This is a genomic window from Pseudomonas sp. PB106, assembly GCF_009764645.1.
Taxonomy (GTDB): domain Bacteria; phylum Pseudomonadota; class Gammaproteobacteria; order Pseudomonadales; family Pseudomonadaceae; genus Aquipseudomonas.
The window spans coordinates 1-55,466 of record NZ_RWIM01000011.1; the positions used below are offsets into that span (position 1 = coordinate 1).

The window sequence follows — 55,466 nt, forward strand, 5'->3', positions numbered from 1 at the left end:
TCTGCGTGGGAATGCATCAACGGACGCTCCGCGTTCGGCTCTGGAGGGGACGCGGAGCGTCCCGGGCTGCATTCCCACGCGGAGCGTGGGAACGATCATGTTCAGGCAGGGAGATCGAGGTTATCCAACGCCCGATTCACCGCCAATTCGCCGAGCATGATCAACTGCGCAATCCCCACCAACGCCCGACGCTGCGGCGCGGGCAACAGGTGGGCGACGTCCTGGGCGATGGTCTTGGCCGAGGCCAAGGTTTCGCTGGCATCGGTCAGCAGTTCTTCGTTTTTGGTGTCGGCGGTGACCGCGTACATGCCACGGGTTCTGCGGGGCGGCGGCGTGGAGCCGGGTGGACAAAGGTAGTGATCTAGGGCGCGGTCGGCGGCTTGGTGGAGTTTTCTGGAATCGATGGATTCGTAGGGGGATGTGGGGTCGATGTCTGGCGGGTTGGGTGTGACTTTGAGCATGGTGAATCTCCTTTTTAATGCTGAGATCACCACGTCCTGTCGCTAAACAGGATGGGTGGCGACCGTATGCAGGTTAGCGAACCGGAAAAAAGGCAACCCGGTAGACCCGAAGGTCTCCCGCATACAGCCGCCATAGCGTAGTGCAGACGATTGCCTGCAACGAAGCATGGGGCACTGGTGCACTTTTTTGGTCCGAGTCGCTAAACCCGATCACTGAACGTTTCAGCGACCAGCAAACGATAAAGACCGGACCACAGACGCACAAGCCGGCGGATTCTGGCGTAGCTGTAGGCAAAGGCGCAAGGTTGCGTAGCCTGAAAGAGTGTCTGAGGGTGTTGCTTAAACAGCTGTGTTTAAACCACCGACAACTCAAGGTTCACGCCGTCCCAATGTGGGAGCGAGCTTGTTCGCGAAAGCGGTGTGTCAGTCGAAATATTTATCGACTGATACGACGCCTTCGCGAGCAAGCTCGCTCCCACAGGGATCAGTGCTGTATTTGAGATTTGCGCAGGGATTCAGCTAGCCGGGATATCCAGCGGCGCCGCCATGAACTGGCTGATCCGCGCGCGCAGCCATTTCTCCGCCGGGTCGTTGTCATGCACCCCGCTCCATGCCATCGACAACTGCGCCGCATCAATCGGGAATGGCGGGTCTTCGGCGCGCAAGGCACAACCTTCGACCAGCGCACACGCAGCGTAATCCGGCACGGTGGCGATCATTTCGGTGCCGGCGAGCAAGGCGCGCAGGCCGCTGAATTGCGGTACGCCGAGGACCACGCGGCGGCTGCGTCCGACCTTGGCCAGGTCCATGTCGATGTTGCCGCTCAAGTCACCGGAGAACGACACCATCGCGTGGGGGCGCTCGCAGTATTCGTCCAGCGTCAGCGGCCCCGGACGGTCGTCGCCACGCAGGACTTTGCAGGGAATGTCGCGGAGTTTTTTGCGCTTGGCGTTGGCCGGCAAATCGGTGGTGTAACTGACGCCGACGGAGATTTCCCCCGACGCCAACAGTGCCGGCATCAACAGATAGTTGGCGCGACGCACGACCACGACAATCCCCGGCGCCTCCTGTTGAAGCTGGCGTAACAGCGGCGGAAACAGCCCGAATTCGGCGTCGTCCGACAAACCGATACGGAACACGTCGCAGCTGCTCTGCGGTTCGAACTCTTTGGCGCGGCTGACGGCGCCGGAAATCACGTCCATCGCCGGTTGCAGCTCCTTGAGGATGGCCAGTGCACGGGCCGTCGGTTCCATGCCGCGACCGTTGCGCAGCAGCAACGGATCGTCGAACAGATCACGCAAACGCCCGAGCGCCGCGCTGACCGCCGGCTGGCCCATAAACAGTTTTTCGGCGACGCGGGTCAGGTTCTTCTCGAACATCAGCGCTTCGAAAATCACCAGCAAATTCATGTCGACGCGGCGCAGATCGTTACGGTTCATGGGCACGGATTCCTTATAGCCAACCAGACGCAAGTGCTGCGCACTGTACGCGATCCACGGGCCTGTGAACGCGGGGCCGGAGCGAAATTAACAACGATTAACTCGTCAGTCACCGCGCCCCGCCCAACAATGAGTCCCTCTGCGCAGCGTTGATTTTGACCTGTGGGAACGCGCTGCCCCGCGCCTTCCCCACCGACACGGACCTTGGCCATGGCTCATTTGCAGCAAACCGTCGCCCTCGCCCCTGCCTGCGAACCGCGCAAAAGCGCCATTGGTGGACTCAGCCCGCAACGCGAACGACAGGTCAAACAATTGATTCTCGAGCGCTTGGGCGAAAGCCTTGAGGTAACCGAACTGGCCCGCGCCTGTTCGCTGTCACGCAGCCATTTCTCCCGCGCCTTCAAGTGCAGCACCGGGGTATCGCCGCAGGACTGGATCCGCACCCAGCGCCTCGCCCGCGCCAAGCTGCTGATCCAGCACACCGACCTGAGCCTGACGCAGATCAGCCTGGAATGCGGCTTCTGTGATCAGGCACATTTCTGCCACATGTTCACCCGCAGCGAAGGCATCAACCCGTTTGCCTGGCGCTGTCAGGCCATGCGTGAAGCGAAAACCCACCGCCCACAACCTGCCCTGTTTTGACGTTCGCTTCTGCGCCAGCCGTTGCGCTGATGCCAAAACCTGAGGATTATGCCGGGACACCCCGGATCAGAAGGCCTGCGCGCGCGCCCGGCCCTGATTCGTCTTGTCCGCCGCATCACCGCAGGAGCGAGCTGTTGAGTCTTTCCCCGAATCAGGCCATCGGTTTCGGCCCTTATCGGATTGATCCTGTTCAACGCTTGGTGCTCGAAGGCAAGCAACCCTTGCGTCTGGGCCGTCGGGCGATGGACATCCTGTTGACGTTGCTCGCGCATGCCGGGGAGGTGCTGAGCAAGCAGCAGTTGATGGCGGCGGTGTGGCCGGACAGTGTGGTAGAAGAGATCAACCTGCGCGTGCACATGGCGGCGTTGCGCAAAGCCCTCGGCGATGGCCAGGCCGGCCAGCGCTATATTGTGACCGTGGCGCAACGCGGCTACAGTTTCGTCGCGCCGATTCTTTCGCAAGCCATTGAACCACGCGCAGTCGACAATGCGGCGAGGCACAACCTGCCGCTGCGCCGCACGCGGATGATCGGGCGCCAGACACTGGTCGACAGTTTGATGGCACAACTGCCGCGCCAGCGCTGCATCACGCTGGTCGGGCCCGGTGGAATCGGCAAAACCACCGTGGCCCTGCGCGTCGCCGAGCAATTGATCGGTCAGTATCGCGACGGCATTCGGCTGGTGGATCTGGCACTGCTCAACGATCCTCGATTGATCTGCTCGCACGTGGCTGCCCTGCTCGATCTGACGTCGGTCGACAGTGATCCACTGGCGAGCCTGGTCAGCGGCCTGAGCCAACGCCAGATGTTGCTGGTGATCGACAACTGCGAGCACTTGATCGATGCCGTCGCCGCGCTCAGCGAGAGCGTGCTGCGCGGGGCGCCGAAGGTGCATATCCTCGCCACCAGCCGCGAGAGCCTGCGCGCAGAAGGCGAATATGTGCAGCGTCTGGATTCTCTCGATTACCCGTCGACGGCGACAGTGCTGGATCGCCAACAGGCACTGACGTTTTCTGCCGTGCAACTGTTCGCCGAACGGGCCACGGCGGCACAGGAAAATTTCGAATTAGGTGATGCTCAACTGCCGTTGGTGAGTGAAATCTGCCATCGGCTGGACGGTATTCCCCTCGCACTGGAATTGGCGGCGGCGCAGGTCGCCGAGTTGGGGCTGGAGGGTTTGCTGAGCCAATTGCAGGGGCGTCTGCCGCCCTTGGCACCGGGTAATCAGACCAGCCTGGAGCGGCATCTGACCCTGCGCGCCACGCTGGACTGGAGCTTCAATTTGCTCAACCGCTGCGAGCAGACCGGCCTGCGCCGCTTGAGTGTGTTTCGCGGCGGCTTCACTCTGGAATCTGCGGCGGCGGTGATCGTTGGCCCGCAGATCGAACCCGGGGCAGTGTTTGCTTCGATCACGCAGTTGGTCGCCAAGTCGCTGCTCAGCGTCGAGGTCGGTGATGAAGAGGTGTTCTACCGTCTGCTCGACACCACGCGCCGCTATGCCCTGGAAAAACTCGAACAAGCTGCCGAACTGACTGAAACCCGCGAGCGCCATGCCGAACGCTGTCTGGCGTTGATGCATCTGGCGCAAGCGGACTGGGAAAACACCCCGACCACGCTGTGGATCGAACGCTACGCCCGAGGTCTGGAAGATTTGCGCGCAGCACTCGACTGGTGTTTGAACGATGAGGGACCGGACGACCTGGGGATTCGCCTGACGGCAGCCTCGGCGCCGCTCTGGCAGGAGCTGTCGCTGCTCAAGGAGTACGGCGGCTACGTGCGCCAGGCCTTGCGTCTGCTGGAAGGTATTCAGCCACCCTGCCCGCGCCTGAATATCGCCTTGCAACTCGCCCTCGGCAGTGCCTGTTATCACACTTGGGGCGGTACCCCGGAAACCATCGATGCGTTCGTCAGGGCTCACGCACTGGCGCAGGCGCACGGCGATGTCGCCGGGCAATTGTGCGCGGTTTCCGGGCACATGGCGGTCAACCTCAGTTGCGGGCATTACCGCAAGGCGCTGGCACAGAGCGAACACTTCGACCGGCTCGGCACTCACGGCGATCCGTTGTTGTCCCTGAGCACTCACCGGTTGCGGGTGCTGGCGTTGCATTACGCGGGCGACCAGCCGCAGGCCCGCGAGCACGCCGAACAGGTGATCGAGCGCATGGCCCACAGCGGCCACCTCAATCGGTTTACCCACGGCTTTGGCGTGCAATACGACCAGAGCGTTGCCTCGCTGACGGTGCTGGCGCGGGTGCTGTGGCTGCAAGGTTTCCCCGAGCAGGCCTGGAAAACCGCGCGGCAGGCGCTGGACATCGCCGTGCAGATCAACCACGGCACGTCGATCTGTTACACCCTGGCCCTGGCGACGTGCCTGATCGCTCATTACAACGGTGACCAGCAGAACGCCCGCGCACTGTTGCAAATGCTGCTCGAACAATCGCAGAAGCATTCGGTGCTGCTGTTCCATACGTGGGCGCGGCATTACGCGCAGGTGATCGATGCCGAAAATGCTGGGCCGGTGCAGGCACAGGACAGTGGCTTGATCCGGGAAATCATGGTCACGCTGGATGAGCGGTTTGTCGACGAGACGCTGGTCGAACGAGCGCGCAGTGGCGAAGCGGGTTGGAGCACGGCGGAGATTTTGCGGGCGCAGGCGGATCGGCTGTTGGCTTTGGATCGGGACAGTCCGCCAGGCCCCCATCGCTGGCAAGCCAGCTCCCACAGGGTTTTGGCGTGCGCTGAGGATTTGGGCTCTACCGCAAATCATTGTGGGAGCTTGCTTGCCAGCTCCCACAGGATTGTGAGGTGTTCTGAAGACTTGGATTCAACTGCAAATCACTGTGGGAGCTGGCTTGCCAGCGATGGCGTCAGTTCAGCTAGCGGTAACCTTGAGACAGCAGAGAAGATCCTCCAGCAAGCCCTGTCCATCGCCCGCTCCCAAGGCGCGCTGGCCTGGGAGTTGCGCACCGCCACTTCACTGGCGCAACTGTGGCAACGGCAACATCGCTATCGCGAAGCGCTGGAACTGCTGACGCCGATCTATCAACGTTTCACCGAAGGCTACGCGACCCCTGACTTGCGCACAGTGCGCAGGCTGCTGGATGAATTAAACCGCCAGCTGAAGCTCTGAAGCGCGGCTTTTGTAAGGCGCATAGCGCTGCTCGACATCCGCCCGCTCCGTCTGTGAAAGCCATTGCTCGCGAGCGTAACTGCGCGTGGTATTGAGCATCCGGTAACGCGCCAACCCACTGCCCCGTTCGACACAGAGCAACGACTTGGCGACCAGTTGCGCAACCACGGCGACCAGCACTTGCGGCGGCAGATCGGTAGAGGTGACAACGGCCAATGCTTGATCCAGCGTGAAGGTTTTGGGGAACACCGAGAGCCGCTGCAGAGCCAGTTTTTCCGTGTCATTGAGGTCTTGATAACCCCAGTCCAGCGCAGCCTTGAGCGTCTGATGACGCGGCACCGCAGTGCGCCGACCATGGCTGAGCAACTGCAGACAGTTGCCCAATTGCGCTTGCAACCCCACCAGTGCCAACGCATCAATCTGCGTCACCGCCAATTCAATCGCCAAAGGCAAACCATCGAGCCGGCGGCAAATATCGCAGACCGCTTTGAGATCCTGTTCACGCAGCATGAACCCCTGCTGACGGGTGCGGGCACGGCTGACGAACAACTGCACCGCCGAGTAATTCATCGCCTCCTCGACACTGATCAACTCGGACGATTTGGGCACCGTGAGCGGCCGCAAGGGCTGCAGCGTTTCCAGGTTGACCTGCAACGCCTCGCGGCTGGTAGCCAATACCGACAGGCGCGGCGCAGCGTCGAGCAAGTGTTGCACCAGCGCCTGACAGCGTTCGCGCAGGTGCTCGCAGTTGTCCAGCACCAGCAAGGCATGGCGTTGTGTCAGTGTGGTGAAGTCGGTTTGAAGGGTGTTGAGCACGGCGTCGAGCAGTGGCTTGCTGTCGTCGAACGAGGCCAGATCGACCCGCCATACGCCATCGCAAAAATGCTCCAGCAACAGTTCGGCCACGCGCAGTGCCACGGTGGTTTTGCCCACGCCCGCCGGGCCCGTGATTGTCATCATCCGGCACAGTGGCAGTTGCCGCACCAGGCTGCCCACCAGCGCATCACGGCCAGTGACCGGTGTCAGTCGGGCGGGCAAGTTGTGTTGCGGCGCGTGCAGGTGCTCGAAAACCAAGGGCGCCGAGCTGTCGTAATGCACCGGTGCAATGAAGCTGTAACCGCATTGCGGCACGTTGACGATGTAGCGATGACCGTTTTCGCCGTCGCGCAATGCACGGCGCAACGCAGCAATGTGCACACGCAAATTGATCTCTTCGACCACCGACGTCGGCCAGACCAGAGCGATCAACTGCTCTTTGCTGACCACTCGCCCGGCGCGTTCGACCAGCACTTGCAGAATGTCCAGCGCGCGCCCGCCCATGCGCAATTGCCGATCCCCGTCGAGGATCAGCCGCTGGCGCAAATGAAACGCGTAAGGGCCGAAACGCAGCACCGACGCCGGATTCAAATCGTGATGGCTGTTCATGCCAAGTATCTTGGCAGCCTCAGGTGACGGAACAACCACCACGCAGGGCGCAGCACGGACATCCGGGTGCGCCAGACGGACAGAACCGCTCTAGCTGAACTGTTCGCGGTACTGTGCGGGGGTCAGGCCAAGCTTATCGGCGAACAGCGAACGCATGTGCCGCACGCTGCCAAAGCCACTTTTATAGGCCACGGTTTTCAGCGGCAGATCGCTGGTTTCGAGCAAGTTTCGCGCACAGTCGATGCGCGCACTTTGCAGGAAATCCATCGGAGTCATGTTGACGTCACGGGCGAACACGCGAGCGAAATGACGCGCACTCATATTCGCCAGAGCCGCCATGCGCTCGACGGTGAATGCTTCGTCGAGGTGTTCCAGAACATGATTCTGCACTCGCGTGATGGGCGTTTCCTGCGGAGCCACGGCAGCCATCAATGGGCTGAACTGCGCCTGACCACCCTGTCGCTTCATCACCACCAGCAGCACTTTGGCCACGTCCTGGGCGAGTTTTTTGCCGTGATCCCGGGCAATCACGGCCAGCGCCAGGTCAATCCCGGCGGTGACGCCACCGGACGTAATCAGATTTCGATCCTCGACGAAAATCTGATCGGTGGCGACACTGGCCTTGGGAAAACCTTTGATCAAGCGTTCGGTGTAGTTCCAGTGCGTAGTCACGCGATAGCCATCAAGCAATCCGGCATGCCCCAGCACAAACGCGCCAGTGCAGATCGAGCCATAGCAGGCGGCACGCTGCACCGCGCCTGGCAGCCAGGCGCACAACCCCGCAAACCTTTCGTTGTAGGCGCCCGGCCCGCCTGGCACCAGCAGCAAGTCAAAGTGTTCACTGGCGTGATCAATGTGTCGGTCGGCCTGCACCCGCACGGAGTTGGAAGCGCGCAATGGCCCGTGCTCGGTGCCAAGGGTGACCAATTGATAGTGCGACTCGGCTGGCAAGTAACGGTTGGCCACCGAAAACACTTCCATCGGCCCGGCCATGTCGAGCAGCAGAAAATCGGGGAACAGCACCATTGCCACGGTTTTCATGGGAACCATCACTGAGATCAAAAAAGATAAACGCTTCAGACAGGCTGAACATTATGGCCAAGTGAAACGATGCCAGGGCGAGAAAATGCGTGAACAGCGCCGCAAAACTGTCAACCTGATCAGGACAGTCTTTCAATTTCCATCTACTTATTGTGCAGCGAGGTAAACAGTAACCTTCTCCTCACTCGGACGAATTCACGTCCCGCCAGGAGATTTCATCATGCTGACCCTTCGCAAAGCCTCCGATCGTGGCCTCGCCAATCATGGCTGGTTGAAGTCGTTCCACACCTTTTCTTTCGCCAGCTACCGCGACCCGCGTGAGCAGGGTTTCTCCGACCTGCTGGTGATCAACGATGACCGCGTGGCCGCCGGCAAAGGTTTCGGCCAGCACCCGCACCGCGACATGGAGATTTTCTCCTACGTGCTCGAAGGTGCGCTGGAACACAAGGACACCCTGGGCACTGGTTCCGTCATCCGCCCTGGCGACGTGCAATTGATGAGCGCCGGCAGCGGCGTGGCGCACAGCGAGTTCAACCACTCGGCGAACAAGCCCGTGCACTTCCTGCAAATCTGGATCGTGCCGGAAGTCAGCGGCGCCAAACCGCGTTACCAGCAAGAGCATTTCAGTGCGCAGAAAAAACGTGGTCGTCTGCAACTGATCATCTCGCCGGAGGGCAGCCACGGATCGCTGAAAGTTCGTCAGGATGCGCGGGTTTATGCCGGGCTGTTCGACGGCAAGGAAAGCGCCACCCTGGAACTGCCAGCCAACCGCTACGCCTACGTGCATGTAGCACGGGGCAGTGTCGAACTGAACGGCGAGCAATTGCGCGAAGGTGACGGGGTGCGGGTTCGCGAAGAACAGGCACTGACCTTGAGCAATGCCGTGGATGCCGAAGTGCTGGTGTTTGACTTGCGGCCCCAGGAGTTGCCGCAGATGCCATGATGCTGCGTATTAGCGCCCACAAAAAACGGCCTTCAGTGAAGGCCGTTTTTTATTGCGGGGATTTGGGCGATGAAAACTCGAAGGGATTGGGTACGCTGAACTCCTTGCCCGCCTGAATCGCTGCCAGTGTCGTTTGCATCGCGACATACATGTTGGCCTGGTTGGCATAGTAGGCACCGACAACGATCGCCACGATGCCAACCAACTGCACGGCAGTGGCCGCCCAGACATTGGCCTTTACCGTAGCGCCTTGCCTGGCAGATTCCTCTGTCCTCCTGGCAATTTCTCGCATTTCCATCGAAAGCAAATCGTAGCGTTTATCTCGTTCGAGTTGGCACTTGTCCCGCTCAGCCTGAGCGACGAGAAACGCGTCGATTCTTGCCGACACTTCACGCACCCGGGTATCGATTCTTGCCGACAGTTCACTCACCCGAGTATCGATTTTTGTCGACACCTCGCTTACCCGAGCATCCATCCGTGCCTCGATGGTCTCGATCCTGGCATTGAACTCTTCGCGTCTGATGTCACTCATGGCTTGGCTATTCCGACTTTCGCTCGACGTGTCACACACTGGATTTTGAAGCACTTCCCTGACGTTCAATTCGACACCTTTTGGGTTACCGAGACCTTCCGTGGCCATTGGCGTCAACGATATATTTGTCCCCGCAGCCCCACAAGCCAGCGGATTCTGACCCGGATGTAGGCCGTTTCGTCAGACCTTGTAGCCCGGCCAAAACCGCCCTTGGACCTAGTCGTTCTCCAGTGCAAACGCCTCGACAATCTGCTCGATCACCGCACGCACCCGTGCGGTGTGGCGCAAGTCCGCATGGGTCACCAGCCACACTTCATAGGGCTCTGGCCGGGTACGCTCCGGCCAGAGCCTGACCAGACCGTCGCGCTCGCCCATGTAGACAGGGATTTCTCCAACGCCCAAGCCGGCTGCGATCGAGCGGCGTACCAAAAGACTGGAACTGAGACTGGCGACGATTCGCCCGCGACTCATCGGTTCAGAGACCAGCGTCAGGTCCTTTTTATTCTGCAGATACGGTTGATAGACCACCAGATCATGGCCTTCAAACGCCGTGCCCGGCTCCGGTGCGCCGTTGCTGTCGACATACGCCTGAGCTGCGAAAAGTCCTACGGGCCAACGGGCAATTCGCCGGGCGATCAAATCTGGATTGTCCGGCCGCGTATTGCGCACCGCGATATCCGCCTCGCGCTTGGCCAGGCTGAGAATTTGCGTAGAAGCGTCGAGCTGCACTTGCACTTGCGGATGCTGCTCATGCAGGCGAGCCATGGCCGGAATGAGGAAATCGATGGCCAGCGAATCGGTGGTACTGACCCGCACACAGCCTGTAAGACGATCATCGAGCCCCTGAATCTGCCGCTCCAGTTCCAGTGCCGAATGCTCCATTTTCTCGACATTCTTCAGCGCCGCCTCGCCCACCGCCGTCAACGCGTAGCCGTCGGAGGTACGCAGGAACAACGTCGCGCCAAGGGACTTTTCCAGCGAGCCGATGCGCCGCCCGACCGTCGCTTGATCCACATTCAGAACACGCGCGGCCCCGCGCAGTGTCGACGCGCGGCAAACCGCGAGAAACACCCGTGCATCATCCCAATTCACTCTGCCTCCTGATGATGCAGTTTCGCATCACAACAATGGAAATTCGCCGCATAAACGCAGCAACGATAGCCGATATGCTGGGCGCCATAAACCTTCTTCGGAAACGTCAATATCATGCGCACTCAAACTACCGGTGCTCTCTGGCTGCCGATCTTCGCCGGGCTCTGCGCCAGCCTGGTCAGCATTGGACTGGCACGCTTTGCCTACACGCCGCTGATTCCCGCGCTGATTCAGGCGCAGTGGTTTTCTGCCAACGATGTGGTGTATCTCGGCGCGGCCAATCTGATTGGCTACTTGATCGGCGCCCTGCTCGGCCGCCCGATGGCGCGTCATCTCGGCAATAAAAACGCCCTGCGCCTGATGATGCTGGTGGTCACGGCGGCATTCTTCGCCTGCGCATACCCGCTGTCAGTGAGCTGGTTTTTCGGCTGGCGCTTGCTGTCGGGCATCGCCGGGGGCGCCATCATGGTGTTGGTCGCGGCGACGGTGCTACCGCATGTTCCGCCGGCGCGTAAAGGGCTGGCCAGTGGCGCGATTTTCCTGGGCATCGGCCTCGGCATTGCAGGCTCCGGGACGATTGTGCCGCCGCTGTTGAGCCTCGGCCTGCAAGCCACCTGGCTGGGACTTGGCGCTATCGCGTTGTTGCTGACCGTAATGAGTTGGTTCGGCTGGCCCGCTGATCTGCCACCGCCGATTGTTAACCAAGAAGCCGTGGTTGCGCCGACACCTCGCGGTGTTTATGTGTTGTTCGCCCAATACGCCTTTATGGCCGCCGGGCTGGTGCCGGCCATGGTCTTTCTGGTGGATTACGTGGCGCGTGGCCTGGGTGCCGGTGCGCACATTGGCGCACTGGTATGGGTGATGTACGGCTTGGGCGCGATTATCGGCCCAGTGAGTTATGGCTTTCTCGCCGACAAGTTCGGCGCTCGGTTGAGCATTCGCCTGGTGCTGGTGATTCAGGCGATTGCCCTCGCGTTGCTGGCCGTTTCGCAGTCCTTCGTGGCACTGGCGGTGCTCGCGGTGATTCTCGGTTCATTTCCGCCAGGCATCGTGCCGTTGGCGTTGGCGCGGGTGCATGAGCTGGTGCCTGAGCACGCTCGTCAGCAAATTGCCTGGAGCCGCGCCACGGTGTCGTTTGCCACGTTTCAGGCGCTGGCTGGTTTTGCTTATTCAGCGCTGTTTAATGCCAACGGTGGCCACCACGCGATGCTGTTCATGATTGCCTGCGGTGCGATTGGCGTGGCGTTGCTGTTGGAACAGGCCATGAACGTTTGGGCACGCATAACCCAAGGTGGGAACGAGCCTGCTCGCGAAAGCGCTTTATCTGACAACCCTGCGCTAACCGTCCCGGCGCCTTCGCGAGCAAGCTCGCTCCCACACGATTATCGGGATTGACCTGAATTTATCGAGGGATGCACGACTCCCATCTACACACACTTTTATCAGGAGGAAGCACTATGTCCTTACCCCACGAAATGACCCGCATCGAAATCACCGAACCCGGTGGCCCCGAGGTTCTGCAAGCCAAGCGCGTGCCGCTACCCGACGTCGCCGAGGGCGAAGTGCTGATCCACGTGCACGCCGCCGGGATCAATCGCCCGGACGCCCTGCAACGCGCCGGTAAATACCCGATGAAACCGGGCATGAACCCGATCCCCGGCCTGGAAGTTGCCGGGGTGGTTGTGGCCCTTGGCGCCGGCGTCAGCCAGTTCGCCATCGGTGATCGGGTCTGCGCGTTGACCAATGGTGGCGGTTACGCCGAGTACGCCGCCGTGCCCGCCGGGCAAACGCTGCCTATTCCGCAGGGAATCGACTGGGTGCAAGCCGCCGCGATTCCCGAGACGTTTTTCACTGTGTGGGCCAACCTGTTTGGCCTCGGTGGCGCCAGCAAAGGCCAGCGCGCTTTGATCCACGGAGGCACCAGCGGCATCGGCACCACCGCCCTGATGCTCTGCCGCGAATTCGGTATCGAGGCCTTTGCTACCGCTGGCAGCCCTGACAAATGCGCAGCAATCAGCAAACTCGGTGGCCAGCCGATCAACTACCGCGAAGAAGAGTTCGCCAAAGTCATCGCCGATAAAACCAATGGTCAGGGCGTGAATGTGATTCTCGACATCATGGGCGGCTCATATCTAAACGATAACGTCAGTGCTCTGGCGATGGACGGGAGGCTGGTGATGCTCGGTTTCCTTGGCGGCGCGAAGGCCAACGACTTTGATCTGTTGGCGATGATGGCCAAACGCGCCGTTATTACTGGATCGTTGCTGCGCGCGCGTAGCGCTGCGGAAAAAGCCGCCATTGCCAGCGAGCTGCGCGAACACGTGTGGCCAGCGCTGGCTGCCGGACGCTGCCTGCCACTCATCGACAAGGTCTACCCGCTCGCCGACGCCGCCCAGGCCCATGCGCACATGGAGGCTGGTGACCATATCGGCAAGATCGTGTTGCAGGTCAGTTGAGTTGTTGCAGCATTTTGTAATCGTTGCGCCGTTACGGTGGTCGAAAATGTCACGCGACGGCCAAGGCATCTGGTAAAAAGCGTTCTTTGCCCGACCTTTGGTGAAACGTTTAATGTTCCTTGCCTTCATGACCCGTCTGCGTCGCCGCCGCTTGGCGTTCGCCTTCATGGCTGCGCTGATTATCGGCGTGCCGACGAGTTGTGCCGTGCTCGAACACACCGAACGCAAGCTGCTGTTTCGCATTGAACCGGGCACGGCCGGCTGGTATCGCGGCCTGCCCGGCAGCGTGCAGGAACTCGATCTGCAACCGAAGAGTTTCAAGGCCGGACAAAACATCCATGCCTGGTGGTGGCCGGCGGAAGAACCCAATGCCCCGGCCATCCTGTATCTGCACGGCGTGCGCTGGAATCTCACCGGACAGCTGTTCCGCATCGAACAACTGCGCGCAGCGGGCTATTCGGTGCTCGCCATCGATTACCGTGGCTTCGGCCAGAGCAAGGGTGATCTGCCGTCCGAAAGCAGCGTTTACGAAGATGCGCGGGTGGCATGGGAGCGCTTCAAGTTGCTGCAACCCGACCCGAGCAAACGGCTGATCTATGGCCATTCACTCGGTGGCGCTGTGGCGATCGATCTGGCTGCAGAACTCGGCCAGGACGCTGCGCGTAAAAACACGCCACTGCCAGTGCGCGGTCTGGTGATCGAGTCGACCTTCACGTCCCTCGCCGATGTTGCGGCCGCCGTGGCCAATACGTCGCTGCCCGTGCGTTGGTTGCTGTCGCAGAAATTCGATTCCATCGACAAAATCGCTGACATCCATATGCCCTTGCTGGTGGTGCACGGGCTGGCTGACGCCTTCGTGCCGCCGCGCTTCAGTGAACAGTTGTTCAACGCCGCCCAACAACCCAAACGCCTGTTACTGGTACCCGGCGCTACGCACAACAACAGCATGGCCCTCGGCGGGCAGAACTATCGCAAGGCACTCGACAGCTTGATGCACAGCAAACCAGCGCCTCGGGTGGCCGGGCCTACAACCGTACGCAGCGCGCGGGACACCTAGCGGTAGCCGCGTGCCTGCAGATCGAACAGTTGTGCGTAATGGCCGGCAGCGGCGATGAGTTGATCGTGGCCACCCTGCTCGAGAATCCGCCCCTGTTGCAGCACGATGATGTGATCGGCATTGCGTACGCTGGAAAAGCGGTGGGAAATCAGCAGCGTCATGCGCCCTTCGCTGTGCTGGCTGAAGTGCTCGAACACCGCCGCTTCAGCCGCAGGGTCGAGGGCCGACGTCGGCTCATCAAGAATCAGAAGGTCGGCATCACGGCGCATGTACGCGCGGGACAAGGCAATCTTCTGCCATTGCCCACCGGACAACTCCTGGCCACCGGCAAACCAGCGTCCCAACTGCGTGGCATAACCCTTGTCGAGCCCTTCGATAAAGGGTGCCGCCATGCCTTGGGTAGCGGCTTCCTGCCACCTTTGTTGGTCGTTGAACGCCAAGGTATCGCCGACGCCAATGTTTTCGCCGACGCTGAACTGGTAGCGGATGTAATCCTGAAAAATCACGCCAATGCGCCGACGCAACGCGGTTTCCTGCCAATCCTGCAAATCGCTGCCGTCGAGCAGAATACGACCTTGATCGGGACGGTAGAGCCGGGTCAGCAGCTTGATCAGCGTGGTCTTGCCAGAACCGTTCTCGCCGACCAGCGCCATGCTTTGGCCCGGCAGCAGTTGCAGGTCGATGTTTTCCAGCGCCGGCCGACTGGCTCCGGGATAACGGAAACCGACGCTTTCGAAGCGCAAACCATCGCCCGGGAGGGCACCGACCGTCAGGTGGCCGGTATCGACCTGTACCGGTTCGGCCAGATATTCATAAAGGCTGGTCAGGTAGAGGCCGTCTTCGTAGAGGCCGCTGATCGCACTCAGACTGCTGCTCACCGCACTTTGACCTTGCTTGAACAGCACCAGATACATGGTCATCTGGCCGAGGCTGATCTGGCCATGCACGGTATCGATCACCACCCAGGCATAAGCTAGGTAAAATGCCGCAGTGCCGAGCAGGCCGAGGCCAAAACCCCAGCCATCGCGCCGCAACGTCAGGCGCCGATCTTCCGCATACAGCCTGGCAAACGTGTCGCGATAGCGTTGCAGCAACAGCGGGGCAAAGCCGAACAGCTTGACCTCTTTGATATAGGTTTCGTGGGACAGCAAGGTTTCGATGTAGCTTTGCTGCCGACTCTCCGGCGCGCGGCGGGTGAACAGGCGAAAGGCGTCACCGGAAAAGTGCGCCTCGGCGAAGAACACCGGCAACGCACCGACCACCAGCAACACCAGCGCCCACGGGGAAAAATGCACCAACAGAACACCGAAGCTGATCAGCATGATCAGGTTCTGGATCAAACCCAGCGACTTCATGACCAGCGCCAGCGGCCGAGTCGAGGCCTCGCGCCGCACACGCACCAGTTTGTCGTAGAACTCGGAGTTTTCGAACTGCACCAGAGACAGGGTCTGCGCTTTCTGCAAAATCAGCGTATTGACCTTCTGCCCCAGCTGCACCCGCAACAGCGACTGCTGCACCGAGAGCGCCCGCTGTGTGCCGGACAACAGTGCCAACACCCCGGCCTCGAGCAACACATAACGCAACACCGGCCCCAGCGGCGCACTGCCCTGCTGCGCATGCAACTGCATGGCTGCCACCACGGCGTCGACAATTCGCTGCCCCAACCATGCCGCCAGTGCCGGCAGCAGCCCTGCCACCAGCGTTGCCAGCACCAGCCCCAGAAACAAACCCCGCGACGTCCCCCACACCAGGCGCAAGGCGCGCTGCGCCTGATCGAACAAGGAGGTGAAGCGCGATAGGTCGGGCATGGGGTGCTGGGCTCGGCTGGTAATGACGGGACGCTATGGTACTCCAGCGCCATGATTGAATTTCAGACGGTGAGGGTTTGACGGCCAGATGCTGTACTAAAGCCGGCGTTTTTACAGCATTGCCGAGGCCGAGCGTGTATTCAACGCGCTGGCCAAGGACGGTGGCGTCGACATGCCGCTGTGCAACATGAACCAGACCCAGTTGACCTCATCCACGCACACTTCAATGGAGTGGTTGCCGCTGCCAAGAGTCCCGAGATGTCCGCGATTGTTGGTGTTGGCCACGGTAGGCTCAGGCATAAAAAAACCCGACCGTTTCGGGTCGGGCTCTGGCATCTCAACGCTGCGCCAGTTCATGCCTGACGCACTGCTCGTAATACGTCTGCTTGACCGCTGCAGGCTTGAGTTTCGAGGTACTGCTGTAAGTCTGTTCGGTGATGCCCATCGCCGTCATGCGCATCCACGGTTGCTGGAATCGACGCACCTGCAGTTGTTTGCGCGCGCCGTACAGTGAGACGCCGGACAGTTTCGATTGCTGGGCACCAGCTGCAATATCCGAACCCCAAGTGCACGCAAAGCGATGACTCTTACTCAATTCCTTCGCCTGGACTCCCGAGGCGAGAACAGCCAGGGAAAGCGTTGCAACGGTGATAACAATCGTCCGCATAGTGCCAACCTAACCTTTTGAAAAAAAGGCGATTTTGCCGGTGAAACCGCGGCTCGGGGGCCAGCAATTTGCCGCCTTTCAGAGGTTTTTTTGCGGAGGCAAATCCGCAGTTGGCGCACACCTTCGCCGCCGACACCGGCCGACTCAGTCGTTGCTCGGAGCCGCTGGTCTGATGTCCCGCACGTTCCGCACACGGACGCTTCCAAAGCAGTACATCCCCTGACTTTGGAAATCGACGTCATGAACAAGAAAATAATTGCGCTCGGACTCGCTGGCCTGATTTCGGTGTGCCCGCTTTTTTCACTCGCTGCAGAAAAAACCGGCGCACCCTCGGCACCGCCGACGGCTATCCCCGGCGTGAACCAGGGCGGATCGGCTTCGAACGAGGATAAGGCCGACAAGAAAGGCGAAGAAGCGTCCGGTTCGAACTCCGGCGCTGAAACTCACGAGACACAGAAGGATGCAGCCGGCTCCAGTGATTCCGGGGATATGAAAAAATCCGGGCAGTGAATTGGAATGCTTTCAAAACGCATCAGATGGTGGCGCTGAGCCATGAATGTTAAAGTTCGCGCTCAAAATCAGGGATGGCGCGTCATGATCAAACGTAGTCTTGTGGCAGTAGCGGTAATGTTCATCAGCCTTTCAGCGCACAGTACTGATATCTCAAAAGATGGCCTCGAAGAATGCGCACGCGTAGAAAACTCGGCCAAAGCTGTGATGAAAGCCAGGCAGGGCGGCATGCCCATCGCCGAATTGCAGGAAATGGCTGAGGCGGCAGGAAAACAAAACGACTATGTGGGCGGTTTGTATAAAACATTGATCGAACAGGCGTATGACATTCCGCAGTATTCGGATGAAGCGATGCGGGAGAAAACGATCTTTGAGTTTCACAAGAACTTTTATGGTGCCTGTGTCGTGGTGCTTGAAAGGGCTGCGAAGAAAGGCTGAGCCGATGCGTGGGTTTTGTGCAGGCAACAAATCGATCTGACTGATCGGTTTGTTGTTTTGGGAGTCGTTATGGACTTAATGGATATTGTCAGTAACCTTTGCACTGCATTCAGTAACTACCAAGGTTATGAAAAGCCACGAAGGGTTTTCTCTCGAGGTTTCGTTGCGTTCTGCGTGCTTGTCGCCGTGCTTGAAGTGGTCGCATTGAACCTCTACTACACAAAAGTCGCTTAAAGGTTGATACGCCGATTGGCGCGAATCTCGAGCGGGGTGCTCAGGGCTCTAAAGTCAAATAGCACAAAAAGGCAGCGAGAGCGTATCTGCTACAAAGGTAAAGGGTAGATCGATAAGGACGAGCGGCCCTATAAATTGGGCGAACAGATATTCAGCCTCTACACCGTCGTAGCAATCGTATGAACTATTCCGATTGGTAACTGCAGCAAGCCAGGCACAGCCACTCAACTGTGAAATGGCCAATAGCAAAATGAGCTTCCTTAGCACGTAGTTTTCCTTGTTACTTGTCTATGTGATCTGCAGACGCAATCACCAAAAGTTAGCCACCTTTCTCGAAGCCACGCGAGTCCCCTCGCCTGTGCACCAGACCGGAGAGCATACGCGCGTTAACTAAAATGCGCGTAGACAGGTGCTGAAATCTTGAAGAGGGAACAGTCGTGAAAACTGAGCATCCACGCACAATTCCCTATGACATAAAAAAGCCCAGCTCTACGTCTGGGCTAAGTAACGAAATGTCCTGTTGGATCTATCGGCTGTTACGCCGGTACAAATAGGTGAGCCCAATAGGCGCCAGAAAAATTGACACACCCCAGCAAATCATAATGGTGAGAATTTGTAGGTACATCATCAGCGAGGAGTCTAAGCCAAACTCTTTATTTCCAACAAGAAATTCGAAGGCTCTTTCGTAAACGAATCGAGAGTATGGGTATACGAGGGTGCTAACCACACACAGGACTATCAATACGGGCTTGTCCATAAGACTGAAGGAGCTGCTACCTACGACGGACAGAATCATGAGCGGAGGCAGCGAACCGAAAAAAAGCTGGCGTAGGTAGTAACTCGCGCTTAAGCCACCGAAAGCTTTAGAAAAAAATGATTGCGTACGATCCCTTCGTTTTGCCAATTCCTGCTCTCCACTGCCAATCAGCACCAATCTATATGAAAATGGCCATTCGGGAGCAATAAAAACCCGGCGCTTGGCTGGGTGGTGTGAAGAGGATGTCGATGTCACCGCGCATCGGCCGGGGTTCCCAGTAGTCCACCCTGCGCAAAGTCAACAATGTGATGCTCCAAGCCCAGACCGACGCCCCTAGCGGGTCTGGGTGCTTTGCATATCACACAGGTAGAAAAATTGAATTAGCCAGTTGCCCGCTCGGTCAAGAATTATGAACGCAGTAAATCTGACGAGGTGACAGCAATGACTATCCAAGCAGAGACACTCGTACAACTGACCGAAGCGCTCCAAGAGCGAGGCATGAATCTGGTTTCAGATGTGCACTTCACTCGCGCTCCCTACCGTTACAACCACCGCTGGATCTGCATCGTAGAGTAACCATGCTTATTGCCGGCGGTTCGGACCAACACTCCACCGCCGGCCCCACTGCCCCAGTTGACAGTTTATTTATAGGCCTATCGGCAGCCTATAGGTCTACCCCTTCCGCCGAATGCCGGTTGAGCCCCGGCTAGATCAAAACCCCACGCGGATGAAACTGCGGACTACTCCCGCTTCTTTGCATCTCGGTAATAGCTATCACATACGACTTCAAGTAAATCTTGGGTGGCCTCGGTCCGCATGCGCAGAACAGTAGTCTCAAGTTCTGCTTTGTGTTCTGGCTGCGAGGAGAACTCCCTAATGTCGTTTGCTAATTGAGTAGACATGTGTGGATGTAGCGATATGTATTGCTCTAAAGAAAGCTCCTTTTCTGGATGCTTCTGTCCGCAGACTTGGTAAAGAGCTGAACCAACGACGACCATCTCATGTTCGCTGGCAGCCTGTGCGGTCGACGCAAAAGTGCAGCCAATAAGCGCGGCGAACACGCCTATAAGCGATCTTTCCAACGGCATTTCATACTCCAGCTTTCATGTTTGGCATCAATGCCGACGCAAGCCTATCGGCTTAGTCCCAACATTTCTTTAACCCCCGACGCCGACCCCACCCGAATGCACTCCCCTCCGCGCCCAACGGCAACCAGCGGAGCGGACGAGTGCATTCGAGATTCGAGTTTTGTTGGATCAACACCCGCCACCTCGGAGGCGACCATGGCAACCAGCTATGCAGAAAATGCACAGGCCCGAGAGTGGGACAGGCGCTATGACGATTGGGGGCGCCCGAAAGCGCCGCAGGTTGAAGACTTCCATGACTACGAGGCAGCAGCGCTTCAACGCACTCAACATCAGAAGTTGATGGCGGCGCAGGAGTTGATCGACCGCAAGGCGCGGGCCACTCAAATTGCAGCAGCACTAGTCGCCTACGGCGAATTTTGGGGGCTGAAATGAGCGCTCCGCAGATCCCGGAGAACGCCGGCCTCCCCGGTACGGGCAATCACGACCTGGCCGTTGGGATGCTCGAAGGCTACATCCAAAGCATGTCCGACCCAGATTGCAGCGCACTCGCCGTCAGGTCCTCGTCAAATACGGCCCTCATGATCTTCCGCGCACTCAACATCATCAGCGCGACAGAAGACGTCACCTACACCGAGCGCCTGAACCGTGCATACGAATTCCGAAAAGGGAGAGCCGCATGACAACGCCACCGGTAAAAACGCTGGTTGATGAACAGCTAGACGACATTGAGAGGCGCATCGCGATCCTCGGCTTCGGCCTTTCCTTCAACGAAGTGATCGGCCGCAAGCGTGCGGAACTGGTTTCCAGTCTGCCGCAGCGCTTGGCACCAACCATGAAAGGCGGTCGCATCGCCGCATGAACGAATCGGCCTGGAAGAAGGCGCGGATCCGGGCGGCGAAGAAGTGGCAGGAGAAATTCTTGCGGCCAGCAGATGATGGCTTTGCCAGAATCCGAATTCACGACTTGAAGCACACCTTTGGGAGAAGGCTGCGTGCTGCAGGCGTGACTGAAGCAGATCGGAAAGCGTTGCTCGGCCACAAGCACGGGGGCATCACCAGCCACTACGGCGGCGGAATCAGATCAGCTCATCGCAGCGGCAAATAAGGTATCAGCAACCGACTCGCGCGCACCAGCGCTGACGATTCTGAAAAGGAGGGAGGCATGAATGATAAGGCCAAGGTCACTCGAAAAGTCACTATGGCATAAACGAAAAAGCCGCTCGAAAGCGGCTAAGTCATTGAATTATATGGTCGGGACGGAGTGATTCGAACACTCGACCCCTAGCACCCCATGCTAGTGCGCTACCGGACTGCGCTACGCCCCGACTGGTCTTGCAACTCGATCTTCACCTCGAAGAACGCTCAAGAATATAGCGCAAGCTTTTGAAAACTGGAAGTATTCAAACGCAGCTTTTTATTTCTTGAGAACCACCAACACGTCTTCCAACTCGGCAATCATCTGCCGAATCATCTGCTTGTATTGAGTAGTGTCGTCTTTGGCTTCATCGCCGGACAGGCGCAGGCGTGCGCCGCCGATGGTGAAACCCTGATCGTAAAGGAGCGCGCGGATCTGCCGGATCATCAGCACGTCCTGGCGCTGATAATACCGGCGGTTTCCGCGGCGTTTGACGGGGTTGAGTTGAGGAAACTCCTGCTCCCAGTAGCGCAGCACGTGTGGCTTTACGGCACACAGCTCGCTGACTTCACCAATGGTGAAGTAGCGTTTGCCTGGGATGACGGGTAGTTCGTCGTTATGACTTGGTTCCAGCATAAGCCTCAACTCGGGCCTTCAACTTCTGCCCTGGACGAAAGGTGACCACACGGCGAGCCGTGATCGGGATTTCTTCCCCCGTTTTCGGGTTGCGGCCAGGCCGCTGGCGTTTGTCCCGAAGGTCGAAATTGCCGAAACCGGACAATTTGACCTGCTCGTTGTCTTCAAGAGCGTGCCTGATTTCCTCAAAAAACAGTTCTACCAATTCCTTGGCTTCCCGCTTGTTCAGGCCCAGCTCTTCATACAGACGTTCCGCCATCTCAGCTTTCGTCAAAGCCCCCATACGTCACTTCCTTAACGTGGCGTTCAACCTTTGTTCGAGCGAGGTGAGGATATTTTGCGTCGTCGAATTCACCTCATCGTCATTAAGAGTGCGCGATGGATGCTGCCAGGTCAAGCCAACTGCGAGGCTTTTTCTATCAGGATCAATGCCTTTACCCTGATATACGTCAAACAGCCTGAGATCTGTGAGCCATTCGCCTGCATTTTCACGGATTACGTCCAGTACAGCCGAGGCCGCGACGTCCTTGTGTGCAATTAATGCAAGATCACGACGCACTTCAGGAAAGCGCGACAACTCGTGGAATTTCGGCATTTTACCGAGCGCCACTTCAGCCAGAACCAACTCGAAAACGAAGACCGGACGATCCAGACCCAAGGCTTTCGACAATTCCGGGTGAATGGCACCGATGAAGCCGACTTCACGTCCTTCGCGCTCGATGCGTGCGGTTTGACCCGGGTGCAGCGCAGGATGTTTGCCTGGTGCGAACGTGAACGAATCCAGTGCACCGGCGAAGCCAAGTACCGCTTCCACGTCAGCTTTGACGTCGAAGAAATCGACAGTGTCGCGACCTTGTGCCCAGCCTTCCGGCAAACGACTACCGCAGACCACACCGGACAGCATTGGCTCTTGCTTCAGACCCTCCAACTGACCAACGAAGCGCAGACCGCTTTCAAACAAACGCACGCGATCCTGCTGACGGTTGAGGTTGTGCTGCAGCGCCTTGACCAGACCCGGCCACAGCGACGAACGCATGGCGGCCATGTCGTTGGAGATCGGATTGGCCAGCAACAGCGGCTCTACGCCCGGGTTGAACAGCTCGAACTGACGCGGATCGATGAAGCTGTAAGTGATAGCTTCCTGATAACCACGAGCCACCAATAGGCGACGCAGCTCAGGCAGATCGCTACGCGCTTCAGCCTTGGCTTGTGGTGCCAAGCGCGCTTGCGGGTAGCGAACCGGCAGACGGTTGTAGCCGTACAAACGAGCCAGTTCTTCGATCAGGTCCACTTCCAGGCTGATATCGAAGCGATGGCTTGGCACTTCTACTCGCCATTGGCCTTCGCCGTCGGCAACAATGCCCAGACCCAGGCCGCTGAGCAAACGCTCGACCTGTGCCGAATCCATTTCCATACCGAGCATCTGAGTGATGCGCTGGGAACGCAGAGTGATCGGTGCGATCGACGGCAGATGCTGCTCGCTGACGGTCTCGATGACCGGGCCAGCTTCGCCACCGGTAATTTCCAGCAGCAGGCCAGTGGCGCGCTCCATGGCTTCACGGGCCAGTTTCCAATCGACGCCACGCTCGTAGCGGTGCGAAGCGTCGGTGTGCAGGCCATAAGAGCGCGCCTTGCCAGCGACAGCTATCTGGTCGAAGAAAGCAGACTCAAGGAATACGTCGCGAGTGGTCGCGGAAACGCCGCTGTGCTCGCCACCCATGACACCGGCAATCGCCAGCGCGCGAGTGTGGTCGGCGATCACCAGCGTATCGCTACGCAGGCTGACTTCCTGACCGTCGAGCAGCACAAGCTTCTCGCCCTCTTCCGCCATGCGCACACGAATGCCGCCATTGATTTCGGCGAGATCGAAAGCGTGCAGTGGCTGACCCAGCTCAAGCATCACGTAGTTGGTGATGTCGACGGCAGCGTCGATGCTGCGCACATCGGCGCGACGCAGACGCTCAACCATCCACAGCGGCGTCGGCTTGGACAAATCGACATTGCGGATGACGCGACCGAGGTAGCGTGGGCACGCCGCAGGCGCCAGCACTTCTACCGAACGCACTTCGTCGTGCACGGCAGGAATGGTCATGACGACTGGACGAGTGACCGGAGCGTCGTACAGCGCACCAACTTCACGGGCCAGACCGGCCAGGGACAGGCAGTCGCCACGGTTCGGGGTCAGGTCGACTTCGATGCTGGCGTCTTCCAGATCCAGATACACGCGGAAATCTTCACCCACCGGCGCATCGGCCGGCAGCTCCATCAGACCGTCGTTACCCTCACCCACCTGCAGTTCGGCTTGCGAGCACAACATCCCGTTGGACTCGACGCCGCGCAGCTTGGCTTTCTTGATCTTGAAATCGCCCGGCAGTTCGGCACCGATCATGGCGAACGGAATCTTCAGGCCCGGGCGCACGTTTGGCGCTCCGCACACGACCTGGAAAGTTTCCGCGCCATTGCTGACCTGGCAAACGCGCAACTTGTCGGCATCAGGGTGCTGCTCGGTGCTCAGCACCTCGCCCACAACGACGCCGCTGAATACACCGGCGGCCGGCGTAACGCTATCGACCTCAAGACCGGCCATCGACAGACGAGCAACCAGCTCGTCGCGATTTACCTGCGGGCTAACCCAGCCACGCAGCCATTGTTCACTGAATTTCATCCTGCTCTCCTAAGAATTCGTTACGACTAGCGAAATTGCGCGAGGAACCGCAAGTCGTTGTCGAAGAACAGACGCAAGTCGTTCACGCCGTAACGGAGCATGGCCAGACGCTCGACGCCCATGCCGAAGGCAAAGCCCGAGAACTCTTCCGGGTCGATGCCGGACATGCGCAGCACGTTCGGGTGAACCATGCCGCAGCCCATCACTTCGAGCCAGCCAGTCTGCTTGCAGACACGGCAGCCTTTGCCGCTGCACATCACGCATTCCATGTCGACTTCAGCGGACGGCTCGGTGAACGGGAAGTACGAAGGACGGAAACGTACGGCCAATTCTTTTTCGAAGAACACGCGCAGGAATTCTTCGATGGTGCCTTTGAGATCGGCAAAATTGATGTCGCGATCAACCAGCAGGCCTTCGACCTGGTGGAACATCGGCGAGTGGGTGATATCGGAGTCGCTGCGGTACACACGGCCTGGGCAGACGATGCGGATCGGCGGCTGCTTCGATTCCATGGTGCGGACCTGTACCGGCGAGGTATGGGTGCGCAGCAGCATGTTGGCGTTGAAATAGAAGGTGTCATGCATCGACCGGGCCGGGTGATGGCCTGGGATGTTGAGCGCTTCGAAATTGTGATAGTCGTCTTCGACCTCAGGGCCCTCGGCAATGCCGTAGCCGATGCGGGTGAAGAACTGTTCAACACGTTCCAGAGTCCGGGTCACCGGATGCAGACCACCGGAGGTCTGGCCACGGCCCGGCAACGTCACGTCAATGGATTCGGCGGACAGTTTGGCAGCCAGTTCGGCTTCTTCAAACAGGGCCATGCGCGCATTGAGTACGCCTGTGACACGTTCCTTGGCAACGTTGATCAGGGCGCCGACTTGCGGACGCTCTTCTGCCGGCAAATTCCCCAGGGTCTTCATCACCTGAGTCAATTCGCCCTTCTTGCCAAGGTATTGAACCCGGATTTGCTCCAGGGCATTGATATCTTCAGCGCTTTGCACAGCCTCTAGTGCTTGAGAGACCAGCGCATCCAGGTTTTCCATGTACAGACTCCAGATACAAAATAGGGGAAGAGCTTGAAGGCTCTTCCCCTATTTAAGACGTTTACCACCTGGCCCCACGGAAGTGAGGCCGGGTGATTGTCGGGGGTACTTAAGCCAAGGTGGCTTTAGCTTTCTCGACAATCGCAGCAAACACCGCTTTTTCGTTCACTGCCAGATCAGCCAGAACCTTACGGTCGATCTCGATGGACGCTTTTTTCAGGCCAGCGATGAAACGGCTGTAGGACAGACCGTTAACACGAGCACCAGCGTTGATACGAGCGATCCACAGAGCGCGGAACTGACGTTTTTTCTGACGACGGTCACGGTAGGCGTATTGGCCTGCCTTGATTACCGCTTGCTTGGCAACACGGAATACGCGCGAACGTGCACCGTAGTAGCCTTTAGCAAGTTTCAGAATTTTTTTGTGACGCTTACGGGCAATGACGCCACGCTTTACACGAGCCATGAGTTACTTCCTCTATTCTTGACTAAAATTAACGAAGGCGCAGCATGCGCTCGACTTTTGCCACGTCAGACGGATGCAGCAAGCTGCTACCGCGCAGTTGACGCTTACGCTTGGTCGACATTTTAGTCAGGATGTGGCTCTTGAAAGCGTGCTTGTGCTTGATACCGTTAGCAGTTTTCAGAAACCGCTTAGCAGCACCACTTTTGGTTTTCATTTTTGGCATGTTCGGATACTCCGCATTCAGTTGATAAACATAATCAGAAGGCCTGCCGTGCCCTGTTGATTACTTCTTCTTTTTCGGGGCGATGACCATGATCAGCTGGCGTCCTTCCATCTTAGGATGCTGTTCGACCGAACCGTACTCGAGCAGGTCAGCTTCAACCCGCTTGAGGAGTTCCATCCCCAGCTCCTGGTGGGCCATCTCACGGCCGCGGAATCGCAAGGATACCTTGGCCCTGTCCCCATCACTCAGGAAACGTACCAGGTTGCGCAGTTTTACCTGGTAATCCCCTTCCTCCGTCCCTGGACGAAACTTGATTTCTTTAACCTGAATCTGCTTCTGGTTTTTCTTGGCCGCGGCAACCTGCTTCTTCTTCTCGAAGATCGATTTGCCGTAATCCATCAGTTTGCAAACAGGGGGTACTGCATCGGCGGAAATTTCCACCAAATCCAGTTTGGCCTCTTCAGCCTTAAGAAGCGCGTCTTCAATTGACACAATCCCAAGCTGTTCACCCTCAGCCCCAATTAACCGAACCTCGCGTGCCGAGATATTCTCGTTGATCGGGGCTTTCGGTGCAGCTCGTTTATCTTGTCTCATTTCACGCTTAATAATAATTACTCCGAATCTGGGCGACCACGCCGGGAAACCGCTTGCGCGAGAAACTCAGCGAACTGGGCGACGGGCATCGAGCCCAGGTCAGCACCTTCACGAGTACGCACAGCGACAGTCTGCATCTCGACTTCCTTATCTCCGATAACCAAAAGATAGGGAACCTTGAGCAAAGTATGCTCGCGGATTTTAAAGCCGATCTTTTCATTTCTCAAGTCGGACTTGGCACGAAATCCGCTCTCGTTGAGAGTTTTTTCAACCTCTGCAACAAAATCTGCCTGTTTATCAGTGATATTCATGATCACCGCCTGCGTTGGCGCGAGCCAGGCAGGGAATGCACCTTCATAGTGCTCGATCAGAATCCCGACGAAACGCTCGAACGAACCAAGGATCGCACGGTGCAACATCACTGGGTGTTTGCGGCTGTTGTCTTCGGAGACGTATTCAGCGCCCAAACGGACAGGCAGGTTAAAATCGAGCTGCAGAGTACCACACTGCCAGACCCGACCGAGGCAGTCTTTCAGCGAGAACTCGATCTTCGGACCGTAGAACGCACCTTCGCCCGGCTGCAGATCGTACGGCAGGCCCGCAGAATCAAGGGCTGCAGCCAATGCAGCTTCAGCGCGATCCCACAGCTCGTCGGAACCGACGCGTTTTTCCGGACGAGTGGACAGCTTCATCTCGACATCGGTGAAGCCGAAGTCACGATAAACGTCCATGGTCAGCTTGATGAACGCGGCGGACTCAGCCTGCATCTGCTCCTCGGTGCAGAAGATGTGAGCATCGTCCTGGGTGAACGCGCGTACACGCATGATGCCGTGCAGCGCACCCGATGGCTCGTTACGGTGGCAGGCACCGAACTCGGCCAGACGCATCGGCAGCTCGCGGTAGCTCTTCAGGCCTTGATTGAACACCTGCACGTGGCACGGGCAGTTCATCGGCTTGATGGCGTAGTCGCGGTTTTCCGACTGAGTGGTGAACATGTTGTCGGCGTAGTTCGCCCAGTGCCCGGATTTCTCCCACAGGCTGCGGTCAACGACTTGAGGAGTTTTGATCTCAAGATAGCCGTTGTCGCGCTGGATCTTGCGCATGTACTGCTCAAGCACCTGGTACAGAGTCCAGCCGTTCGGGTGCCAGAACACCATGCCCGGGGATTCTTCCTGGGTATGGAACAGGCCCAGACGCTTGCCGATCTTGCGGTGATCGCGTTTTTCAGCTTCTTCGATGCGCTGGATGTAAGCCGCCAGCTGCTTCTTGTCTGCCCAAGCGGTGCCGTAAACGCGCTGCAATTGCTCGTTCTTGGCGTCGCCACGCCAGTAGGCGCCCGACAGCTTGGTCAGTTTGAAGGATTTCAGGAAGCGGGTGTTCGGCACGTGCGGACCGCGGCACATGTCGACGTATTCTTCGTGATAGTACAGGCCCATGGCCTGTTCGTTCGGCATGTCTTCGACCAGGCGCAGCTTGTAGTCTTCGCCGCGGGCCTTGAACACTTCGATCACTTCGGCACGCGGAGTGACTTTCTTGATGACGTCGTAATCTTTCTCGATCAGCTGCTGCATGCGCTGTTCGATGGCAGCCATATCGTCCGGAGTGAAAGGACGCTCGAAGGCGATGTCGTAATAGAAGCCTTCGTCGATGACCGGCCCGATGACCATTTTCGCAGTCGGATACAGCTGCTTGACCGCGTGGCCAACCAGGTGAGCGCAGGAGTGGCGAATGATCTCCAGCCCCTCTTCATCCTTTGGCGTGATGATTTGCAGGGTCGCGTCGCTGCTGATGATGTCGCTGGCGTCGACCAGTTGACCATTGACCTTGCCGGCCAAGGTGGCTTTGGCCAGACCAGCACCAATGGATGCTGCGACCTCGGCTACGGAAACCGGGTGATCGAATGAACGTTGACTGCCGTCGGGAAGAGTAATAGTTGGCATGGCGCCTCCTCTCCTAGTGGTGACCCCTACCAAAGGTCACGTGGGTTGGGATGAGCCAGTACAAGATCCGATCCAGGCCATTCAATGACGAACGCCTGCCTTACAGCGGCAGGAGCCTTGCGGCCAACCGGAAAACCGAACCAGAGTGACTGGGATTCAAATCGAGAATATTCGCACGTCGACCGCGCCGGGACTGGAGGTCATCCGGAGCCTGAGAACGCTTGAGCTGGGCATCCTAGCACAGATGAGCGGTCACTTAATGCCTCTGTTTGATCAGAAGGCGAATCGTCCGTTTTTATGCCAGAGTGCTGAACTTGATCGGCCCTTCAGCCCTCAGATAACAAGACATTGACCCACAAGGAGCATCCTCGCATGCGTCTGAATACCCTGTTCGCCGTAGTCGCCCCCATTGTTCTGCTGCTGCCACTGAGCGCTCACGCCGATTGGCCGAAGGGCGAACGTGAAAAGTACATGGCCCAGTGCACCCAAGCGGCGACTCCACAGATCGGCGCATCTGCAGCCAAATCCCATTGCGCGTGTGGCGCTGACGCCATCAAGTCTTATCCAGCCAAAGACATTCAGGCGCTGATGGACAATAAGGCGACCCCGGAACTGCAGCAGAAAGCGTTGGGCCAAATCGCTAAATGCAAGGCCGATACGCCGGCGAAAAAGTGACAAAAAAGGCCTGCATGACCTGCTAAAGAGACGAAAAAAGTACCCGAATTGAGCCTTTTCAGACGATTTATGCAGGTTTTACAGGTTTTTTTATTGTCTTTATTTTTCGTTCAAAGCCTTTCAAACCGGGGCTCTCAGCGAAAAAAGGCAGTAAAGAAAACACGACTGATTGGCAAACAGCACGTCCGGGGGGCTACCAAAGCGAACATTTCGACTATGATACCCGGGTGTGCCCAGTTGGCCTGAGCAGCACAGTACTACTGAAAATATATGTTTCTTGGAGATACACCATGTCTAATCGCCAAACCGGCACCGTTAAATGGTTCAACGATGAAAAAGGCTTCGGCTTCATCACTCCTCAAGGTGGCGGTGACGACCTGTTCGTACACTTCAAAGCTATCGAATCCGACGGTTTCAAAAGCCTGAAAGAAGGCCAGACCGTCTCCTTCGTGGCTGAGAAAGGCCAAAAGGGTATGCAAGCTGCACAGGTTCGCCCAGAGTAATTTCTCGGCGCACTAAAAAAACCCCGTCCATGTGACGGGGTTTTTTATGCCTGCAAGAAACGCGGCCAGCAATCAGCCGCAGTTGACGCGAGTGATCACCAGGTTGTTGTCGGTGTTCAGGTTCAGGCGATCGGAGCGGTACTCCAGCGTGATCATATCGTTGGGCTTCAGGAAGCGTGCATTCTGCGCTCCGGCCTTGGCACGAGCCTGCTCCAACAGCTCGGGTGAAGCCTTCTTGCCAATGGCGAACTCCGCCGCGGTTGCTTCACAGCGGCTATGACCCGATTCGGTTGCCACTGGATCCTTTGCCGACTCGCTGGAACTCGTACTGCAACCGGCCAACAGGGCTGCGGCCATAAGTGCACCCAGTGTCGCGAACTTCAAAGGCATGAAGCCTCCTTGTATTCATTAAAGTTAAGCTGAGATCGTGCGACCGCCATTCCGGCGTTTGGTTTCACGGCCAAGGCCATCACCCTGCCCCACGATCAGAAAAACGCCGAGTTTGCCTGAGCGACGCTCGACTCTTCATCAATCAATCGTGACTGAATATTAACGGCGCTCAGTAGACGTCGATGTAGTCAAATGGCGGATTGGGCCAGTTGTCCTTGAGCGCGTTGAAAATCTGCATCACCCAGACTTCATCGCTGGCCGCGACATTTCCCACGTAGCCCGAGCCCTTGGCCCACGTCTCAAGACGAAACAGCAGACCGTCGATGTCCTGCCCACCGGTAACGCCCGTGGAAATATAGGCAATACCGCCCTTCGTCACGCGCAGCTGGGTGTGCTCGTCATCACTGGCGGAGGCCAGCAACTGGCGCACTGCGTCGAGCGTAAGGCCATCAGCGGTATTCAAATCGATCTGCACAGCACGGTCCTTGGGTCAGCCGGAAAAGACCAAGTGTCGCATAGCACTGCGCTCATGCCTAAGTCGCAGTGCCAAACCTCCGACAAAATGGTTAACTCAGAACTCAGACCTTTCGACTTTTCGAGCGCTCTCATGACCACCATCAGCATCGACGCCGCCATCAACGCCAAATGGGCAGACGGACACAGTTCTTACAGCCCTGGAACCACCGAAGAATTGGCGCTGATTGGTATCGATCTATTGGTCAAGGAACTGGGCACTGAAGCCGCCCAGCAATTCATCAAGCAGATTTTCGAACGCTACCCGACCGAGCAGGCCGGGCATGCACACGCAGAGAAGGTGTAAACACCCGCAGGCTGGCACCTGCGGGTTGATGCTTTACTTCAAGCGTTTCAGACGCTCGGTGAGCAAGTCGAAGAAGCCTTGGGCATCACCACTCTCTACCCAGAATGCATTCTTCGGCGCTTTCAGTCCGTCATACCAGTCAACAATGGTCTGACCAAACGTCGGTCCTTCACGGCTATCCACCACAACGTTTACCGAGCGACCGGTGAACAGTTCCGGCTTGAGCAGATAAGCCACGACAGTTGCGTCGTGCATCGGGCCACCCGGAATACCGTAGTGCTCCATGTCGCCTTTGATGTACTCGTTGAGGATGTCGCCGACGATTTTGCTCGCATTGTTGTTCAGCGCGGCAATCTGCTTCAGACGTGCATCACTGGTGAGGATCTTGTGCGTCACATCCAGCGGCAAATACGTCAGTTTAACGCCGCTCTTGAGCACCACTTCAGCCGCTTGCGGGTCGGCAAACAGGTTGAATTCCGCCACCGGGGTGATGTTGCCACCATTGAAGTGCGCACCACCCATGATCACCACCTCCTTGATGCCTTGAACAATCTCAGGCTCCTGGATCAGCGCGAGTGCCAAGTTGGTTTGCGGACCGAGCATGGCAATCGTAATGCTGTGCGGCTTGGCTTGCTTCAGGGTGTCGATCAGATAGTTGACCGCACTGCCTTGCGCCAGACCCTTTTTAGGCTCGTGAACGGTGACACCCGACAGGCCTTCCTTGCCGTGGATGTTCTCGGCATAGATAGGCGTGCGCATCAGCGGTTTCGGAGCACCGGCATACACCGGTACATCCTCACGCCCTGCCCACTCGCGGGCCAGGCGCGCGTTGCGCGAAGTCTTGTCGAGACGCACGTTGCCGGCCACGGTGGTCAATGCACGAATATTCAGCTCATCCGGCGATGCCAAGGCGAACAACAAAGCAACCACGTCGTCAGCACCGGGATCGGTGTCGATGATCAGGTCGATTTTTTCCGCCGCGTGAGCGCCGGTTGCAGTTATCACGGACAAAAGCAGCAGACTCCGGATCAGATGATGCAGTTTGTGAGCATAGCGTTGCATGGCGCATTCCTTGTGCAGGTGAAATCGAAAAATCAGAACGTGACCCCAGCGACGAGCACGATGTTGCAGTACGGCTGACATTCGCCTGTACGGACAATCGCCCGCGCCTGTCGGCTGAGGACTTTGAATTGCTCATGACTGAGCAGGTCGCGACGGCCCAAAACGCCCTCTTCACTCAACGTTTCCAGCGTGTTCAGCGCCGCAGGTTGCTTGTCGAAGATTTCCTTGGCTAACGCATGACTCTCCACCTGCATCTCGCTGAGCACGACTTTCAAAGTGCTGACGAAATCGGGGATACCGTGCGTCAGCGCGAGGTCGATCAGCTCGACGCCCGGAGGTACTGGCAGCCCGGCATCACCGATGACCACCATGTCGCCATGGCCCAAGGAGGCAATCAGTCGCGACAGTGCGACGTTGAGCAAAGGAGTCTTTTTCATGCGGGTTTAAAGGCCTGTACGTCGGACATGGTGGGAATGGACGGTTGCGCGCCGGCGCGGGTAACCGACAGTGCCGCGGCGATCTGCCCGTAGCGAATGGCCTCGGCTTCTGACTTGCCACTGGCAAGCGCAGCCGCAAAGCCGCCGACGAAGGTGTCCCCGGCGGCGGTGGTATCAACCGCCTTTACCTTCGGAGCGGGGAAATGCTCGAAGCCTTGGCCATTGGCGAACAACGAGCCTTCAGCACCGAGGGTGATGATGACTTTTCCCGCGCCGAGGGCGATCAGGTGACTGGCGGCATTTTCCGCTGTTTGCAGCGAGTCGACCGGCAGCCCGCTCAATGCGGCGGCTTCGCTTTCGTTGGGAATCAGATAATCAATCGCGGCAAACCAGTCGGCCGGCAGCGGTCGACTGGCAGGCGCCGGATTGAGAATGACAGTCTTGCCCAGTGCACGTGCACGTTTGAGCGCGTGCCCCACCGTGGCATCAGGAATTTCGAGCTGGCAGATCACCACGTCGGCGGCTTGCAGCACGGCATCAAACCGATCAATGACCGCAGACGTCATCGCCCCGTTGGCACCCGCGACAATCACGATGGCGTTCTGACTGTTGTCATCGACCACGATCAATGCCACGCCACTGGAGTCTTCAACGATACTGACTGCCTGACAGTCGATCTGCTCGGCCAGCAAGGCGTCGCGCAATTGCACGCCATAGTCATCGTTGCCGATGCAGCCGACCATTGCGACCTGCGCCCCAAGTCGTGCAGCGGCCACCGCCTGATTGGCGCCCTTGCCACCCGAGACGGTGGTGAAGGAGTGACCGATCAGCGTTTCACCGCCCCGCGGCAGCCGTGGCGCCCGGGTGACCAGATCCATGTTCAGGCTGCCTATTACCACTACATTTGCTGGCATACATCAGTACTCGTCAATTCGGTTTCAGCGGTATTCGGTGAACACGCCGGACAGCGGCGCAGTCGATTCGCGCAAGACAATACTCGGGGTCACGATGCGTTGATCGGTGCCCAGATTCGGTGTCGCAATTCTTCGCAACAATACCTCCGCAGCCATTTCGCCCAGTTGCAGGATCGACTGGCCGACGGTGGTCAGTGCCGGGTACACATAACGGCTCATCTGAATATCGTCGAAGCCAATCACTGACAGTTCGCTCGGCACACGCACGTTGCGCTCGGCTGCCGCACGCAACACGCCGATACCAATCATGTCGTTACCGGCAAAAATCGCGCTGGGCGGATTGCTTTCCAGCAGAATCGCCGCCGCGTTATAACCGCCCGTGCTGGTGAAATCACTTTCCAGCATGCGCGCTCGGCGCACTTCGATACCCGCCTCCTGCAACGCCCGGCAATAACCGGCCTGACGCATCTGCGCCACGCTGGTGCTCGCCGGGCCGCCAATAGTGGCGATATCACGATGCCCCAACTCAAGCAGATGCCGCGTGGCGAGGTACGCGCCGTATTCGTGATCGATGCGCACGAGATCGGCGTCGACGCCATCCAGGCCACGGTCGACGATGACCATTGGCGTTTTCACACCCGCCAAACCCTGCGCCAAGCCACTATCTCCACCCGCCGAGGCGACGATCAAACCGTCGATACGTTTTTCCAGCAGCACGCGCAAATAGCTGCGCTGCTTTTCCGGATTATCGTCGGAGTTGCACAGGATCACGCAGTAGCCGTTTCGCTCGCAATAATCCTCGATCCCCCGCGCCAGCTCGGCGAAGTAAGGGTTGAGACTGTTAGGCACCAGCAAGCCGATGGTTGCGGTGGTTTTGGCTTTGAGCGAACGCGCCACCGCACTGGGCACGTAGTCGAGGCTCTTGATGGCCGCCTCGACTTTCAGACGAACTTCCTTGCTCACCGGCCGCGTGTTGTTCACCACGTGGGACACGGTTGTGTAGGAAATTCCTGCGAGCGCCGCTACATCTTTGATCGTTGCCATATCGGTATCTCAGCCCCGGCGACTGGCGCGTTGACTGCGATAGGTGTCGAGCACCACAGCGATAACAATCACCGCACCGGTGATGATGCGCTTGGTCGGTTCAGTCGCGCCGATCTGTGCTAGACCAGCCGCAAGTACGGAAATGATCAATACGCCAAAAAACGTGCTGATTACCGAACCGCGCCCGCCCATCAGGCTGGTTCCGCCGATCACCACCGCTGCAATGACTTGCAGTTCAAGCCCGGAGCCCGCATTCGGGTCAGCGGCTTCCAGACGCGAAATCTGGAACAGCGCAGCGATCCCGGCCAGCAACCCCATCAGGCTGAACACCAGAATCTTGTAGGGTTTCGGATTGATCCCGGCCAGCCGAACCGCCTCTTCATTGGTGCCGATACCGATCAGATAACGGCCAAACACCGTACGAGTCAAAACTGCCTGCGCGATGAAAATCACCAGCAAGGCAATGATGAACGACGGCGAGATACCGAACGCGATCGGGTTCGACAGCCAGGCAAACGAATCGCCGATGTAGGCAGTGCGCGACCCGGTCATCTGATAGGCCAGACCCCGGGCCATTTCTAACACGCCGAGGGACACGATGAACGATGGAATACGCCAGGCCACAGTGATCGAGCCGGTGACCGTACCGGCCAATGCCGCCACCGCCATGCCAAGCAACGCCGAGGGCAAAACGCCCCAACCCCAACCGAGAATCGCCACGCTGACGGTGGAAGCGGCCAGTGCCAGCACCGATCCGACAGAAAGATCGATGCCACCGATGATCAGCACGAAGGTCATGCCGACCGCCAGCACCATCAGGTCAGGGATCTGGTTGGCCAGCGTGCTGAAGGTGTTATAGGACAAAAAGTGGCTGCTCAATACCGAGAACAAAGCCACCATCGCCAGCAAGGCGCCAGCGAGGCCCAGATAAGTGCCCAGCCCGTAGAAATTGCCACTACGTTTGCCGGCAGGAGATGCAGTTTTCATGGGAGATCCCTTGGCGCCGCTTCGTTGAGCAACGCATCACGTTTTTGGTAGCCGGCAAATGCGGCAGCAAGCAAATCATCCTGGGTCCAGCTGTCGCGCTCGAAGGTGTCGATCAGACGTCCCGCCGACAGCACACCGATCCGGTCGCAGATCAGCATCAATTCGCGCAGGTCACTGGAGACCACCACCAGCGCTTTGCCTTGCCGGGTCAATTCGCCGAGCAGGCCATAGATGTCGAACTTGGCACCGACGTCGATGCCACGGGTAGGCTCGTCGAACAGCAGCACCGAACAATCACGCTCCAGCCAGCGGCCGATCACCACCTTCTGCTGGTTACCGCCGGACAATTCTGAAACAAGCTGTGTAGGACTCGAACTGCGGATGCGCATGGCGTCGATCTGACGCTGCGCCAAAGAGATTTCGTCGTTGTTGTTGACGACACCAGCCCGGGAAATTTCCGGCATGTTACCCAACGCAATATTCGCGCTGATCGACTGACTGAGCAGAAGCCCTTCGCCCTTGCGGTCTTCGGTGATCAAGGCAATGCCATTGCGCACCGCATCGACCGGCGAGCGCACACTGATCACCTGCGCCGGCGAACCCAGTGCGATAGTGCCACTGTCGGCGACATCAGCACCGAAGATCAGCCGCAACAACTCAGTGCGCCCTGCCCCGATCAATCCGGAAATTCCGAAAATTTCGCCAGCGCGCACTTCAAAGGAAACATCCCGCACTTTATCCGAGCGGGTCAGGCCGTTGACCGTCAATGCCGGCGCGCCGATCTTGCGCGGCCCCATGTCGATGTGTTCGCCCAGCTCACGCCCGACCATCAGCGTGACCAATTGCTCGCTGTTGTAATTGGCCATCGGCTCGACGCAGACCAGATTACCGTCGCGCAGTACTGCAATTCGCTGGGCAACGCGCGCCAGCTCTTCGAGGCGATGGGAAATGTAAATGATCGAGACACCACGCGCCTGAAGACGGGTGATTTGCTCGAAAAGCATCTCGACTTCACGTGCCGTCAACATCGCGGTTGGCTCATCGAGAATCAGCACATGGCAATCGCCGATGAGGTTGCGGGCGATTTCGACCATTTGTTGATGGCCGATGCCCAGTTCTCCGACCAGCGTGTCCGGATCGATTGCGTCGAGGCCGACTTGCGCCATGGCTTCAATCGCTGCTTTGCGCAGTTGCTTGCGGCTGATCCAGCCACCGTTGCTCGGCAAGTTGTCGAGAAACAGGTTCTCCGCCACCGACAGCGTCGGCAACAAATTGAGTTCTTGCATGACCATGCGCACGCCAAGCTCTTCAGCCTGGGTGCGACTGCCTGGGCGATACTCCTTGCCCTGAAACTGCATCTGGCCCGTGGTCGGCGTGACCAGTCCGCCAATGATTTTCGACAAGGTGCTTTTACCGGCGCCATTCTCGCCGGTCAGCGCCAGTACTTCACCGCGCATCAGCGTCAAATCGATGCCGGTGAGCACCGGTTGCGCATAGGTCTTACCGATACCGCTGACCGAGAGGACAGCGTTCGGGGCGGAAACTGACATAGAAACTCTCCATGCGCTCGCCCGGACGGACGAGCGCCGTTGTGTCGCCAGAAGACTTACTTGGTGACCAGCTCGACCGGTGTTTCGATCACACCGTTGGTACCGCTGTCGACTTTTTCGCCCTTGATGATTTTCAGCGCGGTTTCGATGCCGAACACCGCCTGCTTGGCGGCAAACTGGTCAGCAGTGGCCAGCACACGGCCGTCCTTCAACATCGGCTTGATCGCGTTGATGTTGTCGTAACCCACGACCTGCACCTGACCTGCCTTGCCTGCGGCACGGACAGCGGAAACGGCGCCGACGGCCATGCTGTCGTTGCCGGCCAGCAGTGCTTTGACATCTGGGTATTCGCTGAGGATCGAGGCGGCAACCTTGTTGCCCTTGTCGATCTCCCAGTCGCCAGACTGCAGCGAAACCACTTTGATCTGCGCCGCGTCCATCGCGTCTTTGAAGCCTGCGGTACGCTGCTGAGCGTTGGTGGTCGTCGAGACACCTTCAATGATGCCGACCTCGTCACCAGCCTTCAGTTGCTTCGCCAGGTATTCACCGACCAGACGCGCACCTTTGCGGTTGTCCGGGCCTACGAAGGGCACGCTGATGTTTTTGCTTTTGACGATTGCCGGATCAAGCTGATTGTCGATGTTGATCACGGTGATGCCGGCATCGACGGCTTTCTTGATCACCGGCACCATGGCCTTGGAATCAGAAGGTGCGATGACCAGGGCGTTAACTTTCGCCAGGATCATTTGCTCGACAATCCGCGTTTGGCCAGCGGTGTCGGTTTCGTCCTTGATGCCATTGGAAATCAGATCGAAATCGGCAGAGTGTTCTTTTTGATAAGCCTTGGCGCCGTCTTCCATGGTCAGGAAGAATTCGTTGGCCAGAGACTTCATGACCAGCGCGACTTTGGGTTTTTCCGGGGACTCGGCGAAGGCCGGAGAGACAGGTAGTGCGGCGGCTGTGGCAGCCAGCATAGCGACAGCAAGAAGACGTCCAGCGAATGGCAGCTTCATGGGTTCACTCCGATCTTATGATTATTGTGAGCAACGCTTGCGCCGGCGTAAGCTACATCGCTTTCTTCGGAGAGACAGGCCACCGGGAAAGCCGCGCAAACGTTTGCGTAGACCGAACTATGCGAATCCCGCCGACATTTGTCAACAATCGACCGTCGTCATTTTTTGTAGGGCGAATCCGCTGATTCGCCCCGTGGTCGCTTATGCCGTGGTGCTGACCAGGTTGCCGCTGGTGGCGCCCTTGGTCATTTCCTTGACCAGTGCAGCCGCGACCTGCATTAACTCGCCACTGGTTTGCGCGATCTGCCCCTGAATGGACATGACTGCTTGCGATTTGGCTTCGGGCGTCGGATAGCTGTGAGCCTGTGCCGCGGCCAATCGCTGCTGCTGTTCCTGAAGCTGTTTCTGCAGTTCCTGCATCCGCTTCAATAGCGTTTTGACAGTCACGCTCTGGTTATCGCTTCCTTCAGCCTTGGTGTCTTCCGGCGCGGCGCCACCGCCGGTTCGAACCTGATTGCTATGAGCTTTCTCAGTGCCCAACGCTTCGCTGGAAGCATCCGCCCCCGCTTCATTCAATGCATTGATTGTCGCTGCGGTTTTGCCGCCGATCGTGACTGCGCCAGGGTTAGAAAAACCGATCGTCAGTGACATGTGGACTTCCTTAATTTTAGTTTCCCTGAACAACCATCGGCTCGCGCGAGACTTTCTTTAGCAGAAAGCCCTGATCCGGCAAGCCGATTCGTTCGACAGGACCTGTAGTCCTTTTCGGTGAACCGAACGTGGACGCCGCCATTGTTCGGAAACCCGGATAAAGGGTGCGTCCCGTCACTCAAGCACTCATAAAAAATTGATTTAAATCATAAAGTTAAACATTTCTCTCATGCAAAGTCCGGCTGGTACAGATCCTGCTCTCCCCAAGTACCCCAGACATTCAGATCGGTCCGGGGTGCATCTAGATGAACCTGCATCAGCACCGTCTCACTACTAGAGAGAAAAATAATGAAATCTGCTTTCAACACTTTGGTTCCGGGCGCTTTGGCCCTTCTCCTGCTCCTGCCCACCGCCCTTCAGGCAAAAGAAGTCGAAACCCAGACCAAACTCGCCAATGTGGTTGTACTTGCCACGGGCGGCACCATTGCCGGTGCCGGCGCGAGCGCTGCCAACAGCGCCACCTACCAGGCCGCAAAAGTTGGCGTAGAGCAATTGATTGCCGGCATTCCCGAGCTGAGCAAACTGGCCAATGTGCGCGGCGAACAAGTCATGCAGATTGCTTCGGAAAGCATCACCAACGAGAACCTGCTGCAACTGGGTCGCCGTGTCGCGGAACTGGCTGACAGCAAAGACGTCGATGGCATCGTCATCACCCACGGCACTGACACCCTGGAAGAAACTGCCTACTTCCTCAACCTGGTCGAGAAGACTGACAAGCCGATCATCGTTGTTGGCTCGATGCGCCCGGGGACCGCGATGTCCGCCGATGGCATGCTCAACCTGTACAACGCCGTAGCCGTGGCGAGCAGCAAAGAAGCACGTGGCAAAGGCGTGCTGGTCACCATGAACGACGAGATCCAGTCCGGTCGTGATGTCAGCAAAATGATCAACATCAAGACCGAGGCGTTCAAGAGTGCCTGGGGCCCACTGGGCATGGTGGTTGAGGGCAAATCCTACTGGTTCCGCTTGCCAGCCAAGCGTCACACCATGGATTCGGAATTCGACATCAAAAACATCAAGAGCCTTCCTGACGTAGAAATCGCCTATTCCTACGGCAACGTGAGCGATACCGCCTACAAAGCGCTTGCCCAATCCGGCGCCAAAGCAATTATCCATGCCGGCACTGGCAACGGTTCGGTGTCCTCTCGCGTGGTGCCAACCCTGCAGGCTCTGCGCAAGGATGGCGTGCAGATCATTCGCTCGTCCCACGTCAATGCTGGCGGCTTCGTGCTGCGTAACGCCGAACAGCCTGACGACAAGTACGACTGGGTTGTCGCGCACGATCTAAACCCGCAAAAAGCCCGCATCCTGGCAATGGTCGCTCTGACCAAAACCAATGACAGCAAAGAGCTGCAACGGATGTTCTGGGAATACTGATTGACCCTCGCCCGATCAATTCTCGATCGAGCACGGAGGTCACCACCCGCCTGCTTGGCGGGTGGTGCGCCACTTACAACCCTTCTGCTCTTTTCCTACAAAAAATTCGACTCGACCTACACCAAAATCGGAAAACCGCTGTCAGAGGATCTTCTTGAATTTTAAGCAGTTGCGAAAATGCTTACAGTTAAATACTGTATGCACGTACAGCTTAATAAGGATAACCTCGTGGCCACCTCTCCTGATGCTCCTGACGCTTACGAACGCATGGGCATGCGCGTTCAGAAAATCATCAACTCCCCCACCGCACAGAAAGCCAAAGCCGCACTGATCTTCCGTTTGCCGGATGAGCCGATGGATCAATGGGAGCGCCTGCTCGAGGAAATCGACGAGAACGACAACGTCACTCTCGCTTACCGCGACGACGGTGGCGTGCAGATTTTTTGGGTTGTGCCGAAGGAAGATTGATTCAATGAGTGTCCGCTGTGTTGCTTTACTGTTGCTGTTTTTTGCCATGGGTGCCCAGGCTGGCGCGCCCCGTACTTTCACCGAAGCTAAAAAGGTCGCCTGGAAACTGTATGCACCGCAGTCCACCGAGTTTTATTGCGGGTGCAAGTACACCGGCAACAAGGTTGATCTGAAGGCTTGTGGTTACGTGCCGCGCAAAAACGCCAAACGCGCTTCGCGCATCGAGTGGGAGCACATTGTGCCGGCCTGGCAGTTTGGCCATCAGCGTCAATGCTGGCAGGAAGGCGGACGCAAGAACTGCACACGCTATGACCCGTCTTACCAGAAAGCCGAAGCAGACCTGCATAACCTGGTGCCGAGCATTGGCGAGGTCAACGGTGACCGCAGCAACTTCAGCTACGGCTGGCTACCGGTGCAATCCGGACAGTACGGTTCGTGCTTGACCCAAGTCGACTTCAAAGCGAAGAAAGTCATGCCCCGCCCTTCGATTCGCGGCATGATCGCCCGCACCTATTTTTACATGAGCAAGCAATATGGTTTGCGCCTGTCAAAACAGGATCGACAACTGTATGAGGCGTGGGACAAGACCTATCCCGTGCAGGACTGGGAGCGCCAGCGCAATCAGAGCGTGGCGTGTGTGATGGGGCGCGGCAATGAGTTTGTAGGCCCGGTAAACATGAAAGCCTGCGGTTAATTGACCACATAAAACGAAAGGGCCTCGAACGTTATGTTCGAGGCCCTTTTTCATGTCTAGTTGCCAGATTTGTTGTAACGCCAGTAGCCCATCAGGTTGAGCGCCTCGCGTGGAATGCCGCACTCCTTGATCAGATATTTGCGCAGACTCATGACTGCCGCACTTTCCCCCGCGATCCAGCCGTAAAAGCCTTCAGTCGCGGTGTCGGCGACTTCCCAGAGAATGTCTTTATCGATATCCACTTCCGCCAGCTCCACCGCCTGGCCCTCGCAAGAACTATGCACTGGCAAGGTCGCTTGCCGCACGGCATCAACCATCAATGCACCGGCAACCGCTGCAGCCGCTTCATCGCGAATCAGCCATTGCACCGACAGGCCAGGCCAGTCAGGCATGACAAGCATGTCCTGAGCACTGTCGACCTCGAAGAATGCCTGCGTTTGCGGTGGTTCGGCGAGAACTGCCAACTCGTCCAGAATCCCCATTGCTGCCGGCAACGCGGTTGAGTCGGCAACCAACAGCAATTGCTTGAGCGTTTTTGGCGGCTTCCATTCGAAACCACCGGCCTGCTCCGCTGAGAAATGATGGTCAGGGGCAAGAATCTGCATCGACTCCCCCGGCTGCGCTCGCAACGCCCAACGCGAAGCCGGACCGGTTTCACCGTGCAGAACAAAATCGATATCCACCTCGCCCTGTTCGGCGCGCAAATGCCGAATGGTGTAGGTGCGCATCGCCGGACGTCGATCCACAAGCATCGACTTGAACCGTGCGTACCAACCGTCCTCTTGGGCGAGCCTGGACTGCGAACCATCAGCGGCGGGGAAAAACAGCTTGACCCGCTGATCCGGAGCCCACGTGGCCATTTCGTGAACCGGCGGCCCCACCAGAGTGAGGCGCATCATGTGCGGGCTCAACTGCGTTTTACGGTGCAAGGTGACATCGAACAATTTGTAAGGATTGGCGGAGGCCATGGGGAGCTCCTTTTGGAATTCAGCAGCGACTCCATTAGGAACGAATCGCGTCTGATTACCTTTAGGCAGCTCTCCCGAATTGAATGTTTACGGCGTGATCGGATGCTCGATGATGACCGATTCAACGTTCTGCTTTTTAGCCTTCACCAATGCCGCATCAACCTGCACCTTGCGCGCTTCGGCTTCAGCCTGAGTGTTGAATGGGCCAATCAGAATGCGCGTTTTGCCGCTGCTGTCTCTGATGACTGTCGGAACGAAAGCATGTTCGATCAACCAGCCGCTCAGATCACTGACCGCCTGAGGTGTTTCGCCGCGCACTTCAAGATCCCACTGCGCAGCAGGTGCCACAGCTTGAGCTGCCGTGACCGTCGTTTTCGGCTTCTGCTCGTCTACACTCTTGCCTTCACCACACCCTGCCAATGCCAGTGCCGCGACCAACCAGACCAATTTGCGCACAACGCTTTCCTCGGAATTCTCAAAGCGACGATCTTAACATTCATAAATACTTCGCGAGCCCCGCAAAATGGGCACAAAACAACGAGATTGATGATTGCAGCCTCTGTATAGTTACGCCCTGGGAATTAATGCCGCATCTGCGCGTCAGAAAGAGGCACCCAAACCGTGAGACTTCGCACTAATCTATACGCACCACCGACCTCTGCACTGTCTGAATCAGGTGCCCTACAAAGCAATCAAGGAGAAGACCATGCTGATACTCACCCGCAAAGTCGGTGAAAGCATAAACATTGGTGATGACATCACTATCACCATTCTGGGCGTAAGCGGCCAACAGGTTCGCATCGGCATCAACGCTCCGAAAAACGTTGCAGTGCACCGGGAAGAAATCTACCAGCGCATTCAGGCTGGCCTGACCGCCCCGGACAAGCCACAGACTCCCTGAGTCGCACTGCAGTCAGTAGCCAGTTCGTTTGCCCGCGCGCAATGACTGGCTAAAGATTCACGCGCCGTTTTGCCAACCGCTCCTACTCAGCTGGGTACGGCGCCTGACACACCTGCTCTCCTCCGCTACTGCTATCGCCCTCCATTGCCGCCCGATACTACCTGCCATTCCCAGAGCTGACTGTCGGACGTTTCCGATAGAGCACAGAGAATTCGCTCTCCTAACCAAATGTCACGCCACGCGCCATACCAGTGGCAGCGATGACCATCAGCACCAGCAGCAACGCCTCCACGTGACTGATACGGGCAAACAACTTTGACCGTCCGGTATCGAGCACCGCGCCCCGCGCTTTTGCAATCCGCCACCTTATCAACGTGATCATCGGCGCAAGCTCTATCAGCAGAATCAGCACGAACAGCGTCATCTTCAAATGAAAGAGTGGCTGATGAAGGTAATAGTCCATGCCTTTTTCATAGCTGCCGAAGGCACGCATCCCACCAGTGACCAACAAGATCAGCGCAGAGACGCCCCAGATATTGTCGGCCAGCAAAATCCGCCCAGCCTCGTCCGTACCGGAGGCGAGCCGGCTGAACGCTGTTCCACGTGTCAGCACTGCCCAGAAGGCCAGGGCAAAAGCGAGTAAGTGAATAGCTGCAAGAAACCAATGACCCAGCATCGACACACCCCCATCGGAAAGAGTTGAAAATCGGCCAGTCAGTAGTAGTTGAAAAAGTATGGATTTGCCCGCGACGTCTAAGGGCAAAGCTTTGAATGCCAAATCGCAGGCAAAAAAAATCCCAAGCAGCTGATGGAAGCTTGGGATTTAAAAATGCATAAACCGTGGTGGTGAACGCGGGACGGATGTTACTGAAATTCACAACCTGCAACAAGGTCTTTTCGATAACCGGCTGGTTAAATAATTCTGTAACCCATTCATTATCCGCACAATTTTTATGGACGAACGGTCACTGAGCTAAAATCTGCTTCCGCTGATCTCGGCGGCCGATTGGGCGCCTCAGGATAAAGAGCTGGGAAAGCTTTAAAAATCCAACACAACAAAAAAGGGCCCACCTTTCGGTGAGCCCTTCTAGACCGCCCAGCAGAGCGGATTTTGTTTGGTAGGCGCGATTGGACTCGAACCAACGACCCCCACCATGTCAAGGTCTGCTAGGAGCAAGCTCCAAGCCCTGCTGCTCTTGGATTTCTCAGAACGCCCATTCACATCATGAGGCGTCAAAAATGGCAAATTTCCGCTTACTCCCATCCGGCAACTGGAATGCTCAGGTACGGGTTAAGGGCAAACCACCCCAGTCGAAAACCTTCAGCACGAAGGCCGAAGCAGAATCATGGGCGAGACAGGTCGAGGCCGTAACGGTAGATCGAAAGCATCACACTATATATACGCTGGGCATGACCTACTGCGAAACCATGCTCAAGGGGAAAGGCAGCTACGACCATGCACTGAAAATTGTGGAGCATCTGGGTAGACACTTCACACAGCCCATCCACGAAATCACCCCACAGATGATCAACGATTTCAAAATTATGCGATTGAAGAAGGTAAAGCCGTCCACGTGCAGGACGCAGCTTGCTTTCATGTCCCGCTTCTACAGGTTCGCCAAACGGGGCCTATTAATCGACATCCACAACCCTGTCAGTGATATCGCACTGCCAAAGCCTGACCGTTCTTCTGACAAAGTGATTCGAGCAAGCGAGCTTGAGCGGCTACTGGCGAAGCTGTCGCCCGTGATGAAACTTATAGTCGAACTGGCATATGAAACCGCCATGCGTCGATCAGAAATTCTGAGGCTGACAAAAGACTGCCTGCATTTGAAAGACCGCATTGTCGATGTGATTGATGGGAAAAGCGGAACACGATCAGTTCCTCTAACTCACCGAGCTGTGGAAATTCTCCAACTTGCCCAACTGTGGGCCACTGTGGGGCGCCACCCGAACGGCCAAGTGTTTTCGGTTACACCGCACGCAGTGACTCAAGCGGTACGCTTGGCACGCGTGAAGGCTGGCTTGGATAGTAGCGTTCGACTTCACCAACTCAGGCACACTAGGATCACAAACGTTGCCAAGAAGGGATTCAACAACGCTCAAATCATGATCGTCTCGGGCCACCGGGATACTCGATCCGTCGCTCGATACTCACATCTTAATGTCAGGGACGTTCTACACCTGATCGACTAACCCCCACGCCTTTTCCACAGCCAAGGCGCTATCGCTTTGGCTGTTTTCCGTACTACACCAACGGCAACGGCAGCACGCAGTTTTCCGAGTACAAGTTGACAATTCACGACTTCGAAAAGATCCGGCACCGATTGACTGACAAGGAGCTGAAGGGTGTACGCCGATACTTCGGCGTGAAACCAACTGTTGAAGTAGTAGTTGCAGAATCTGCAACAGCTCCCCCAGCCTTGGTGAAGGAGCTGTTCGAGGTAATCACTGTGCAGGGTGACACTCTGACGATGAGCAGTAAGGAGATTGCTGAGCTGACAGAGAAGCGTCACGACAATGTGATGGTAGACATTCGGGCGATGCTGGAGGGGCTAAATTTGTCAGCCCTGAGTTTTCAGGGCTGCTACAAAGGTGGAAATGGGAAAGAGCTGCCATGCTTCAACCTGACACGTGACCTGACTGAGACACTGATTTTGGGGTACAGCATCCCACTACGTCACGCTGTCGTTGTTCGTCTACGTGAACTGGAGGCCCAAGTAGCCAAACCAGTTGTACCGGCACTTCCAGACTTCTCTAACCCTGCTGAGGCCGCTCGTGCTTGGGCGTCAGAGTTTGAAGGTCGAACCTTGGCACTCGAAGTTCTGAAGGTGAAAGAAGTGAAGATTACCGAGGACGCACCAAAGGTTGAGTTCTACGACGATGTTGCTGTAGCTGAAGGTTCACACACCGTTAAGCAAATAGCTGACATGTTGAAGACTGGTCGCAACGAACTGTACCGCTTCCTACGGAGGCACAAAGTTTTGATCGAACATGGCAAAGATCACAACTTGCCGTACCAGGTGCAGAAGACCGCAGGTCGATTCACTGTTCTGGAAGAGCCATATAAGCACCCGCACACCGGCAAGATCACGCTCGGTACTCGCACGATGGTGACTGGTAAAGGTTTGATCTTTATTCGGGAACTTATCGAAGAACATAATCGAGTAGAGCTAGACAGAGTGGAATAACACCTATGCACCCAGATACCGTTGAATACAGGGCCGCACTCGCTTGCTCCGGGGAGTAAAGCTCTGCTTAGTTGACATTTCGACCACAATGTAGCCATGATTTTTATCTTGACGTCAAAAGCCAAGGCACTATCATCTGCACCCAGCCAACGACGCTGGCACCGCAACACCTCCCCTGCTGATAAACCATTATCTCGTTTGTTCAAGCCATTAGGCCGCTGAGCAGAGCGGGTTTCGTGCTGTCTGCTGCTAGGAACAACAGTTCCACCTGATTGCTTTCGGAACATGAAGAGGGTTTGCACATGAACTAACAACATATAGGTAACACTACAACTATGAAACGGACCACCATTAACAGCAACTTCGATGAACTGCTGTCCGCAGCAGTACTCAATGAGTTGGACACACGCATTGGCGCCAACGCAAGCAAGTGGCTGAAGGACAACGCACCAGTTGCGAAATCCAAGAAGCTCCGGCAGGCAAAAGGCGCTGTAGGCCGGAAGCCGACTAGGATCCAGAATCCGTTCTACTGGTTTATAGGCGCCAAGACGGAATGGGAACGTTATCCAGCGTTTGCACTAGACATCATAGAAGGCGTTGCACGGCTTGACTGGCATGATCGACCAGCTGGCCAGGGTGGTAAGTCGATGCCCCTTTCTGTCCGCAACTTGGCAGTCATCCTTGAATCTCTTCCAATTGTAACCACGGATACCGTGCAAGATCTGTTGCAACTTGAAGAGCGGCACGCGAGGCGTTACGTGAAAGCAATTGAGCTGATCATTCCGTGGATGCTGAAGAGTCGCCCTCGCTCGCTGTTCAACGAGATGGAAAGCATCGAGCCGGATCGGCAGCCTTGCAAGTGGCAAGATTGGGACGTGGCGAACACCCCCAGCCCTAAAGAGCTAGCCCAGCTCTACTATGATTTACGGACGCTTACCCAGTTCAAGACCGCCGATGAGTACGACGAGGAACTGTTGTACAACGCCCCCATGGCAAACGTTGTTGCCTTCCCGCCTCGCCAGCAGCACCCCAAGAAGCCATTGGTGTTGCAGATGCTGGTTGATGGCGCCGGGACGAACGCCATCGAGAGAGAAACCGGTGTATCTCCGAAGACGATCAGAAAGTGGCGGGACGATATGCTCGCTGCACAGAGGATGCTGCACGCTGCCTGATCCGCCCTGCAAGAGAGGGGGACTAATTCGGCCGCATGTATCAAAGGCAAGTGCCAACTTCCGCCAGAGGACGGAATGGGGCACGGATCGCCAAAGCGTAGCTTTGAGATTAACTACCTCTATTAAGGATCAAACCTGTGAAGTTTAAATAGCAGAGGATAACTTGTGCCTAGGGCACGGATATCAACGCTGTAGACTAAAAAGAAGAGATGGGGCAGACAGCCCTTCCGCTCTTGCTTCTAACCTTGCTTAGAAACTTGTGGCTCCAGCCACGATTATCAGTGCAAGTTATAATGGTGACTTAGTCACGATTGATAGAATGTGCCTATGTGCACAAATTACCCTGCACAATTAACATCAAGAACAGGTGGTGGTTCACCCACCAACCTTCCTTCTCTAATCTCTAGAGTTATCAACCTTGAGAAGAGCTGATTAGATGATTGCCACGTGACGTGTACGTCACAGCATATATGCGCGGGGGCTTTCTTGCCCCTGCCCCCTGATTGCCCATCGGCCGTGAGGCAAGATATCAAATCTTTAAGCTAGGACGAGGTGGTGCAGTACGACCATCTTCTAGTGCTCTAACCTTCAAATTGACATAACGTGACGATACGTCGCAGCTTACATCTTGGGATGGGGATCAAAGACTTATGGGGCTTACCCCTCCCCCACTTCGTCACTGAAGAAGATTAACCGATTGATAACTGTTACATGCCAAGATGCAGTAAGCACCCTGCCGGATGCGTTATAATCCGGCGCCAACTTAACGGTGGCAACATAAGACAACAGCTAACTAAATTACACTCACATATCGCAAAATAGTGCAACTTTTATTGTATGTATGCATTGACAACTAGAGATATTGCTGTATACTACATAGAGTAAAAGTAGCAACCTTAACTCCCTCCCCGCAAAACCTTCACATACCCCCCAGCTTGCACCGCCCAGTTCAACTAACTGGATGCACAGGCCCGTTAACGATCCGGGGCAAGATGATCGTTTCCATTGGAAAGTAAGCTGCACCGAACAGGTTGATGCGAGCCTTCACGGTAATGCCCAGGTCAGGGGATGCAGCGAAAACTGACCACTAATCAACCAACTTACTTCACAACGAAGTGATCCCGCACTTGCTCATAACAAGTACGCACGCAACCCCAACCCGCGCCTCGTCCTGAGAGCGGGCTTTCTATTCCTTCGGGAACTTACACATACATTCATTCAATAGGTAACCCGCTATGGCACAGCGCCGATTACGGCTACACACCTGCACATCTTGCGGCAGGAAGTTTTATAGCCGCTCCTCTTTATCCAGATTTGACTCAGTTCAATGTCAAGTTCGTGAATGGAGGGCACGCAATAAGCTGACTCAGAAGCAACTTGAAGAGCAGTACATCGCACAAGAGCTTGACAACAACAACCAACCACAACCGGAAGCAACGCAATGACTGACAACATCTGGCTCGAAGTAGACAAGAGCAATGGGGCGATCATGTCCTACTACCTACACTTGCCCACAACCTCATCCAGCAAGTTCGACTACATCGAGGCCACCCAAGATGAATTGACCTACTTGAACGCTCTTGAGGAGGCAGTATTTCCCCAAGGAACTATAGCAACAATCAGTGACCTATCAGAGCACCGGGTAAGGGTACGAACGGCAAAAGCTAACGCCGCCAAGATACCAGTCAAGGCAGCCTACAAGCCTTCAAAGAAGCCCCAGAAGCCCGCTGACAAGGCAAAAGACACCAACGCACCAGCGAGCAAATTTAACGCAAAGGAACGCTTTATAGCGGCCCTGAAACAGCATCGCTCACGTTAGTAATCGAGAACAAACATGACAACACAGTATAACTACGGCATCGACACCGTTGAGTTCTTCAAACACACCGAGCAAGAACTTCAGAAACTAACCAAAGACAAGGAGACGGCCTACTTCCGGCACTGCACTTCACTGGCCTACCCGCAACTAGGCGTAAACGTAGCCTGGGTAAGTGAGAAGCCTCTAACCGCAGCTCTGAACGAGCTGGCAGGATGGATGATCGCCGGTTACACCGTTGTAACTTCCGTAAGCCAGCCGTTGTATCTCAGCGTCAATCTACGAAAGCCACAGAAAATGATCGAGGATGACCTTCTTATCGTTGCAGATGAGGCCAAGGCTGAATACGCAGCCAGCCGCTATGCCCGCAACGTTGCAGAGACGCGTCGCCAGATGGAAATCACCATCACACGACGTGCGAGGGAAGCAGCAGTGGAAGCAGCCAAGGTTGCAGCGGCTCACCAAGTGTCCGAGGAAGAGTTTGCCCTTGCCGACCTGTTGAAGGCCTACGGCAAACCGCCTAAGACCAAGGCTACCAAGTCCGATGAGGTGGCAGCGTGAAGCCAGAACAATTCAAGACTCACATCGAGTCAGACTCAAGGAAGACCTAATGCCAGCAGCAATGGTTGCGGATGTAACAGGCTTGTAACAGTGGCGTCCATCGCAGTCCACGCCCGCATTGGAACGGTCAGTCAGCAGCGATCCCCTTAGGCAAGTGATCACCGAAGATTTCTTCCGGTATTGTGCCGCCCATGTCCCTCATGATCCTCAAGAAACTGTCGACGGCGACCAACCAAGCGTCGTGCGTCCAGACGGGTGCAATCAGGTTCGAGTTCAGATTGCCAATTGGATTGAGTAGCAGCCTCGGGCTCTTCCATGAAGCTGCGAACAACGACAGCTTGCCATCGACAATCGAAAACTTTGGTAACGGCTTCAACTCGCCTTTGCGTGGACCGTGCGGCTCTTTGGGCTCGTGGCTATGCCAACTTACCCTGATGGCATCATTGAATCTATCAACCAGCACCTGCGGTTCCGACGCCAGCAGCTTTGACGTTAATTCGTTTAAGGCACCGAACGCTATTTGAGCTTTCGTTATCTGGACAGCTTGAATCTGACGCTTGCGATTGTACTCAGCAAGCTCCTGGCGATCTCGCTCAGCTAGTTGATTCGCGCGTTGGCGCTTTGCCTCACGAACGGCATCCCGGCGTTGCTGAGCTTCTGCAGTCAGGGCTGGCTTGGCAATCGTTCCGGACTGAGCGGTAATCTCTAGAACGAGTGGATGATGACGCTCATCCACGATAGTCAGCAAATCCCCGTCTGTATCGTAAGGGGTTAGATACAAGTTGGCTCCGTAAAACTTCGCACCCGGCTGGAGGGACTCCAGCACCTTCACCGCCTCGTCCAAGGCCTTTGCCAACTGCTCTTGAGTAATTTCACCTTTGATCTTCAGTCTCACGCTGCGATTCCTTAGCGTTCATTCGCCTATGCGGCTTGCCGAGCCCCCACCAGACTGACAATTCGCTATGCAAGCGGCGCCTACGGGCAATGGGCAGACCGACTGATCGGCCCCGAATGTCACGATTAGTGTGTTCACGATTACAGCACATGGACCCAGCATTGGGGAATGCCTGCACCACTACCCTCCCCAGCGCTTCAACACCAGTTCGGCACCCGTATAAGGGAGCTGCGTGTCGCCATGAACATGAGTCAGGAAGCGTTCGCTGACAAGTGCGGCTTCGCAAGGACGTATATGTCCCGCATTGAAACTGGTGGTGCCAACCCTTCTATCAATGCCATCAAGGTGCTCGCGGATGCTCTGGGCGTCAGCATCTCGGATCTGTTTGAAGGAATGTAAGACAGGGCAGCTCCCGAGGAGCCTTACAAGTAACTGATCAGAACTAACCAACACCTAATCCCTCGCTGGCGTCCGTCCGAGCCCCAGCACCACTCCCCCCCTGCCAAAGTCCCTATTTCAAAGGCCCAAGCTACATTCGGGTCAAGCGAAGTCTCCTCGACACGCATTTTCCCGCCGTATACGGCAGATTTACTTACACCAGTCTGATTACAGCACCAGCAATCGCCGGACCTGCACTACAGCGGGGCGGCATCGCCGGATCATCCTGCACTACACACCCAACGCCCTGCACGGCACTTGCGAAGTAGTTGCACACCATGACGACACCGCTACGGTCAGGATAAGGGGCACCTCCACGGCCAAGGCGGCGGAGGACAACGAAAAACCCACACCACAAACGGACTTACGTGTCTGCTCAGGTGCAGCCGCAGCAACGATCTAATTAACAGAATGGTATTGTGTAAATTAGCCAGCCCGCGAAAAAACTGGACTTCACCTGAAGGGACATGTTCTAATTAACACAACAGCGAATAAAACGACGGAGTGTTAATTAGAGATGAACATCGTAGAAGCGGTGAAAACAGAGGGTGACGCCGAAATCATCTCTCGCAAGCTGACCAGGAACGCCAGGGGCAACTCCCTGTACGCGGACATCTGGCGGTTTGGGGTCAACACCGCCCTTCGCATCAGCGATCTACTTAGCCTGACCTTCGACGATGTGAAAGGTAACGAGCTGGTGATCAAGGAAGCCAAGACCAGCAAGACGCGCAGCATTGACCTCAACACCAGCGCCAAGGCCATCATAGGGCGCCGTAGGGCTGCACACCCCACCCACACGTACCTGTTCGAAGTAGACAGCAACCGGGCCAAGGGCAAGGCGGTAAGCCGCATCGCCGTAGCGAACGCCTTCAAGGCCGTAGGTGATGAGATGAGTCTGCAACTTGGCACTCACTCGATGCGGAAAACACGCGGCTGGCTGATGTACAACGGCGGGGCGTCAATCGAACTGATTTGCAAGGTACTGAACCACTCAAGCCCCGCTGTAACGATGGCGTATATCGGTATTACCAAGGCTGAAGTTGACGCCACTTACCACCAGTTCGTGTTTTAAGCGTCTGCGAGCTCCATGACACTACAGCGAGACTATTAGCCGCCTCCGGGCGGCATTCTTATGCCCGTGATATTTTAATTTTGTAGCCGCTGACGGCGAGATGGCACGGGAATGGCTCTTAACACCGCCCCCCCGCTGACAATAATAATATCTAAACTACCTTATTCATATCTTCTAATACCTTGAAAATTTCAGAGGAGCAGACGAACTCGTTTGTGCCCAGTGGGTCGCCCGCAGCTCCCCGACGAACAATGCCAACAACATGCTGATTAAGATTAAGCACCGGCCCGCCGCTATTGCCTGCGTACATAACTTTGTCAATGCTCGCACACTGAATCATCGAGCGAACATAGCGATCATTTACATCAGCCCAAAAACGACACACATCAGTGGAGCCGGGCTTTTGGTTTGGAAATCCGAAAACAGATACTCTATCACCAACCTCGACTTGTATATTCTCTTCCAATCTAAAGAACTCAAACCTCCGGTCAGCGTCTACAATAGAAATTATAGCTACGTCCCTATGTCTATCCATATATAAAACTTTAGCCGCGTACTTCTTCGAACGTTCATTTGCCCTATACGCCACGCACTCTTCAAACCAAACCTCAGTTACATTGTGTTCGAACATGTAATCGGCATCAGAGTCGTTATCTTCATTCAACTTATAGTTGAATGCATGTGCACAGGTTACCATGATGTTGTTTTCAAGCATAAAGCCGGTAGCCTGAGTCCCCCAATCTTCATTCTCAAGCACCCAGCATTTGCGTATGTTCAGTTGGTTATGCTTCAGGCCTGCATCACCACTAAACTCCTCCAGCTTGGCCAGTGGTACTTTATAAGGGGCATCTAACTGGTTAAATTTCATCGCGAGACGTCTATAGACTGACGAATCCACTCCTTTCACTTGCTTTATGAATAGAAGCTTACCGAACACATGACCCTCTAATGTAGTGTTTGCATCTGGATCGTTCGCCTTATGAATTGCGTTTGCCGCATCCAAACCAATACACATCATAGAGTGTATCTGCGCAGCAACCTTCCGAATATAACGTCGTTCAACGTTAACTTTCTTATTGACCAACAAGCCGGTAACAACTTGCTTTTCGTCCTGCCGCTGAAGTCTGACTTTCGAGAAATTCACCTGAAAGCCTTTTCCTGAAATAATCTTCAAAAGTTCAGGTCCGACTGTAGCTAAATGGTGGGAAGTTAGTGTTCCGGCATTTACGATGACGATGTCAGCAGGAAGATATTCCATCGGCGTGTAGAAAGAGAAGGTGATGTCATCGGCGTATCTCGTATAGTTTGCACGATGTTTTATAGCAAGAGCGCGCAGCTCTCGATCCAATGACGAGCACATCATATTGGAAATTACGGGAGAGCAGGGAGCACCTTGTGGAAGGTTACCATTAATAGTTGCTAGATGAGCTATAACAGAGGCAGTTTCGGGCTTAAGGCAGTAAGGCTTCGATATCAGCAGGCCGCGAACACGAGCGAACGATATCGTAGGAAAAAAATCTTTCAGATCAAGATTGAATACAAACTTCTTACGTATATGAGCATTAGCATTGCTAACTATTGATGTGTCTTTCAAAAAAGCTTTCGCGCAGGGGCTTGGCAAATATAAATTAGAAAGCTGGACTTTCAGCCTAGCTTGTAAAACTTTAAGGCGATTGCTCGGTGCAAAAATAGTACGAACGCCGCCACTCTTCTTCGGAATACTGAAGGATCTATAGTAGGCAGACATCGGTTGATCGTAATAAAAATACTTAATCTTCCGATAGCTGGTCCCAAGTATTCTAGCTAGCTCCTCAGGATCAGTGTCGCTTGTTAGTTTTTCAGGCGTTAGTGAAGAAATGCCCCCGTCCATATTTCACCCTATTCACTTACAGTTAACCACTTGGCGTCAATGTAGCGTAACGCTGAGGCAGTTGCTTGTAACATTGTTCCTTACGGTCGCATTTAAAACAACCAATTTTAATCCCTGGACGGGGACAACAACACTATAGCAGTGCTAGTCATCCTCAGCAAGAACCTTCAATGTACGAACAAATAACTGTTAACTCGAATGATCTGAAACTGGTCACCAAACTCTATCTTCACCGCAAACCATCGAACAATGCTCGAGCAGTGGATGGGACGCGATCTATCTGGCCCGCCTCTAACACCCTAACGATCGAATGCTCTTCATTTCCCTCGACTGCGCCGTAGAAAAGGTAATAGCGATCCTTCTCGAAAGTCTTCCAACCACGAGCCTCAAAAATATCCAATTCACAGTGACCACTGAGATCGTGCTCTGGAGACTTATAGTTGAAGAACACCCTGCTATATTTACCCCTAACTATAGACGTCGGCTGACCAAAGAAAAGAAAGCTTTTACCCAGATACGCTCTTATATTTCGCTGGGCCTTTTCGATAGAGACAATCAGATCCCGCAACAGAACTGCATCTTCGTTTTCGAATTGTATAGCGATGTTCAGGCTGATCTGAGCCAACTGCACCAGTCTTCCAACAGTACGGAAGCGCCCTGGGTTGAGCAGATTTCCATCTGCGTCGAAGATATTCTCAAACCCGCCCCTGCCAGTTATTGATGAACCATTCTGAACCTCTTTCCGTCGAGGCTTGACAAATTCCAGATCATCCTCTTCCTCCTCGTCATCGCTTGCTAAGCTCTTCCAACCAGCAAAGGTCACAAGGCTAATGGCCCGTTTTTCTTTCGAGCCCTCATTCCCACCACCTTTCCCCCCTTTCTTCCTATGCGGACATTCGACCGTATCGAAGCCCGAAAGATGAAAGTAGAAAGCATCAACCCCATCCTTTCTCTTCGGGGTTTTGCGAGGTCGCCTGCTGCACATTACACCGCAGTCCGGGCAGTAAATTCGCCCATGATGCTCATCATCAATGTAGAGCTCGGGAGGGAGATGAGAGGCCTCAGCGAGATCCAGAGGAGATACAGAGTCTGGCTGTGGCTCCAGCGGATGATAAGCGACGTAAGGGATAGAAATCTGCGACATACATTCCTTTGCTTTAGTGGAGACTGTGTTAGCTAGGTAAACACCATTTTCCTAACCACGTGCGACTGAGAGGCCAACCGAAACGATGCGTTTGCACTCAGTTCGTCAGTTCAATTGCCTACTAGGCAACGAAGCAGGTGATAGCTTATTGCCACATAAAATATTATGAGTCAATGCACAGTCAAGAGCGCACTCCGAAACTGAAAAGTATAGTTACCTGCGGAGATTCAAGGCCGGCTTCCGCTTGCTGAAATCGCAGTACACACGGCCCACCCACGACGTTTTCCTTATCACTCCTAGCTGCACTCCTCACTCAACATCCACTTCAACCGCTTTAGCCAAAGATTCGGAGATTGCTTGCTGATACCGTTCAA

Annotated in this window: 60 protein-coding genes, 1 tRNA gene and 2 pseudogenes (1 of these 63 running past the window's edge); 26 read left to right on the plus strand and 37 right to left on the minus strand. The window is 56.3% G+C overall.

What is annotated here, in order from left to right; genetic code table 11:
* Positions 1–101 precede the first annotated feature (101 nt).
* Positions 102–461 carry a DUF6124 family protein gene (locus EJA71_RS01780; protein ID WP_158953794.1) on the minus strand — a complete coding sequence of 120 codons (360 nt, stop codon included), beginning with the start codon at positions 459–461 and terminating at the stop codon, positions 102–104.
* Positions 462–976: 515 nt separating this feature from the next.
* Positions 977–1,900: a LysR family transcriptional regulator gene (locus EJA71_RS01785; RefSeq protein ID WP_158953796.1), complete on the minus strand. Its 924-nt coding sequence runs from the start codon at positions 1,898–1,900 to the stop codon at positions 977–979.
* 210 nt (positions 1,901–2,110) lie between these two features.
* On the opposite strand from EJA71_RS01785, the gene EJA71_RS01790 reads away from it, so the two are divergent.
* Complete coding sequence (locus EJA71_RS01790) at positions 2,111–2,542, plus strand: helix-turn-helix domain-containing protein (protein WP_158953798.1); 432 nt, start codon at positions 2,111–2,113, stop codon at positions 2,540–2,542.
* Positions 2,543–2,676: 134 nt separating this feature from the next.
* Positions 2,677–5,670, plus strand: a complete 2,994-nt coding sequence (locus tag EJA71_RS01795; RefSeq protein WP_158953800.1) for a winged helix-turn-helix domain-containing protein — start codon at positions 2,677–2,679, stop codon at positions 5,668–5,670.
* Here EJA71_RS01795 and EJA71_RS01800 read toward each other — a convergent pair.
* On the minus strand, positions 5,647–7,095 hold the full coding sequence (locus tag EJA71_RS01800) for a winged helix-turn-helix domain-containing protein (RefSeq protein ID WP_158953802.1): 1,449 nt from the start codon (positions 7,093–7,095) through the stop codon (positions 5,647–5,649). The two genes, EJA71_RS01795 and EJA71_RS01800, sit on opposite strands and share 24 nt — an antisense overlap.
* A gap of 90 nt (positions 7,096–7,185) precedes the next feature.
* Entirely contained in the window at positions 7,186–8,136 is a 951-nt protein-coding gene (locus tag EJA71_RS01805) for a GlxA family transcriptional regulator (protein ID WP_158953804.1), read from the minus strand.
* Between the two features lie 220 nt (positions 8,137–8,356).
* On the opposite strand from EJA71_RS01805, the gene EJA71_RS01810 reads away from it, so the two are divergent.
* Complete coding sequence (locus EJA71_RS01810; protein WP_158953806.1) at positions 8,357–9,079, plus strand: pirin family protein; 723 nt, start codon at positions 8,357–8,359, stop codon at positions 9,077–9,079.
* 49 nt (positions 9,080–9,128) lie between these two features.
* On the opposite strand, the gene EJA71_RS01815 is transcribed toward EJA71_RS01810, so the two are convergent.
* Positions 9,129–9,611: a hypothetical protein gene (locus EJA71_RS01815; protein ID WP_158953808.1), complete on the minus strand. Its 483-nt coding sequence runs from the start codon at positions 9,609–9,611 to the stop codon at positions 9,129–9,131.
* Positions 9,612–9,827: 216 nt separating this feature from the next.
* Entirely contained in the window at positions 9,828–10,703 is an 876-nt protein-coding gene (locus tag EJA71_RS01820) for a LysR family transcriptional regulator (protein ID WP_158953810.1), read from the minus strand.
* Positions 10,704–10,817: 114 nt separating this feature from the next.
* On the opposite strand from EJA71_RS01820, the gene EJA71_RS01825 reads away from it, so the two are divergent.
* The 3 genes from EJA71_RS01825 (at position 10,818) to EJA71_RS01835 (ending at position 14,216) form a co-directional block, all read left to right on the plus strand.
* Complete coding sequence (locus tag EJA71_RS01825) at positions 10,818–12,098, plus strand: YbfB/YjiJ family MFS transporter (RefSeq protein WP_158953812.1); 1,281 nt, start codon at positions 10,818–10,820, stop codon at positions 12,096–12,098.
* 62 nt (positions 12,099–12,160) lie between these two features.
* Positions 12,161–13,159 (plus strand): NAD(P)H-quinone oxidoreductase, encoded by a 999-nt coding sequence (locus EJA71_RS01830; protein WP_158953814.1) that lies wholly within the window; start codon positions 12,161–12,163, stop codon positions 13,157–13,159.
* Between the two features lie 112 nt (positions 13,160–13,271).
* The gene (locus EJA71_RS01835; protein WP_158953816.1) at positions 13,272–14,216 is read left to right on the plus strand and encodes an alpha/beta hydrolase; all 945 of its coding nucleotides are present in this window, start codon (positions 13,272–13,274) and stop codon (positions 14,214–14,216) included.
* Here EJA71_RS01835 and EJA71_RS01840 read toward each other — a convergent pair.
* The 3 genes and pseudogenes from EJA71_RS01840 to EJA71_RS01855 all read right to left on the minus strand — a co-directional run bounded on the left by EJA71_RS01840 (position 14,213) and on the right by EJA71_RS01855 (position 16,691).
* The gene (locus tag EJA71_RS01840; protein ID WP_158953818.1) at positions 14,213–16,024 is read right to left on the minus strand and encodes an ABC transporter ATP-binding protein; all 1,812 of its coding nucleotides are present in this window, start codon (positions 16,022–16,024) and stop codon (positions 14,213–14,215) included. The genes EJA71_RS01835 and EJA71_RS01840 overlap by 4 nt on opposite strands.
* Before the next feature lie 174 nt (positions 16,025–16,198).
* Positions 16,199–16,315: pseudogene (locus tag EJA71_RS01850) on the minus strand (RtcB family protein); the annotation flags it as partial.
* A 46-nt stretch (positions 16,316–16,361) separates the two neighbouring features.
* The gene (locus EJA71_RS01855) at positions 16,362–16,691 is read right to left on the minus strand and encodes a hypothetical protein (RefSeq protein WP_158953820.1); all 330 of its coding nucleotides are present in this window, start codon (positions 16,689–16,691) and stop codon (positions 16,362–16,364) included.
* A gap of 240 nt (positions 16,692–16,931) precedes the next feature.
* Here EJA71_RS01855 and EJA71_RS01860 point away from each other — a divergent pair, with 240 nt between their 5' ends.
* Complete coding sequence (locus EJA71_RS01860; RefSeq protein ID WP_158953822.1) at positions 16,932–17,201, plus strand: hypothetical protein; 270 nt, start codon at positions 16,932–16,934, stop codon at positions 17,199–17,201.
* A gap of 42 nt (positions 17,202–17,243) precedes the next feature.
* Entirely contained in the window at positions 17,244–17,639 is a 396-nt protein-coding gene (locus EJA71_RS01865; protein WP_256671466.1) for a hypothetical protein, read from the plus strand.
* Between the two features lie 288 nt (positions 17,640–17,927).
* Here EJA71_RS01865 and EJA71_RS01870 read toward each other — a convergent pair whose 3' ends face one another.
* Both EJA71_RS01870 and EJA71_RS01875 read right to left on the minus strand, forming a co-directional pair.
* Positions 17,928–18,140, minus strand: coding sequence for a YceK/YidQ family lipoprotein (locus tag EJA71_RS01870; protein ID WP_158953824.1), 213 nt, complete (start codon positions 18,138–18,140; stop codon positions 17,928–17,930).
* Between the two features lie 1,230 nt (positions 18,141–19,370).
* Complete coding sequence (locus EJA71_RS01875) at positions 19,371–19,718, minus strand: hypothetical protein (RefSeq protein ID WP_158953826.1); 348 nt, start codon at positions 19,716–19,718, stop codon at positions 19,371–19,373.
* Positions 19,719–19,913: 195 nt separating this feature from the next.
* Here EJA71_RS01875 and EJA71_RS01880 point away from each other — a divergent pair, with 195 nt between their 5' ends.
* The 4 genes and pseudogenes from EJA71_RS01880 to EJA71_RS27325 form a co-directional block, all read left to right on the plus strand.
* A complete protein-coding gene (locus EJA71_RS01880; RefSeq protein WP_158953828.1) occupies positions 19,914–20,150 on the plus strand; it encodes a hypothetical protein in 237 nt (78 codons plus the stop codon).
* Entirely contained in the window at positions 20,147–20,398 is a 252-nt protein-coding gene (locus tag EJA71_RS01885) for a hypothetical protein (RefSeq protein ID WP_158953830.1), read from the plus strand. Before EJA71_RS01880 ends, EJA71_RS01885 begins: the two co-directional genes overlap by 4 nt.
* The gene (locus EJA71_RS01890; RefSeq protein ID WP_158953832.1) at positions 20,395–20,577 is read left to right on the plus strand and encodes a hypothetical protein; all 183 of its coding nucleotides are present in this window, start codon (positions 20,395–20,397) and stop codon (positions 20,575–20,577) included. Before EJA71_RS01885 ends, EJA71_RS01890 begins: the two co-directional genes overlap by 4 nt.
* Positions 20,571–20,883: pseudogene (locus EJA71_RS27325) on the plus strand (site-specific integrase); the annotation flags it as partial. The gene EJA71_RS01890 and the pseudogene EJA71_RS27325, both read left to right, overlap by 7 nt.
* A gap of 82 nt (positions 20,884–20,965) precedes the next feature.
* Here EJA71_RS27325 and EJA71_RS01895 read toward each other — a convergent pair.
* From EJA71_RS01895 to thrS, 9 genes are all read right to left on the minus strand, one after another.
* A tRNA-Pro gene (locus EJA71_RS01895) sits at positions 20,966–21,042 on the minus strand.
* Positions 21,043–21,131: 89 nt separating this feature from the next.
* Positions 21,132–21,488: a MerR family transcriptional regulator gene (locus EJA71_RS01900; protein ID WP_003179985.1), complete on the minus strand. Its 357-nt coding sequence runs from the start codon at positions 21,486–21,488 to the stop codon at positions 21,132–21,134.
* Positions 21,469–21,771 carry an integration host factor subunit alpha gene (ihfA, locus tag EJA71_RS01905; protein WP_002553164.1) on the minus strand — a complete coding sequence of 101 codons (303 nt, stop codon included), beginning with the start codon at positions 21,769–21,771 and terminating at the stop codon, positions 21,469–21,471. Before ihfA ends, EJA71_RS01900 begins: the two co-directional genes overlap by 20 nt.
* 3 nt (positions 21,772–21,774) lie before the next feature.
* Positions 21,775–24,153, minus strand: a complete 2,379-nt coding sequence (gene pheT / locus EJA71_RS01910) for a phenylalanine--tRNA ligase subunit beta (RefSeq protein ID WP_158953834.1) — start codon at positions 24,151–24,153, stop codon at positions 21,775–21,777.
* Between the two features lie 26 nt (positions 24,154–24,179).
* Positions 24,180–25,196: a phenylalanine--tRNA ligase subunit alpha gene (gene pheS / locus EJA71_RS01915; RefSeq protein ID WP_003226365.1), complete on the minus strand. Its 1,017-nt coding sequence runs from the start codon at positions 25,194–25,196 to the stop codon at positions 24,180–24,182.
* Positions 25,197–25,305: 109 nt separating this feature from the next.
* Positions 25,306–25,662 carry a 50S ribosomal protein L20 gene (gene rplT, locus EJA71_RS01920; protein WP_007913489.1) on the minus strand — a complete coding sequence of 119 codons (357 nt, stop codon included), beginning with the start codon at positions 25,660–25,662 and terminating at the stop codon, positions 25,306–25,308.
* 28 nt (positions 25,663–25,690) lie between these two features.
* A complete protein-coding gene (rpmI, locus tag EJA71_RS01925) occupies positions 25,691–25,885 on the minus strand; it encodes a 50S ribosomal protein L35 (protein WP_002553160.1) in 195 nt (64 codons plus the stop codon).
* A 60-nt stretch (positions 25,886–25,945) separates the two neighbouring features.
* Positions 25,946–26,497 carry a translation initiation factor IF-3 gene (gene infC, locus EJA71_RS01930; RefSeq protein ID WP_170947229.1) on the minus strand — a complete coding sequence of 184 codons (552 nt, stop codon included), beginning with the start codon at positions 26,495–26,497 and terminating at the stop codon, positions 25,946–25,948.
* Positions 26,497–28,419 (minus strand): threonine--tRNA ligase, encoded by a 1,923-nt coding sequence (gene thrS / locus EJA71_RS01935; RefSeq protein ID WP_007913488.1) that lies wholly within the window; start codon positions 28,417–28,419, stop codon positions 26,497–26,499. Before thrS ends, infC begins: the two co-directional genes overlap by 1 nt.
* A 372-nt stretch (positions 28,420–28,791) precedes the next feature.
* Between thrS and EJA71_RS01940 the strand changes: the two genes are divergently transcribed.
* Together EJA71_RS01940 and EJA71_RS01945 are read left to right on the plus strand one after the other, a co-directional pair.
* Positions 28,792–29,094: a hypothetical protein gene (locus tag EJA71_RS01940; protein WP_158953836.1), complete on the plus strand. Its 303-nt coding sequence runs from the start codon at positions 28,792–28,794 to the stop codon at positions 29,092–29,094.
* Positions 29,095–29,384: 290 nt separating this feature from the next.
* A complete protein-coding gene (locus EJA71_RS01945) occupies positions 29,385–29,597 on the plus strand; it encodes a cold-shock protein (protein WP_003179963.1) in 213 nt (70 codons plus the stop codon).
* A 72-nt stretch (positions 29,598–29,669) separates the two neighbouring features.
* Here EJA71_RS01945 and EJA71_RS01950 read toward each other — a convergent pair whose 3' ends face one another.
* Complete coding sequence (locus EJA71_RS01950) at positions 29,670–29,987, minus strand: I78 family peptidase inhibitor (RefSeq protein WP_158953838.1); 318 nt, start codon at positions 29,985–29,987, stop codon at positions 29,670–29,672.
* A 169-nt stretch (positions 29,988–30,156) separates the two neighbouring features.
* Entirely contained in the window at positions 30,157–30,462 is a 306-nt protein-coding gene (locus tag EJA71_RS01955) for a hypothetical protein (RefSeq protein ID WP_158953840.1), read from the minus strand.
* A gap of 132 nt (positions 30,463–30,594) precedes the next feature.
* Between EJA71_RS01955 and EJA71_RS01960 the strand changes: the two genes are divergently transcribed.
* Positions 30,595–30,807, plus strand: a complete 213-nt coding sequence (locus EJA71_RS01960; protein WP_158953842.1) for a hypothetical protein — start codon at positions 30,595–30,597, stop codon at positions 30,805–30,807.
* Positions 30,808–30,840: 33 nt separating this feature from the next.
* Here EJA71_RS01960 and EJA71_RS01965 read toward each other — a convergent pair whose 3' ends face one another.
* The 8 genes from EJA71_RS01965 to EJA71_RS02000 all read right to left on the minus strand — a co-directional run bounded on the left by EJA71_RS01965 (position 30,841) and on the right by EJA71_RS02000 (position 38,465).
* A complete protein-coding gene (locus EJA71_RS01965; protein ID WP_158953844.1) occupies positions 30,841–31,869 on the minus strand; it encodes a nucleoside hydrolase in 1,029 nt (342 codons plus the stop codon).
* 32 nt (positions 31,870–31,901) lie between these two features.
* Entirely contained in the window at positions 31,902–32,306 is a 405-nt protein-coding gene (gene rbsD, locus EJA71_RS01970) for a D-ribose pyranase (protein ID WP_158953846.1), read from the minus strand.
* On the minus strand, positions 32,303–33,220 hold the full coding sequence (gene rbsK / locus EJA71_RS01975) for a ribokinase (RefSeq protein WP_158953848.1): 918 nt from the start codon (positions 33,218–33,220) through the stop codon (positions 32,303–32,305). Before rbsK ends, rbsD begins: the two co-directional genes overlap by 4 nt.
* Before the next feature lie 24 nt (positions 33,221–33,244).
* Entirely contained in the window at positions 33,245–34,264 is a 1,020-nt protein-coding gene (locus EJA71_RS01980; protein WP_158953850.1) for a LacI family DNA-binding transcriptional regulator, read from the minus strand.
* A 9-nt stretch (positions 34,265–34,273) separates the two neighbouring features.
* Positions 34,274–35,251, minus strand: coding sequence for an ABC transporter permease (locus EJA71_RS01985; protein ID WP_158953852.1), 978 nt, complete (start codon positions 35,249–35,251; stop codon positions 34,274–34,276).
* The gene (locus EJA71_RS01990; RefSeq protein ID WP_158953854.1) at positions 35,248–36,801 is read right to left on the minus strand and encodes a sugar ABC transporter ATP-binding protein; all 1,554 of its coding nucleotides are present in this window, start codon (positions 36,799–36,801) and stop codon (positions 35,248–35,250) included. Before EJA71_RS01990 ends, EJA71_RS01985 begins: the two co-directional genes overlap by 4 nt.
* A 56-nt stretch (positions 36,802–36,857) precedes the next feature.
* The gene (locus EJA71_RS01995) at positions 36,858–37,814 is read right to left on the minus strand and encodes a sugar ABC transporter substrate-binding protein (protein WP_158953856.1); all 957 of its coding nucleotides are present in this window, start codon (positions 37,812–37,814) and stop codon (positions 36,858–36,860) included.
* Between the two features lie 201 nt (positions 37,815–38,015).
* Positions 38,016–38,465: a hypothetical protein gene (locus EJA71_RS02000; RefSeq protein WP_158953902.1), complete on the minus strand. Its 450-nt coding sequence runs from the start codon at positions 38,463–38,465 to the stop codon at positions 38,016–38,018.
* Positions 38,466–38,813: 348 nt separating this feature from the next.
* On the opposite strand from EJA71_RS02000, the gene EJA71_RS02005 reads away from it, so the two are divergent.
* The 3 genes from EJA71_RS02005 (at position 38,814) to EJA71_RS02015 (ending at position 41,064) form a co-directional block, all read left to right on the plus strand.
* A complete protein-coding gene (locus EJA71_RS02005) occupies positions 38,814–39,902 on the plus strand; it encodes an asparaginase (RefSeq protein ID WP_158953858.1) in 1,089 nt (362 codons plus the stop codon).
* A 198-nt stretch (positions 39,903–40,100) separates the two neighbouring features.
* Positions 40,101–40,370 carry a DUF1654 domain-containing protein gene (locus EJA71_RS02010; protein ID WP_186622505.1) on the plus strand — a complete coding sequence of 90 codons (270 nt, stop codon included), beginning with the start codon at positions 40,101–40,103 and terminating at the stop codon, positions 40,368–40,370.
* A 4-nt stretch (positions 40,371–40,374) separates the two neighbouring features.
* Positions 40,375–41,064 carry an endonuclease gene (locus EJA71_RS02015; RefSeq protein WP_158953862.1) on the plus strand — a complete coding sequence of 230 codons (690 nt, stop codon included), beginning with the start codon at positions 40,375–40,377 and terminating at the stop codon, positions 41,062–41,064.
* 56 nt (positions 41,065–41,120) lie between these two features.
* Here EJA71_RS02015 and EJA71_RS02020 read toward each other — a convergent pair whose 3' ends face one another.
* Entirely contained in the window at positions 41,121–42,032 is a 912-nt protein-coding gene (locus EJA71_RS02020; RefSeq protein WP_158953864.1) for a siderophore-interacting protein, read from the minus strand.
* An 87-nt stretch (positions 42,033–42,119) separates the two neighbouring features.
* Positions 42,120–42,488 carry an SPOR domain-containing protein gene (locus tag EJA71_RS02025; RefSeq protein WP_158953866.1) on the minus strand — a complete coding sequence of 123 codons (369 nt, stop codon included), beginning with the start codon at positions 42,486–42,488 and terminating at the stop codon, positions 42,120–42,122.
* A gap of 250 nt (positions 42,489–42,738) precedes the next feature.
* Between EJA71_RS02025 and csrA the strand changes: the two genes are divergently transcribed.
* Positions 42,739–42,933 carry a carbon storage regulator CsrA gene (gene csrA, locus EJA71_RS02030; RefSeq protein ID WP_003179932.1) on the plus strand — a complete coding sequence of 65 codons (195 nt, stop codon included), beginning with the start codon at positions 42,739–42,741 and terminating at the stop codon, positions 42,931–42,933.
* A 220-nt stretch (positions 42,934–43,153) separates the two neighbouring features.
* Here csrA and EJA71_RS02035 read toward each other — a convergent pair whose 3' ends face one another.
* Positions 43,154–43,609, minus strand: coding sequence for a DUF2214 family protein (locus tag EJA71_RS02035; protein WP_158953868.1), 456 nt, complete (start codon positions 43,607–43,609; stop codon positions 43,154–43,156).
* Positions 43,610–44,172: 563 nt separating this feature from the next.
* Here EJA71_RS02035 and EJA71_RS02040 point away from each other — a divergent pair.
* The 5 genes from EJA71_RS02040 to EJA71_RS02060 all read left to right on the plus strand — a co-directional run bounded on the left by EJA71_RS02040 (position 44,173) and on the right by EJA71_RS02060 (position 49,673).
* Positions 44,173–45,129: a site-specific integrase gene (locus tag EJA71_RS02040; RefSeq protein ID WP_158953870.1), complete on the plus strand. Its 957-nt coding sequence runs from the start codon at positions 44,173–44,175 to the stop codon at positions 45,127–45,129.
* Between the two features lie 95 nt (positions 45,130–45,224).
* Positions 45,225–46,124 carry a phage regulatory protein/antirepressor Ant gene (locus tag EJA71_RS02045; protein ID WP_158953872.1) on the plus strand — a complete coding sequence of 300 codons (900 nt, stop codon included), beginning with the start codon at positions 45,225–45,227 and terminating at the stop codon, positions 46,122–46,124.
* Between the two features lie 335 nt (positions 46,125–46,459).
* Positions 46,460–47,296, plus strand: a complete 837-nt coding sequence (locus tag EJA71_RS02050; protein ID WP_158953874.1) for a helix-turn-helix domain-containing protein — start codon at positions 46,460–46,462, stop codon at positions 47,294–47,296.
* A gap of 1,441 nt (positions 47,297–48,737) precedes the next feature.
* Entirely contained in the window at positions 48,738–49,115 is a 378-nt protein-coding gene (locus EJA71_RS02055; protein WP_158953876.1) for a hypothetical protein, read from the plus strand.
* A 15-nt stretch (positions 49,116–49,130) separates the two neighbouring features.
* Positions 49,131–49,673, plus strand: a complete 543-nt coding sequence (locus tag EJA71_RS02060) for a hypothetical protein (protein WP_158953878.1) — start codon at positions 49,131–49,133, stop codon at positions 49,671–49,673.
* Positions 49,674–49,800: 127 nt separating this feature from the next.
* Here the strand turns inward: EJA71_RS02060 and EJA71_RS02065 are convergent, their stop codons facing one another.
* Positions 49,801–50,568, minus strand: a complete 768-nt coding sequence (locus tag EJA71_RS02065; RefSeq protein WP_116657255.1) for an OfxX fusion product — start codon at positions 50,566–50,568, stop codon at positions 49,801–49,803.
* A gap of 168 nt (positions 50,569–50,736) precedes the next feature.
* Between EJA71_RS02065 and EJA71_RS02070 the strand changes: the two genes are divergently transcribed.
* Complete coding sequence (locus tag EJA71_RS02070; protein ID WP_116657254.1) at positions 50,737–50,967, plus strand: helix-turn-helix domain-containing protein; 231 nt, start codon at positions 50,737–50,739, stop codon at positions 50,965–50,967.
* Between the two features lie 556 nt (positions 50,968–51,523).
* Positions 51,524–52,078, plus strand: a complete 555-nt coding sequence (locus EJA71_RS02075; RefSeq protein WP_158953880.1) for a tyrosine-type recombinase/integrase — start codon at positions 51,524–51,526, stop codon at positions 52,076–52,078.
* 151 nt (positions 52,079–52,229) lie between these two features.
* Here the strand turns inward: EJA71_RS02075 and EJA71_RS02080 are convergent, their stop codons facing one another.
* From EJA71_RS02080 to EJA71_RS02090, 3 genes are all read right to left on the minus strand, one after another.
* Positions 52,230–53,825 (minus strand): reverse transcriptase domain-containing protein, encoded by a 1,596-nt coding sequence (locus EJA71_RS02080; RefSeq protein WP_158953882.1) that lies wholly within the window; start codon positions 53,823–53,825, stop codon positions 52,230–52,232.
* 352 nt (positions 53,826–54,177) lie between these two features.
* Complete coding sequence (locus EJA71_RS02085) at positions 54,178–55,092, minus strand: hypothetical protein (protein ID WP_158953884.1); 915 nt, start codon at positions 55,090–55,092, stop codon at positions 54,178–54,180.
* A 309-nt stretch (positions 55,093–55,401) separates the two neighbouring features.
* Positions 55,402–55,466: the 3' portion of a reverse transcriptase family protein gene (locus tag EJA71_RS02090; RefSeq protein ID WP_158953886.1), read on the minus strand. The gene runs 1,006 nt beyond the window's last position; the window shows 65 of its 1,071 coding nt (coding positions 1,007–1,071); the start codon falls outside the window, past its right edge; its stop codon occupies positions 55,402–55,404.

What these genes read in the sequence shown, in the direction of transcription:
- EJA71_RS02020 (WP_158953864.1), bottom strand. Translation starts at nt 42,032, where the DNA reads ATGGCCTCCGCCAATCCTTACAAATTGTTCGATGTCACCTTGCACCGT.
- pheT (WP_158953834.1), bottom strand. Translation starts at nt 24,153, where the DNA reads ATGAAATTCAGTGAACAATGGCTGCGTGGCTGGGTTAGCCCGCAGGTA.
- EJA71_RS02055 (WP_158953876.1), top strand. Translation starts at nt 48,738, where the DNA reads ATGACTGACAACATCTGGCTCGAAGTAGACAAGAGCAATGGGGCGATC.
- EJA71_RS02035 (WP_158953868.1), bottom strand. Translation starts at nt 43,609, where the DNA reads ATGCTGGGTCATTGGTTTCTTGCAGCTATTCACTTACTCGCTTTTGCC.
- EJA71_RS01790 (WP_158953798.1), top strand. Translation starts at nt 2,111, where the DNA reads ATGGCTCATTTGCAGCAAACCGTCGCCCTCGCCCCTGCCTGCGAACCG.
- rpmI (WP_002553160.1), bottom strand. Translation starts at nt 25,885, where the DNA reads ATGCCAAAAATGAAAACCAAAAGTGGTGCTGCTAAGCGGTTTCTGAAA.
- EJA71_RS01960 (WP_158953842.1), top strand. Translation starts at nt 30,595, where the DNA reads ATGACCACCATCAGCATCGACGCCGCCATCAACGCCAAATGGGCAGAC.
- EJA71_RS01815 (WP_158953808.1), bottom strand. Translation starts at nt 9,611, where the DNA reads ATGAGTGACATCAGACGCGAAGAGTTCAATGCCAGGATCGAGACCATC.
- EJA71_RS02010 (WP_186622505.1), top strand. Translation starts at nt 40,101, where the DNA reads ATGCACGTACAGCTTAATAAGGATAACCTCGTGGCCACCTCTCCTGAT.
- EJA71_RS01855 (WP_158953820.1), bottom strand. Translation starts at nt 16,691, where the DNA reads ATGCGGACGATTGTTATCACCGTTGCAACGCTTTCCCTGGCTGTTCTC.
- EJA71_RS01835 (WP_158953816.1), top strand. Translation starts at nt 13,272, where the DNA reads ATGTTCCTTGCCTTCATGACCCGTCTGCGTCGCCGCCGCTTGGCGTTC.
- EJA71_RS01865 (WP_256671466.1), top strand. Translation starts at nt 17,244, where the DNA reads ATGAATGTTAAAGTTCGCGCTCAAAATCAGGGATGGCGCGTCATGATC.
- EJA71_RS02075 (WP_158953880.1), top strand. Translation starts at nt 51,524, where the DNA reads ATGAACATCGTAGAAGCGGTGAAAACAGAGGGTGACGCCGAAATCATC.
- EJA71_RS01945 (WP_003179963.1), top strand. Translation starts at nt 29,385, where the DNA reads ATGTCTAATCGCCAAACCGGCACCGTTAAATGGTTCAACGATGAAAAA.
- EJA71_RS01805 (WP_158953804.1), bottom strand. Translation starts at nt 8,136, where the DNA reads ATGAAAACCGTGGCAATGGTGCTGTTCCCCGATTTTCTGCTGCTCGAC.
- pheS (WP_003226365.1), bottom strand. Translation starts at nt 25,196, where the DNA reads ATGGAAAACCTGGATGCGCTGGTCTCTCAAGCACTAGAGGCTGTGCAA.
- EJA71_RS01840 (WP_158953818.1), bottom strand. Translation starts at nt 16,024, where the DNA reads ATGCCCGACCTATCGCGCTTCACCTCCTTGTTCGATCAGGCGCAGCGC.
- rplT (WP_007913489.1), bottom strand. Translation starts at nt 25,662, where the DNA reads ATGGCTCGTGTAAAGCGTGGCGTCATTGCCCGTAAGCGTCACAAAAAA.
- thrS (WP_007913488.1), bottom strand. Translation starts at nt 28,419, where the DNA reads ATGCCAACTATTACTCTTCCCGACGGCAGTCAACGTTCATTCGATCAC.
- EJA71_RS01780 (WP_158953794.1), bottom strand. Translation starts at nt 461, where the DNA reads ATGCTCAAAGTCACACCCAACCCGCCAGACATCGACCCCACATCCCCC.
- EJA71_RS01940 (WP_158953836.1), top strand. Translation starts at nt 28,792, where the DNA reads ATGCGTCTGAATACCCTGTTCGCCGTAGTCGCCCCCATTGTTCTGCTG.
- ihfA (WP_002553164.1), bottom strand. Translation starts at nt 21,771, where the DNA reads ATGGGGGCTTTGACGAAAGCTGAGATGGCGGAACGTCTGTATGAAGAG.
- EJA71_RS01890 (WP_158953832.1), top strand. Translation starts at nt 20,395, where the DNA reads ATGACAACGCCACCGGTAAAAACGCTGGTTGATGAACAGCTAGACGAC.
- EJA71_RS01810 (WP_158953806.1), top strand. Translation starts at nt 8,357, where the DNA reads ATGCTGACCCTTCGCAAAGCCTCCGATCGTGGCCTCGCCAATCATGGC.
- rbsK (WP_158953848.1), bottom strand. Translation starts at nt 33,220, where the DNA reads ATGCCAGCAAATGTAGTGGTAATAGGCAGCCTGAACATGGATCTGGTC.
- EJA71_RS01990 (WP_158953854.1), bottom strand. Translation starts at nt 36,801, where the DNA reads ATGTCAGTTTCCGCCCCGAACGCTGTCCTCTCGGTCAGCGGTATCGGT.
- EJA71_RS01880 (WP_158953828.1), top strand. Translation starts at nt 19,914, where the DNA reads ATGGCAACCAGCTATGCAGAAAATGCACAGGCCCGAGAGTGGGACAGG.
- EJA71_RS01875 (WP_158953826.1), bottom strand. Translation starts at nt 19,718, where the DNA reads ATGCCGTTGGAAAGATCGCTTATAGGCGTGTTCGCCGCGCTTATTGGC.
- EJA71_RS01885 (WP_158953830.1), top strand. Translation starts at nt 20,147, where the DNA reads ATGAGCGCTCCGCAGATCCCGGAGAACGCCGGCCTCCCCGGTACGGGC.
- EJA71_RS01900 (WP_003179985.1), bottom strand. Translation starts at nt 21,488, where the DNA reads ATGCTGGAACCAAGTCATAACGACGAACTACCCGTCATCCCAGGCAAA.
- rbsD (WP_158953846.1), bottom strand. Translation starts at nt 32,306, where the DNA reads ATGAAAAAGACTCCTTTGCTCAACGTCGCACTGTCGCGACTGATTGCC.
- csrA (WP_003179932.1), top strand. Translation starts at nt 42,739, where the DNA reads ATGCTGATACTCACCCGCAAAGTCGGTGAAAGCATAAACATTGGTGAT.
- EJA71_RS02085 (WP_158953884.1), bottom strand. Translation starts at nt 55,092, where the DNA reads ATGTCGCAGATTTCTATCCCTTACGTCGCTTATCATCCGCTGGAGCCA.
- EJA71_RS02070 (WP_116657254.1), top strand. Translation starts at nt 50,737, where the DNA reads ATGCCTGCACCACTACCCTCCCCAGCGCTTCAACACCAGTTCGGCACC.
- EJA71_RS02015 (WP_158953862.1), top strand. Translation starts at nt 40,375, where the DNA reads ATGAGTGTCCGCTGTGTTGCTTTACTGTTGCTGTTTTTTGCCATGGGT.
- EJA71_RS01800 (WP_158953802.1), bottom strand. Translation starts at nt 7,095, where the DNA reads ATGAACAGCCATCACGATTTGAATCCGGCGTCGGTGCTGCGTTTCGGC.
- EJA71_RS02000 (WP_158953902.1), bottom strand. Translation starts at nt 38,465, where the DNA reads ATGTCACTGACGATCGGTTTTTCTAACCCTGGCGCAGTCACGATCGGC.
- EJA71_RS01830 (WP_158953814.1), top strand. Translation starts at nt 12,161, where the DNA reads ATGTCCTTACCCCACGAAATGACCCGCATCGAAATCACCGAACCCGGT.
- EJA71_RS02050 (WP_158953874.1), top strand. Translation starts at nt 46,460, where the DNA reads ATGAAACGGACCACCATTAACAGCAACTTCGATGAACTGCTGTCCGCA.
- EJA71_RS01980 (WP_158953850.1), bottom strand. Translation starts at nt 34,264, where the DNA reads ATGGCAACGATCAAAGATGTAGCGGCGCTCGCAGGAATTTCCTACACA.
- EJA71_RS02080 (WP_158953882.1), bottom strand. Translation starts at nt 53,825, where the DNA reads ATGTCTGCCTACTATAGATCCTTCAGTATTCCGAAGAAGAGTGGCGGC.
- EJA71_RS02040 (WP_158953870.1), top strand. Translation starts at nt 44,173, where the DNA reads ATGGCAAATTTCCGCTTACTCCCATCCGGCAACTGGAATGCTCAGGTA.
- EJA71_RS01950 (WP_158953838.1), bottom strand. Translation starts at nt 29,987, where the DNA reads ATGCCTTTGAAGTTCGCGACACTGGGTGCACTTATGGCCGCAGCCCTG.
- EJA71_RS02005 (WP_158953858.1), top strand. Translation starts at nt 38,814, where the DNA reads ATGAAATCTGCTTTCAACACTTTGGTTCCGGGCGCTTTGGCCCTTCTC.
- EJA71_RS01785 (WP_158953796.1), bottom strand. Translation starts at nt 1,900, where the DNA reads ATGAACCGTAACGATCTGCGCCGCGTCGACATGAATTTGCTGGTGATT.
- EJA71_RS01825 (WP_158953812.1), top strand. Translation starts at nt 10,818, where the DNA reads ATGCGCACTCAAACTACCGGTGCTCTCTGGCTGCCGATCTTCGCCGGG.
- EJA71_RS01985 (WP_158953852.1), bottom strand. Translation starts at nt 35,251, where the DNA reads ATGAAAACTGCATCTCCTGCCGGCAAACGTAGTGGCAATTTCTACGGG.
- EJA71_RS01995 (WP_158953856.1), bottom strand. Translation starts at nt 37,814, where the DNA reads ATGAAGCTGCCATTCGCTGGACGTCTTCTTGCTGTCGCTATGCTGGCT.
- EJA71_RS02060 (WP_158953878.1), top strand. Translation starts at nt 49,131, where the DNA reads ATGACAACACAGTATAACTACGGCATCGACACCGTTGAGTTCTTCAAA.
- EJA71_RS01965 (WP_158953844.1), bottom strand. Translation starts at nt 31,869, where the DNA reads ATGCAACGCTATGCTCACAAACTGCATCATCTGATCCGGAGTCTGCTG.
- EJA71_RS01860 (WP_158953822.1), top strand. Translation starts at nt 16,932, where the DNA reads ATGAACAAGAAAATAATTGCGCTCGGACTCGCTGGCCTGATTTCGGTG.